The organism is Trinickia terrae, from assembly GCF_005144415.1.
Taxonomy (GTDB): domain Bacteria; phylum Pseudomonadota; class Gammaproteobacteria; order Burkholderiales; family Burkholderiaceae; genus Trinickia_A; species Trinickia_A terrae.
In genome coordinates, this window is record NZ_SWJE01000017.1 from 113687 (window position 1) to 170205 (window position 56519).

The 56519-nt window shown below is 64.5% G+C and carries 53 protein-coding genes, 2 tRNA genes and 1 pseudogene (1 of these 56 cut by a window edge); 20 read left to right on the forward strand and 36 right to left on the reverse strand.

The window, feature by feature from the left end; all coding sequences use genetic code 11:
• Positions 1-237 precede the first annotated feature (237 nt).
• Both FAZ69_RS27410 and FAZ69_RS27415 read left to right on the forward strand, forming a co-directional pair.
• The gene (locus FAZ69_RS27410; RefSeq protein WP_136898235.1) at positions 238-501 is read left to right on the forward strand and encodes a hypothetical protein; all 264 of its coding nucleotides are present in this window, start codon (positions 238-240) and stop codon (positions 499-501) included.
• 307 nt (positions 502-808) lie between these two features.
• Positions 809-1066: a DNA-binding protein gene (locus FAZ69_RS27415; protein WP_136898236.1), complete on the forward strand. Its 258-nt coding sequence runs from the start codon at positions 809-811 to the stop codon at positions 1064-1066.
• A gap of 127 nt (positions 1067-1193) precedes the next feature.
• On the opposite strand, the gene bamC is transcribed toward FAZ69_RS27415, so the two are convergent.
• Positions 1194-2423, reverse strand: a complete 1230-nt coding sequence (gene bamC, locus FAZ69_RS27420) for an NlpB/DapX family lipoprotein (protein ID WP_136898237.1) — start codon at positions 2421-2423, stop codon at positions 1194-1196.
• Positions 2424-2900: 477 nt separating this feature from the next.
• On the opposite strand from bamC, the gene FAZ69_RS27425 reads away from it, so the two are divergent.
• Positions 2901-3374 carry a DUF2844 domain-containing protein gene (locus tag FAZ69_RS27425; protein WP_136898238.1) on the forward strand — a complete coding sequence of 158 codons (474 nt, stop codon included), beginning with the start codon at positions 2901-2903 and terminating at the stop codon, positions 3372-3374.
• Between the two features lie 10 nt (positions 3375-3384).
• Positions 3385-4638, forward strand: a complete 1254-nt coding sequence (locus FAZ69_RS27430; protein ID WP_136898239.1) for a DUF3443 domain-containing protein — start codon at positions 3385-3387, stop codon at positions 4636-4638.
• 46 nt (positions 4639-4684) lie between these two features.
• Here the strand turns inward: FAZ69_RS27430 and FAZ69_RS27435 are convergent, their stop codons facing one another.
• Positions 4685-5293 (reverse strand): TetR/AcrR family transcriptional regulator, encoded by a 609-nt coding sequence (locus FAZ69_RS27435; protein WP_240702484.1) that lies wholly within the window; start codon positions 5291-5293, stop codon positions 4685-4687.
• Positions 5294-5351: 58 nt separating this feature from the next.
• Between FAZ69_RS27435 and FAZ69_RS27440 the strand changes: the two genes are divergently transcribed.
• Positions 5352-5924 (forward strand): hydrolase, encoded by a 573-nt coding sequence (locus FAZ69_RS27440; protein ID WP_136898241.1) that lies wholly within the window; start codon positions 5352-5354, stop codon positions 5922-5924.
• Between the two features lie 43 nt (positions 5925-5967).
• On the opposite strand, the gene FAZ69_RS27445 is transcribed toward FAZ69_RS27440, so the two are convergent.
• The 7 genes from FAZ69_RS27445 to FAZ69_RS27475 form a co-directional block, all read right to left on the reverse strand.
• Positions 5968-6192 (reverse strand): hypothetical protein, encoded by a 225-nt coding sequence (locus tag FAZ69_RS27445; RefSeq protein WP_240702485.1) that lies wholly within the window; start codon positions 6190-6192, stop codon positions 5968-5970.
• Between the two features lie 122 nt (positions 6193-6314).
• Positions 6315-6707 carry a hypothetical protein gene (locus tag FAZ69_RS27450; RefSeq protein ID WP_136898243.1) on the reverse strand — a complete coding sequence of 131 codons (393 nt, stop codon included), beginning with the start codon at positions 6705-6707 and terminating at the stop codon, positions 6315-6317.
• Positions 6708-6795: 88 nt separating this feature from the next.
• Entirely contained in the window at positions 6796-8247 is a 1452-nt protein-coding gene (hydA, locus tag FAZ69_RS27455; protein ID WP_136898244.1) for a dihydropyrimidinase, read from the reverse strand.
• A 56-nt stretch (positions 8248-8303) separates the two neighbouring features.
• Positions 8304-9815: an NCS1 family nucleobase:cation symporter-1 gene (locus tag FAZ69_RS27460; protein WP_136898245.1), complete on the reverse strand. Its 1512-nt coding sequence runs from the start codon at positions 9813-9815 to the stop codon at positions 8304-8306.
• Between the two features lie 29 nt (positions 9816-9844).
• Entirely contained in the window at positions 9845-11122 is a 1278-nt protein-coding gene (preA, locus tag FAZ69_RS27465) for an NAD-dependent dihydropyrimidine dehydrogenase subunit PreA (protein WP_136898246.1), read from the reverse strand.
• Positions 11123-11194: 72 nt separating this feature from the next.
• Complete coding sequence (locus FAZ69_RS27470; RefSeq protein WP_136898247.1) at positions 11195-12559, reverse strand: NAD(P)-dependent oxidoreductase; 1365 nt, start codon at positions 12557-12559, stop codon at positions 11195-11197.
• Between the two features lie 157 nt (positions 12560-12716).
• Positions 12717-13985, reverse strand: coding sequence for a Zn-dependent hydrolase (locus tag FAZ69_RS27475; protein WP_136898248.1), 1269 nt, complete (start codon positions 13983-13985; stop codon positions 12717-12719).
• 382 nt (positions 13986-14367) lie between these two features.
• Here FAZ69_RS27475 and FAZ69_RS27480 point away from each other — a divergent pair, with 382 nt between their 5' ends.
• Positions 14368-15057 (forward strand): TetR/AcrR family transcriptional regulator, encoded by a 690-nt coding sequence (locus tag FAZ69_RS27480; RefSeq protein ID WP_136898249.1) that lies wholly within the window; start codon positions 14368-14370, stop codon positions 15055-15057.
• 15 nt (positions 15058-15072) lie between these two features.
• On the opposite strand, the gene FAZ69_RS27485 is transcribed toward FAZ69_RS27480, so the two are convergent.
• Entirely contained in the window at positions 15073-15963 is an 891-nt protein-coding gene (locus FAZ69_RS27485; protein WP_136898250.1) for a LysR family transcriptional regulator, read from the reverse strand.
• A gap of 144 nt (positions 15964-16107) precedes the next feature.
• Between FAZ69_RS27485 and FAZ69_RS27490 the strand changes: the two genes are divergently transcribed.
• Positions 16108-16833 (forward strand): pirin family protein, encoded by a 726-nt coding sequence (locus FAZ69_RS27490; RefSeq protein WP_136898251.1) that lies wholly within the window; start codon positions 16108-16110, stop codon positions 16831-16833.
• 51 nt (positions 16834-16884) lie between these two features.
• Here the strand turns inward: FAZ69_RS27490 and FAZ69_RS27495 are convergent, their stop codons facing one another.
• The gene (locus tag FAZ69_RS27495) at positions 16885-18162 is read right to left on the reverse strand and encodes an FUSC family protein (protein ID WP_240702486.1); all 1278 of its coding nucleotides are present in this window, start codon (positions 18160-18162) and stop codon (positions 16885-16887) included.
• 1 nt (position 18163) lies between these two features.
• Positions 18164-19336 carry a patatin-like phospholipase family protein gene (locus FAZ69_RS27500; RefSeq protein ID WP_136898253.1) on the reverse strand — a complete coding sequence of 391 codons (1173 nt, stop codon included), beginning with the start codon at positions 19334-19336 and terminating at the stop codon, positions 18164-18166.
• Between the two features lie 195 nt (positions 19337-19531).
• On the opposite strand from FAZ69_RS27500, the gene FAZ69_RS27505 reads away from it, so the two are divergent.
• The 4 genes from FAZ69_RS27505 to fusA all read left to right on the forward strand — a co-directional run bounded on the left by FAZ69_RS27505 (position 19532) and on the right by fusA (position 23997).
• Positions 19532-19957, forward strand: a complete 426-nt coding sequence (locus tag FAZ69_RS27505) for a phasin family protein (RefSeq protein WP_136898254.1) — start codon at positions 19532-19534, stop codon at positions 19955-19957.
• A 546-nt stretch (positions 19958-20503) separates the two neighbouring features.
• A complete protein-coding gene (locus tag FAZ69_RS27510; RefSeq protein WP_240702487.1) occupies positions 20504-21154 on the forward strand; it encodes a class I SAM-dependent methyltransferase in 651 nt (216 codons plus the stop codon).
• A 166-nt stretch (positions 21155-21320) separates the two neighbouring features.
• Positions 21321-21806, forward strand: a complete 486-nt coding sequence (locus tag FAZ69_RS27515; RefSeq protein ID WP_136898256.1) for a universal stress protein — start codon at positions 21321-21323, stop codon at positions 21804-21806.
• Positions 21807-21942: 136 nt separating this feature from the next.
• Positions 21943-23997: an elongation factor G gene (fusA, locus tag FAZ69_RS27520; protein WP_136898257.1), complete on the forward strand. Its 2055-nt coding sequence runs from the start codon at positions 21943-21945 to the stop codon at positions 23995-23997.
• 139 nt (positions 23998-24136) lie between these two features.
• On the opposite strand, the gene FAZ69_RS27525 is transcribed toward fusA, so the two are convergent.
• From FAZ69_RS27525 to FAZ69_RS34275, 4 genes are all read right to left on the reverse strand, one after another.
• Positions 24137-25246 (reverse strand): porin, encoded by a 1110-nt coding sequence (locus tag FAZ69_RS27525; protein ID WP_169708776.1) that lies wholly within the window; start codon positions 25244-25246, stop codon positions 24137-24139.
• Positions 25247-25308: 62 nt separating this feature from the next.
• On the reverse strand, positions 25309-25854 hold the full coding sequence (locus FAZ69_RS27530) for a hypothetical protein (RefSeq protein WP_169708777.1): 546 nt from the start codon (positions 25852-25854) through the stop codon (positions 25309-25311).
• A gap of 54 nt (positions 25855-25908) precedes the next feature.
• Positions 25909-27252, reverse strand: coding sequence for an MFS transporter (locus tag FAZ69_RS27535; protein ID WP_136898259.1), 1344 nt, complete (start codon positions 27250-27252; stop codon positions 25909-25911).
• Positions 27253-27716: 464 nt separating this feature from the next.
• Positions 27717-27848, reverse strand: a complete 132-nt coding sequence (locus tag FAZ69_RS34275; RefSeq protein WP_255451583.1) for a hypothetical protein — start codon at positions 27846-27848, stop codon at positions 27717-27719.
• 220 nt (positions 27849-28068) lie between these two features.
• On the opposite strand from FAZ69_RS34275, the gene FAZ69_RS27540 reads away from it, so the two are divergent.
• On the forward strand, positions 28069-28632 hold the full coding sequence (locus tag FAZ69_RS27540; protein ID WP_136898260.1) for a phasin family protein: 564 nt from the start codon (positions 28069-28071) through the stop codon (positions 28630-28632).
• Between the two features lie 396 nt (positions 28633-29028).
• Here the strand turns inward: FAZ69_RS27540 and FAZ69_RS27545 are convergent, their stop codons facing one another.
• Positions 29029-30054 (reverse strand): LacI family DNA-binding transcriptional regulator, encoded by a 1026-nt coding sequence (locus FAZ69_RS27545; protein ID WP_136898261.1) that lies wholly within the window; start codon positions 30052-30054, stop codon positions 29029-29031.
• Between the two features lie 293 nt (positions 30055-30347).
• On the opposite strand from FAZ69_RS27545, the gene FAZ69_RS27550 reads away from it, so the two are divergent.
• From FAZ69_RS27550 to FAZ69_RS27570, 5 genes are all read left to right on the forward strand, one after another.
• Positions 30348-31505 carry an ABC transporter ATP-binding protein gene (locus FAZ69_RS27550; RefSeq protein WP_136898262.1) on the forward strand — a complete coding sequence of 386 codons (1158 nt, stop codon included), beginning with the start codon at positions 30348-30350 and terminating at the stop codon, positions 31503-31505.
• Between the two features lie 74 nt (positions 31506-31579).
• Positions 31580-32821, forward strand: a complete 1242-nt coding sequence (locus FAZ69_RS27555; RefSeq protein WP_136898263.1) for an ABC transporter substrate-binding protein — start codon at positions 31580-31582, stop codon at positions 32819-32821.
• Between the two features lie 69 nt (positions 32822-32890).
• On the forward strand, positions 32891-33808 hold the full coding sequence (locus tag FAZ69_RS27560; protein WP_136898264.1) for a carbohydrate ABC transporter permease: 918 nt from the start codon (positions 32891-32893) through the stop codon (positions 33806-33808).
• Between the two features lie 12 nt (positions 33809-33820).
• Positions 33821-34672, forward strand: coding sequence for a carbohydrate ABC transporter permease (locus tag FAZ69_RS27565; RefSeq protein ID WP_136898265.1), 852 nt, complete (start codon positions 33821-33823; stop codon positions 34670-34672).
• 46 nt (positions 34673-34718) lie between these two features.
• Positions 34719-36677, forward strand: a complete 1959-nt coding sequence (locus FAZ69_RS27570; protein WP_136898266.1) for a beta-galactosidase — start codon at positions 34719-34721, stop codon at positions 36675-36677.
• 18 nt (positions 36678-36695) lie between these two features.
• Here the strand turns inward: FAZ69_RS27570 and FAZ69_RS27575 are convergent, their stop codons facing one another.
• A complete protein-coding gene (locus FAZ69_RS27575) occupies positions 36696-37856 on the reverse strand; it encodes a glycoside hydrolase family 53 protein (RefSeq protein ID WP_136898267.1) in 1161 nt (386 codons plus the stop codon).
• Between the two features lie 346 nt (positions 37857-38202).
• Between FAZ69_RS27575 and FAZ69_RS27580 the strand changes: the two genes are divergently transcribed.
• Positions 38203-38430 (forward strand): hypothetical protein, encoded by a 228-nt coding sequence (locus FAZ69_RS27580; protein ID WP_136898268.1) that lies wholly within the window; start codon positions 38203-38205, stop codon positions 38428-38430.
• Positions 38431-38451: 21 nt separating this feature from the next.
• Here the strand turns inward: FAZ69_RS27580 and FAZ69_RS27585 are convergent.
• From FAZ69_RS27585 to FAZ69_RS27670, 16 genes are all read right to left on the reverse strand, one after another.
• Positions 38452-38528, reverse strand: a tRNA-Pro gene (locus FAZ69_RS27585).
• A 58-nt stretch (positions 38529-38586) separates the two neighbouring features.
• Positions 38587-39009, reverse strand: a complete 423-nt coding sequence (locus FAZ69_RS27590) for a MerR family transcriptional regulator (protein WP_136898269.1) — start codon at positions 39007-39009, stop codon at positions 38587-38589.
• A 48-nt stretch (positions 39010-39057) separates the two neighbouring features.
• The gene (locus FAZ69_RS27595) at positions 39058-39468 is read right to left on the reverse strand and encodes an integration host factor subunit alpha (protein ID WP_136898270.1); all 411 of its coding nucleotides are present in this window, start codon (positions 39466-39468) and stop codon (positions 39058-39060) included.
• A 69-nt stretch (positions 39469-39537) separates the two neighbouring features.
• Positions 39538-41970: a phenylalanine--tRNA ligase subunit beta gene (gene pheT, locus FAZ69_RS27600; protein WP_136898271.1), complete on the reverse strand. Its 2433-nt coding sequence runs from the start codon at positions 41968-41970 to the stop codon at positions 39538-39540.
• Between the two features lie 117 nt (positions 41971-42087).
• Complete coding sequence (gene pheS / locus FAZ69_RS27605) at positions 42088-43101, reverse strand: phenylalanine--tRNA ligase subunit alpha (RefSeq protein WP_169708778.1); 1014 nt, start codon at positions 43099-43101, stop codon at positions 42088-42090.
• Positions 43102-43289: 188 nt separating this feature from the next.
• Positions 43290-43649, reverse strand: coding sequence for a 50S ribosomal protein L20 (gene rplT, locus FAZ69_RS27610; RefSeq protein WP_004192938.1), 360 nt, complete (start codon positions 43647-43649; stop codon positions 43290-43292).
• Positions 43650-43678: 29 nt separating this feature from the next.
• The gene (gene rpmI, locus FAZ69_RS27615; RefSeq protein WP_004191477.1) at positions 43679-43876 is read right to left on the reverse strand and encodes a 50S ribosomal protein L35; all 198 of its coding nucleotides are present in this window, start codon (positions 43874-43876) and stop codon (positions 43679-43681) included.
• 221 nt (positions 43877-44097) lie between these two features.
• Positions 44098-44622, reverse strand: coding sequence for a translation initiation factor IF-3 (gene infC / locus FAZ69_RS27620; protein ID WP_136898272.1), 525 nt, complete (start codon positions 44620-44622; stop codon positions 44098-44100).
• A 49-nt stretch (positions 44623-44671) separates the two neighbouring features.
• Positions 44672-46579, reverse strand: coding sequence for a threonine--tRNA ligase (gene thrS / locus FAZ69_RS27625; protein ID WP_136898273.1), 1908 nt, complete (start codon positions 46577-46579; stop codon positions 44672-44674).
• Positions 46580-46891: 312 nt separating this feature from the next.
• Positions 46892-46968, reverse strand: a tRNA-Val gene (locus FAZ69_RS27635).
• An 86-nt stretch (positions 46969-47054) separates the two neighbouring features.
• A complete protein-coding gene (locus FAZ69_RS27640; protein ID WP_136898274.1) occupies positions 47055-49289 on the reverse strand; it encodes a RelA/SpoT family protein in 2235 nt (744 codons plus the stop codon).
• Positions 49290-49330: 41 nt separating this feature from the next.
• A complete protein-coding gene (locus FAZ69_RS27645) occupies positions 49331-49684 on the reverse strand; it encodes a RidA family protein (RefSeq protein WP_136898275.1) in 354 nt (117 codons plus the stop codon).
• 77 nt (positions 49685-49761) lie between these two features.
• A complete protein-coding gene (locus tag FAZ69_RS27650) occupies positions 49762-50670 on the reverse strand; it encodes an alpha/beta fold hydrolase (protein ID WP_136898276.1) in 909 nt (302 codons plus the stop codon).
• Between the two features lie 257 nt (positions 50671-50927).
• Positions 50928-52298: a group II intron reverse transcriptase/maturase gene (gene ltrA / locus FAZ69_RS27655; protein WP_136898277.1), complete on the reverse strand. Its 1371-nt coding sequence runs from the start codon at positions 52296-52298 to the stop codon at positions 50928-50930.
• A 457-nt stretch (positions 52299-52755) separates the two neighbouring features.
• A complete protein-coding gene (locus tag FAZ69_RS27665; protein ID WP_136898279.1) occupies positions 52756-53397 on the reverse strand; it encodes a CoA transferase subunit B in 642 nt (213 codons plus the stop codon).
• A 2-nt stretch (positions 53398-53399) separates the two neighbouring features.
• Positions 53400-54104 (reverse strand): CoA transferase subunit A, encoded by a 705-nt coding sequence (locus tag FAZ69_RS27670; protein ID WP_136898280.1) that lies wholly within the window; start codon positions 54102-54104, stop codon positions 53400-53402.
• Positions 54105-54356: 252 nt separating this feature from the next.
• On the opposite strand from FAZ69_RS27670, the gene FAZ69_RS27675 reads away from it, so the two are divergent.
• Positions 54357-54902, forward strand: coding sequence for a PAS and helix-turn-helix domain-containing protein (locus FAZ69_RS27675; RefSeq protein ID WP_136898281.1), 546 nt, complete (start codon positions 54357-54359; stop codon positions 54900-54902).
• A gap of 66 nt (positions 54903-54968) precedes the next feature.
• Here the strand turns inward: FAZ69_RS27675 and FAZ69_RS27680 are convergent, their stop codons facing one another.
• On the reverse strand, positions 54969-55400 hold the full coding sequence (locus FAZ69_RS27680; RefSeq protein ID WP_136898282.1) for an acyl-CoA thioesterase: 432 nt from the start codon (positions 55398-55400) through the stop codon (positions 54969-54971).
• Between the two features lie 48 nt (positions 55401-55448).
• A complete protein-coding gene (locus tag FAZ69_RS27685) occupies positions 55449-56225 on the reverse strand; it encodes an SDR family oxidoreductase (RefSeq protein WP_136898283.1) in 777 nt (258 codons plus the stop codon).
• Between the two features lie 84 nt (positions 56226-56309).
• Between FAZ69_RS27685 and FAZ69_RS27690 the strand changes: the two are divergent.
• Positions 56310-56519: pseudogene (locus FAZ69_RS27690) on the forward strand (NAD(P)/FAD-dependent oxidoreductase) (its annotated part continues 556 nt past the right edge of the window); the annotation flags it as partial.

Consider the following 56519-nt stretch of genomic DNA (forward strand, 5'->3'; position numbering starts at 1 on the left):
CACCCACCCCTCTCGACAAAGCCGAAGATGCCTCACACCGGGCCCACAATATGCTGCTCGTCTCATCGAGGCACACACGTCAGGGTTTTGCCACACTTGTAACCAAATGTAATGATCCGTCACTTTTCTCACACACCATCTGTTGAAAGTCAGATAGATCGCTAGAATGCAGTGTCCAGCCGGACAGGCATTCCATTTGGGCCCCTTACCAACTAACCACCCTGCACGGAGGTATTCATGAAGAAAGTATCCCTGGCTATTTTGGTTTCATTGTCGGCGTTGGCAGGCGCAGCTTATGCGCAAACCGATAAAGGCATCACGGAAAGCACGGACCCGGCAAAGGCCGCCGACATCGAGCAGCGCGCTCAGGCACTGCAGTCTCAGCAGGAAGCCATGCCCCACGAGACCGAGATGACGCACAAGCCGATGATGAAGCATCATCACAAGAAAGCTATGTCGAAGAAGGATGAAGCCGCTCCGGCAAAGGGCGCCAGCGAGTAATCCGCACGGCGCGCGCCGCAAAGCCCATTCTCGCGAAAAGCCGAAGCCGGTCACGCCGGCTTCGGCTTTTTTGTCGGTACGCGCCGGGCTGCCTCAAGCGTACTGACCTCCTCATTGAAGGGCAGCGAACGTGTCGGCCGGAGTAAGTGCTTCAGCACTTACTTCGGCCCCAAGCAGGGCGCCTACTCCGGTCCCATGCAAAGCAAGAGAGCGTGGAGGCAGTCTATTTGCGGCGGCAATGCGCCGGTATGCTACAGTCGCGCACCGAACTTTCCCAACCCGTGCGCACCCCGGTGCGGAGGACAGAATGAGCAACATCCAGCTGGATATCGAATGGACCGAAGCCGCATCCCGCAAGATCGAGAAATTGATGCCGCGCGGCTCGCAAGACGCGTTTCTCGCGTTGCCGCCGGTCGAGTGCCTGCCGATGGAAGGCGATGTGCTGTTCCTCGGTCCGGACGGCAAGCAGCAGCCGTTCATCGTCGCGGAACGGCAGTATCACCATGACGGCGACGCCGACTGGACCATCATTCTGATTCTCGACGTGCCGCACGCCGCGCATTGAGGCGCACGGTTCGTTTTGCGTTCACGCGGAAACTGTCGTCGCGTGAACCGGATGCTCGATAAAAAGCCCGCCTCGTTTCCAAGGCGGGCTTTTGTCATAGGCCGGATTCAGGCGCTTTACCGCTCGCTCAACGCAGCTGGTCGATCACGAGCCCCATGATTTCCTTGGCCGGTCGCGACGTGTCGATCTCGCCCTTGTCGTCCACGACCGCGACACGCGTCTGATTCGGCGTCACCGCGCGAACGTTGACGCGGTACTGCTTCGCCTCCTTCTCCTTCCGGCCATGGAAGACCTGGTTCCAAAAGCCCTGCTCGTCCGAGCTCAGGTCCTTCGGATCGACGTAGCGAATGTAGTACAGGCCGCGAGTGCGATCGACATCGTCGACCGTGAAGTTGCTGCGGTCGAGCGCAAGGCCCACGCGCAGCCACGCACGATCATACGGCTCGCTGAGCGTGAGCTCGGTCGACGTATATTGGCCGTTGGCCGCGGTCGAATCCGCCGGCGCCGGGGTCTTGGCCGCCTGGGCGACGTTTTGCGCGGCGATGGCTGCCGTGCCCGCCGCCGGCGCGCTCGGCTTCGCCGCAGCAGGGGCAGCCGGCGCGACCTGCGCGCCGCTCGGCGGCTGATCCGCTGCCGCGCCCAGGTCGCCGCGCGAATCCGCCCGGCCGAGCGCCGCCATCAACCGCTTCAGGTATTCGGTCTCGAGCGCCGGGTCGTTCGGCTTGGCCTGCCATTCGGTCGAGTCGCTGTTCGCGCCCGAGAGCGCCTCGCGCAAGCCTTTCTGGCTGATGAACACATAGGTGCCGCCGTTCGGCGCCGCTTCGAGACGCGTGCGGTACTTGTTGCGCTCGGCCGCCACGTATGAATTGCCCATCGCCTTCGTCAGCGTATTGCGGATCAGGCCTTCGTTGATCGACGGACGCGTTTCGTTCCAGTCGGTCTCCATCACGTGCTTGTCGCGCTGGTCGACGACGAGCAGGAAACCTTGCTCCTGCCAGAAGCGGCGCACCTGCGGCCAGACGTCGTCGGGCGACTTGCTGTCGATCACGAGCCAGCTTTCGGTGCCGTCGCGCTGGATATGCATGCCGGCGACGGGCGGGATCACGGTATCGGCCTTCGGCGCCGCCTGCTGGGTCTGCTGGAGGCTGGAAAGCGAGGTCGTGCCGCCCTGCGGAGGCAGCGAACGCTGATCGGACGTTTCCTCGAGCATGTTGGGCGGAACGGCAAGCGACACTTGCTTCGACTTCGAATCGCTCTTGTAGTCGACCTTGGTGGGCGACGGCGAACTGCAACCGGCGAGGAAACCGCCGGCCAACAGCAATGCTGCGAACCGCGAGGTAAAACGAAGATCAGTCATGTTCAGGGAATCCTTCCGCTAGGCCACGGCCATGTTTCCGTGGATCAACCGCGCATTTTACCGGTCCCGGGCGGGCCTGTGCAAAAAGCGGCCTGACCCGGCATACCGGGCAATCGAATGCCGGCTTGCCGGCGCGCGTTTCGTCCGGAACTTGGCGTCGGTTGCCTGCATTGCTACCGGGCCCCGCCATTCGCCGGAGCTGCCGCATCGATCTCTCAAACCATCGGATCAACCCGATTTGAGCATCCTATTTTCGAGACCAATTTAACGTTTCGCAAACTTCTGGGCAGCCTTGGCGGATACCGGAACAAGACGCCTCTTCCTTGCTGGGCAAGGCCTTGAGCCGGTCGTCGAGCGTTTTTTCGAGGCCGCGTCGTGCGGCGCCGCGGCCTTAAGGCCGCCTTGCGTACCGCGGGTGCTATCGTGAAAACACCATCTTAAAAATCAGACATATCAAAACGTTGGGGGGATAGCCATATGAGAAGCGTCACGCCTACGCTCGCCGCCCGGCTCGCCGCGCTTGTCGTGTCCGCAGCGACATGCGCCGCCAACGCCCAGTTGGGCGGCGCACGAGCGCCGTCTGCCGGACTCTCCACCAATGGCGCCCTCACCGCCCACGCGCTCGCCCAGCCGACCGGCGTCGACAGCGTCTTGAACGTCACGACGAGCGTCGACGACGGCGGGACGACGATCCGCGAATACACCACCCAAGCCGGCCAGATCGTCGCCTACACCTGGAGCGGGCCGACGATGCCCGATCTCCACACACTGCTCGGCGCGCGTTTCGAGGCCTTTCAAACCGGCGCCGCGAGCTCGCCGAGCCGGCATGCGGGCCATGTCGCCCGAGGCGACTTCATCGTGGAGTCGGGCGGGCAGATGCGCGGCTACATTGGCCGCGCGTGGCTACCGAACGCGCTGCCGGCCGGCGTCTCGATCGACGATCTTCGCTAGGAGACGCGCCATGCTCACCCAGATCGTGCGGGGAATCGCGCTTGGCGTCCTCGTCTGCGGCGCGCTGGCCGGATGCGGCGGCGGCGGTTCTGGTTCTTCGACTGCCGGGGCTGCATCGTCGAACCAGAACACCGGCAGCGGCTCCACACCGAACGCTGCGGACACGACGGTCACACCATCGACCACGCCCAACGTCCAGGCCGTCTTCGTCGCATCGACGCCGACCGGCACGCCCAACATGCTGATGACGAGCGTCACCGTGTGCGCGCCGAACACGTCGCAATGCCAGACGATCGACAACGTCCAGGTCGACACCGGCTCCTACGGCTTGCGGATTCTCGCCTCGGCGCTGACGTCGAACCTGGTCCTGCCCGCCGTGGCGTCCGGCAGCGGCGCCCCGGCCGCCGAATGCGCGGTGTTCGGCAGCGGCTACACCTGGGGCGCCGTGCGCAGCGCGGATGTCCGGCTTGCGGGCGAGCTCGCCGCGGCCATTCCGATCCAGGTGATCGGAGATGCATCGACGCCGACCGTCGCCTCCGACTGCGCCCAAACCGGCGTGCCCATGCAGGACAGCACCAGCCTGCGCGCCAGCGGCATCCTCGGCATCGGCCTCTTCGGCACGGATTGCGGCGCGTCGTGCGCGAACACCGCGCTGCCGCGCTGGTACTACGCATGTCCGGCGGGCGGCGCGTGCACCGCGAGCGCGCAGCCCATCGCGAACCAGGTCGTCAATCCCGTCAGCCGGTTCGCCTTCGACAACAACGGCGTGATCATCGACCTGCCCGCCGTCGCCGGCCTCGGCGCGCCGTCGGTCAGCGGCTCGATGATCTTCGGCATCGGCAGCCAGGGCAACAACGCGCTCGGCAACGCGACGGTGCTTCAGCCGAGCTCGTCGGGCGCCATCTACGTGACGAGCGTCGCGGGCGGCACCACGTACCCGCAAAGCTTTTTCGACACCGGCTCGAACGGGCTCTTCTTCGCCAGCGCGTCGCTCACGCAATGCAGCGCGTGGTATTGCCCGGCAACCGAGCAGGCCTTCTCGGCCACGTTCAGCGGCCAAAGCGGCAGCACCGCCTCGGCGACGTTCTCGGTCGCGAACCGCAGCACGCTGGTCGCCACCGGCAACGCGGCATTCGACAACCTGGCGGGCCCCATCGGCGGTGTCTTCGACTGGGGGCTTCCGTTCTTCTACGGGCGGCGCATCTTCACCGCGATCCAGGGGCAGCCGACGCCCGCCGGGCTCGGCCCGTTCTACGCGTTCTGACGCGGCCTTCCGCACCGCGCGGGCCCGTGCGGTGCGTGCGCTTGCATCAGGCGAGACGCGTGCTCAAATAAGCCGTCACGACCTTTTTGAACTCGGCGACGAGCTCGCGCCGCTCGCGCGGCTTCGCGTCGGCGTAGAGCGGATTCAGACCCTTGACCACTTGCAGCGTCACGTTGGCGATCCGTTTGGCCTCTTCGGCAGACAGCGCGGGATGATGCTGCCGGAATACCTTGGCGAAGCGCTCGCGCAAGCGGTCGCGCGCCGCGGGATCGCGCGCATAGGCGACCGGCGCGCTCAAGAGCGGGATGTAAGCCGGGTGCGCCTGCATGAACTCGATCAGCAAATCGAAGATCCGCTCGACGAGCTCGGCGACGGAAAGCCCCTCCGCCGCCGTCTCGAGCGTGCTCCAGCTCGCATCCATTTCGTTGGCGTACTGGACGCGCAGCGCATGGGCCAGCGCCTGCTTGTTCGGGAAATACTGATAGACGGCGCCAATCGACACCCCGGCGCGCTCGGCGACCTCTGTCATGGTGGCGGCGTCGTAGCCGCGCTCGGCGAACACCGCCGCGGCCACGTCGAGCAGCGACGCTACCCGGCGTTCCCCATGCGCGCGCTGCGGCACGCGCCTCTTGGTTTGCGAGCTATCTGAGACCATCCTCATATTTTAGGCGTATCATTCGACCTGAGGCTACCCTCAGATTAAGGAGCATCGCGTGAACCCCATTCCCTTCGATCCCAAGACCACTGCCCTCGTATTGATCGACCTCCAGCACGGCAATGTCGGGCGCCCGCTCGCGCCCTATTCCGGCAGCGCCGTGGTCGAGCGCTGCGCGAAGCTCGCCGAGAAGCTGCGCGAACAAGGCGGCACGATCGTCTACGTGCGCGTGAACGTGCATGAGCTGCTGCATCTGCCCGCCGACGCGCCGCTGCGCGCGCCGGGCTCGCCGCCGCCTCCCGCCGAGGCGTCCGAACTGGTTCCCGAAGCGGGCATGCAACCGTCGGATGTGGTGGTCACCAAGCGGCAATGGGGCGCGTTCTACGGCACGGATCTCGAGCAGCAACTGCGCCGGCGCGGTATCCGGACCTTGATGCTGGGCGGGATCGCAACGAACATAGGAGTGGAATCGACGGCTCGCGCCGCGTTCGATCAGGGCTACGAGCTGGTTTTCGTCGAAGACGCGATGACGAGCATCAGCGAGGACGCGCACCGCTTTGCCACGCAGCACATCTTTCCGCGCATGGGCTACGTGCGCTCGACGAGCGACGTGCTGGCGGCGTTGGGATAACGCTCTTCAGGCGAGCACCGCGCGCTTTGCGGCGCGGCGCCGCTCAATGCCGGCTTTCGCCGTGCGACAGGATGCGCGCGAGCGCGACCGATTTTGCGGCCTCCTCCGCTTCCTGGGCCGTGTCGAACGCACCGTTCGTCACATGGACGGCGTGCCAGCCGGCCTCATCCGCGGCGTCGCGGAAAATCCGGAACCGGGCGGCAAAGCCGCGCGGTGCGGCAGGAATCACTTCGATGTCGACGGAAGCGCCTTCGATTTGATGTCTCACGAAACCGTCCATGTCCGCCTCCGCTTTGTCACTGGCCTTGACTAAAAATCCTAGCACCATGTGGCCAGGATGGCAGGACCACCGACCAGGAGGAGCCGGCGGATGCGAGCGTGGCGGCAGACTTATTCGCTGCCGGAGTCGGGCGGCGGCAGCATTTCGGCCGGCGCGAGCCAGCGGAACGACGCCAGCTCTTCGCCCTTGAAGGTGCACTCGACCGCGGCGGCCTTCTCGATCTTCTTCGGCTTCTTCGATGTCGATGCTGAAGCGGCTGCCGAAGCCGCAACCGCCGCCGATGCCGCCACAGGGGGGCTCTCGATCGTCCCCTCGACGACGACGCGCTCGCCCCGGATCGCGATACCCGCATGCGAGATGGAGAGCTTGTCGGCCGGTGACTTCTCGGCGAGCCTGCTGCGCATTTGCTGCTCGCACGCGCTGGGGTTCTTATAGAGCGCACAGCCCGTCATCAGGACGGGCGCAACGCCAAGGCACGCGAGCAGCACATTCCGGGTCTTCATCGATATTCCGTGTTTTAGGGCGGCGGTCATTGTAGCTTAGCGGCCGCCCTCCCTAGCACGAGGAAACCGTGGGACATCGCGCCGAATCTCACCGCGCGACCGGCTCGACCTCCTTCAGCCGGTTGGCGACCCGCACCGCTTCGAAGTAAGCCGGATTCGGCGGCCGTTTCAGATAGCGACCCGCGCCCCGCTGCGCGCGCAGGTCGCCGTCGGCCCAGGCCAGATGGCCGCGCGTAATCGTGTGCGTCGCGACGCCCTTCACTGTCATCCCCTCGAACACGTTGAAATCCACGTTCTGGTGGTGGGTCGCGACCGAGATCGTCTTCGTGGCCTGCGGGTCCCAGACGACGAGATCGGCATCCGCGCCCACGGCGACCGCGCCCTTCCTCGGGTACAGGTTGAAGATCTGTGCGGCGTTCGTCGACGTGACACGCACGAACTCGTTCGGCGTCAGGCGTCCAGTGTTCACGCCGTGATGCCAGAGCACCGACATGCGGTCCTCGACGCCGCCGCAGCCGTTCGGGATCTTCGTGAAGTCCTCGCGCCCCATCGCCTTCTGCGAGGCGCAGAAGACGCAGTGATCGGTAGCCGTCGTGTGCAGGTGCCCGGCTTGCAACCCGTGCCAGAGCGCGTCGCGGTGCTGCTGCGTACGGAACGGGGGGCTCATCACGTGAGCCGCGGCGCGCCCCCAGTCGGTATCGCGGTACACCGATTCGTCGATCACGAGGTGGCCGGCAAGCACTTCGCCGAACACGCGCTGCCCTTCGCTGCGCGCGCGGATGATGGCGTCGAGCGCGTCCTTCGCCGATACATGCACGATATACACGGGCACGCCCAGCACCTGCGCGATGCGGATCGCGCGATTGGCCGCCTCGCCCTCCACCTCCGGCGGACGCGACAGCGGGTGCGCCTCGGGTCCGGTGAAGCCGCGCGCGAGCAGCTCGCGCTGCAGGCGGAACACGAGCTCGCCGTTCTCGGCGTGCACGGTCGGCAGCGCACCGAGCTCGAGCGCGCGCATGAAGCTGTTCACGAGCACTTCGTCGTCGGCCATGATCGCGTTCTTGTAGGCCATGAAATGCTTGAAGCTCGATACGCCATGCTCGTGCACGAGCGTGCCCATGTCGCGATGAACCGACTCGTCCCACCAGGTGACCGCGACGTGGAAGCCGTAGTCGGCGGCGGCCTTCTCTGCCCAGCCGCGCCATTCCTCGAACGCGCTCATGAGCGGCTGCTTCGGGCTCGGGATCACGAAATCGATGATGCTCGTCGTGCCGCCCGACAACCCTGCCGCGGTGCCGGTGTAGAAGTCGTCGCTCGCGGTCGTGCCCATGAAGGGCAGCTCCATGTGCGTGTGCGGATCGATGCCGCCCGGCATCACGTACTGGCCGCCCGCGTCGATCACGGTCGCCCCGGCTGGCGCTTCGAGGTCCGCGCCGATCTGCGCGATGGCGCCGCCCGACGCGCTGTCGTTGCACAGCACGTCGGCGCGATAGGTCTCGTTGGCGTCGATCACCGTACCGCCGCGTATCAGGATTGCCATGCTGTGTCTCCTTCGTTCGTTGGATGTTCAATCGATGCAGACGCAAACGCGCCGCGCTACGCCCGCGCGACGCGCGGACTAGCGCTCTTGCCTAGCTTCATCCACACGCCGTAGACGAGCGCCGCGATGACTAGCCCCACGAACCACGCATACGTATAGAGGCTCTTGAACGCATCGGGCACGTTCGGGAACGCGGCAGGGAACGCGGTATTCAGGAAACCCGGCAGATTCGGCAGCACGCCGGCCGCGAGCGCGACAACCGCCGCGATGTTCCAGCCGCCCGTATACGCGTACTCGCCGTTCTCGTCGAACAGCTCCGCATGATCGAGCCGCGTGCCGCGCACGAGGAAGTAGTCGACCATCATGATCCCCGCCACCGGGCCCAGCAACGCCGAGTAGCCGACGAGCCACGTGAAGATGTAGCCCTGCGTCGTCGCGAGGATCTTCCACGGCATCATCACGATCGCGATCGTCGCGGTGATGAGGCCGCCCGTCTTGTACGAAATGCCCTTCGGCCACAGGCTCGAAAAATCGTAGGCGGGGCCGACCAAGTTCGCGGCGAGGTTGCAGCACATCGTGTCGAGCGTGAGGATCACGAGCGCGATGCCGACGCCGATGCCCGTCATTCGGCTCGTCAGGTCGATCGGGTCCCAGATCGCCTTGCCGTAGATCACCACGGTCGCCGAGGTCACCACCACCGAGATCACCGAGAGCAGCGCCATCGGCAGCGGCAGGCCAATCGCCTGCCCGGTCATCTGGTCGCGCTGAGTCTTCGCGAAGCGCGTGAAGTCGGGGATGTTGAGCGCGAGCGTCGCCCAGAAGCCGACCATTGCGGTCAGGCTCGGCCAGAACGTCGCCCAGAAGAGGCCCGCCTTCTTGCCGCCCGCGACGAACTGAGACGGCGTCGAGAGCATCGAGCCCACGCCGCCCGCCTTCGAGGTCGCCCACCAGACGAGCACAACGCACATCACGACCTTGATCGGCGCGGACCAGCTTTCGAGCCAGCGGATCGAATCGGTGCCGTTGACGATGAAGTAGATCTGGATGCCCCAGAAGAACAGGAAGCACGCGGCCTGTCCCGCCGAGATGCCGATCACGGCGAGCGGCGCGCCTTGCAGCGCGTTGCCGGTGAGGATGTTCAGGAGCGTGTAGATCGCGCTGCCGCCGAGCCAGGTCTGGATCCCGTACCAGCCGCACGCGACGATCGCGCGCAACAGCGCAGGCAGCTTCGCGCCCTGCGTGCCGAACGATGAGCGCACCAGCACCGCGTAGGGAATGCCGTGCTTTGCGCCCGCGTGGCCGATCAGGAGCATCGGCACGAGCACGATCGTGTTGCCGAGCAGCACCGTCAGCACCGCCTGCCATGGCGACATGCCCTGCTCGGTCAGCCCCGCGGCGAGCATGTACGACGCGATGTTCATCACCATGCCGACCCACAGCGCCGCGAAGTGATACCACTTCCAGGTGCGCTGCGCGTGGCCCGTCGGCGCGAGGTCGTCGTTGTAGAGCGTGCTGCCTGACACGCCCGATTGCGTCAGTGTTTCGCTGGTTCCGGCAGGTTGGTTCATTGACGGTTCTCCAATTGTCGATGTCGTCGTTAGTCGTTAGCGTTGATAGGCTGGCGCGCCGGGTTGTTCGGATGCGCCGTCCAGTTCGCGTATTCCCCGCTGTCGACGCGCTCCATCGTGATGCACTCCTCGACCGGGCACACGTGCATGCATAAATTGCACCCGACGCAGTTCTCGTCGATCACCTCGAAGCGCCGCACGCCGTCTTTTTCTCGCGTAATCGCCTGATGCGACGTGTCCTCGCAGGCGATGTGGCAGAGCCCGCACTGGATGCAGCGGTCCTGGTCGATGCGCGCCTTGATGTCGTACTTGAGGTTCAGGTACTTCCAGTCGGTGACGTTCGGCACCGCGCGGCCGCGAAAGTCGTCGAGCGTCGCGTAGCCCTTCTCGTCCATCCAGTTCGCGAGACCGTCCGCGAGGTCCGAGACGATCCTGAAGCCGTAGTGCATCGCCGCCGTGCAGACCTGCACGCTGCCGGCGCCGAGCACCATGAACTCGGCCGCGTCGCGCCAGGTCGTGATGCCGCCGATGCCGGAGATCGGCAGCCCGGGCGTTTGCTCATCGCGCGCGATCTCGGCGACCATGTTCAGCGCGATCGGCTTGACCGCCGGCCCGCAGTAGCCGCCGTGCGTGCCCTTGCCGTCGACGGTGGGTATCGGCGCCATCTGGTCGAGATCGACCGCGACGATCGAGTTGATCGTGTTGATCAGCGAGACGCCGTCCGCGCCGCCCTTGTAGGCGGCGCGCGAGCCTAAGCGGATGTCGGTGATGTTCGGCGTGAGCTTCACGAGGCACGGCAGGCGCGTGCCCTCCTTCACCCAGCGCGTGACCATCTCGATGTACTCGGGCACCTGGCCTACCGCCGAGCCCATGCCCCGCTCGCTCATCCCGTGCGGGCAGCCGAAGTTCAGCTCGACCGCATCGGCGCCCGTGTCTTCGACTTGCGGGAGGATCCATTTCCAGTCGCGCTCGTTGCAAGGCACCATCAGCGAGACGATCAATGCGCGGTCGGGCCAGTCGCGCTTCACTTGCGCGATCTCGCGCAGGTTGACGTCGAGCGGACGGTCGGTGATCAGCTCGATGTTGTTCAGGCCCGCGATGCGCTGGCCGTTCCATTGCACCGCGCCGTAGCGCGAGCTGACGTTGACGACGTGGGGATCGAGCCCGAGCGTCTTCCAGACCACACCGCCCCAACCCGCCTCGAACGCGCGGTTGACGTTGTAGGCCTTGTCGGTCGGCGGCGCGGAGGCGAGCCAGAAGGGGTTCGGCGACGTGATGCCGGCTATCGTGCAGCGAAGATCGGCCATGTTCGGCTCCGTGGGGATGTGTCGTTTTCCTGGCGTGCGCGCCAGCTGCGGGTGCGCAATGCGGCGTCGCGCTCAGGCCGCGCACGCAGCCGTTCGCGCGAACATGCGATCGATCGAGGCCGCCGCGAGCTTGCCGTCCTGCACCGACTGCACGGTCAAATCGAGCCCGGTCGCGGCGCAATCGCCGCCGGCCCAGACGTCGGCGAGCGAGGTGCGGCATTCGCCGTCGACCGCGATACGTGCGCCGTCGAGCCCCAGGATCTCTCGATCGATACCGGCAGCAACGAGCGTCTGTCCGATCGCCTTGAGCACCATGTCGGCTTCGATCACGAAGCATTCGCCCGTGCCGGCGATGCGCCCATCCGCGTCTTCACGCGTCCATTCGAATTCGACGCCCGTGACGCGCTTGCCGTCGCCGAGCACGCGCACCGGCCGCGCGTTGAGGACTAGCGAGACGCCCTGTGTCTGCGCGAACTCGCGCTCGGCCCAGGTCGCGCTCATCGCCTGAACGCCGCGCCGGTATGCCATCGTCACGCTCTGCGCGCCGAGCTTTTTGCTCTGCACGGCGGCATCGACGGCGGTATTGCCACCGCCGATCACGACCACCCGGCGGCCTACGGGCAAGGTCGAGAGATCGGTCGACTGGCGCAGCCGCGCGATGAAGTCGACCGCATCGAGCACGCCCTCCAGCGTTTCGCCTTCGACGCCGAGCGCTTTCACGCCCGCGAGCCCGATGGCGAGAAACACCGCGTCGTGCTGCTGGCGCAACTCGGCGAGGCTCACGTCGCGGCCCATGACGACGCCCGTGCGCAGTTCGATGCCGCCCACCGACAGCAGCCATTCGACTTCGCGTCGAGCGAAGTCGTCGACGGTCTTGTAGGCCGCGATGCCGAACTCGTTGAGACCGCCGCCCTTCTCATGCGCGTCGAACAGTGTCACGCGATGCCCCGCCAACGCGAGACGATGCGCGCACGCAAGCCCCGCCGGCCCCGCGCCGACCACGGCGACATGCCGCCCGCTATCCGCCGCGCGCTTGAACAGCGCCTCGCCGCGCGCCATCGCCCAATCGGTCGCATGCCGCTGCAATGCGCCGATCGTCACCGGCTTGCCGTCCTGATGGTTGCGCACGCAAGCGCCTTCGCACAGGATCTCGGTCGGGCACACGCGCGCGCACATTCCGCCGAGCGGATTCGCCGAGAGGATGTCGAGCGCCGCGCCCTTCAGGTTGCCGTTGCCGATCTTGCGGATAAAGCTCGGGATATCGATTTGCGTCGGGCAGGCCTGCACGCAAGGCGCGTCGTAGCAGTAGTGGCAGCGGCTCGCGGCGATCGCGGCAGCGCCGGGGTCGAGCAGCGGCGCGATGTCGGCGAACTGGCAGGCCAGTTGCCCGGCGTCGAGACGGCCAGCGGCGATATCGCCGGTTTCCTTCATGGTCATGCGCGCTCCTACACGAAAAAGGACCAACGGCGTCCGCCGGCTTCGCAGGCGCGAAACCGGAAACAAGGTCTGATTCAACGTTCTGAATACGCCTGGAACTAGCGGTTAAATCGTTCAACACCATGTCGGCCGCTTGGATCAAGCGGCCGACGAACGCTCATGAAACCGGCTCGCACGCACGTTCCAGCATCGCGTGCAGCAACACGTTCGCGCCGGCCTCGATCCACTCGGGCGTCGCGTCCTCGATCTCGTTGTGGCTGATGCCGTCGACGCACGGCACGAACACCATCGACGTCGGCGCGACCTGCGCCAGATAGCAGGCGTCGTGGCCCGCGCCCGAGACGATGTCGCGGCTCGCATAGCCGAAGCGCTCAGCGGCGCGCCGCACCGACTTCACGCACGCCGCGTCGAACGCAATGGGCGCGTAATAGAAGATCTGGTCGAGCTGTGTTTGCAGGCCGATCTCATCCGCGATGCGCGCGATGCCCTTGCGCAAGTCGATGTCCATCTGCGCCAGCACCGCATCGTCGGGATGACGGAAATCGACCGTGAAGAACACGCGCCCGGGAATCACGTTGCGCGAGTTCGGATGCACCTGCATCATGCCGACCGTCGCGCACGCGAACGGCGCGTGATCGAGCCCGATGCGGTTCACGAGATCGACGACGCGCGCCGCTCCCAGCAGCGCGTCGCGGCGGCGCGGCATCGGCGTCGGGCCCGCGTGGGCCTCCTGGCCCGTCAGCACGACTTCGTACCAGCGCTGGCCTTGCGCGTCGGTGACCACGCCGATCGTCTTCTTCTCCGCTTCGAGAATCGGCCCTTGCTCGATATGCAGCTCGAACGCGGCGTGGATCGGACGGCCGCCGCACGGCACGTCGCCCGCGTAGCCGATGCGCTTCAACTCTTCGCCGATTGTCTTGCCGTCGACGTCCTTGCGCGAGAGGCCGTATTCGAGCGTGAAGACACCCGCGAACACGCCCGAAGCCACCATCGCCGGCGCAAAGCGCGAGCCCTCTTCGTTGGTCCAGATCACGACTTCGACGGGATGCTCGGTCTCGATGCCGTGATCGTTGAGGCTGCGGATCACTTCGAGCCCGCCCAGCACGCCGTAGATGCCGTCGAAACGTCCGCCCGTCGGCTGCGAATCGGCGTGCGAGCCGGTCATCACGGGCGCGGCTTCGCGGTGACGGCCGGCGCGCCGCATGAACACGTTGCCCATCTGATCGACCGAGACCGTGCAGCCGGCTTCCTTCGCCCAGCTCACGATCAGGTCACGGCCTTCGCGGTCGAGATCGGTCAGCGCGAGGCGGCAAACGCCGCCTTTAGGTGTCGCGCCGATCTTTGCCATCCTCATGAGGCTGTCCCACAGACGCTGGCCGTTCACCTTGATCTGCGCCTCCACACCTTGCTCCGTCACTGCGCTCATCTGCCTCTCTCCTTTTATCCTTACGGAAGGTCCTTCCCGAAGCATGGCGGATTGGCTCCGCCTGTCCGTCATGTGGCGCACGCTGCGTGCGCCGGGCATGTGCACGCCGAACGCCCGCACGTCGGGTTTTGGGGCGTTTCGCCCAGCGCCGGTGCACGCGCCGGGCGCCGTGGCCAGCGCCCGTTTCCGGCTTCTCCAATCCTGTCCGATTGGACAGGTTGTAGACCATACTTCTCGATATTTCAATGCGTTCCAACCCAGCGAAAAGCATGCCATTGCGCTGCAGCAGAGCCGGGCGCCGCGTGCGGCATGCCTCTCGCGGGCAGCGATATTGCGACTACAATGAGCCGCGACGCGGCAGGCAAGCCAAACGAGGCCGATAATGAAGATCGATGAAACGCGTGCAGTCGACCGCGAACCCGAAGCGGCGGCAAAGCCGATGCGGCGCCGCAAGGCGGACATTCGTCACACCAATGAAGCGCACTTGCTCGCCTGTGCGGAGGCGGTCTTCGCCGAACGCGGGCTCGAGGGTGCGAGCACCGCCATGATCGCGGAGCGCGCCGGCCTGCCGAAGGCCAACCTCCACTACTACTTCCCGACCAAGCTCGATCTCTATCGCCGCGTGCTCGACGACGTCTTCGAGGAATGGCATCGCGCCGCCGACACGTTCGAATGCAGCGACGACCCGGTGGAGGCGATCGGCGGCTACGTGCGCGCGAAGATGGCGCTCTCGCGGCGTCGTCCGCTCGGCTCGAAGGTGTGGGCGAGCGAGATCATCCAGGGCGCGACGCACATGCAGGACATCTTGTCCGAGCGCGTGAAGCCGTGGATGGAATCGCGCGTCGCGGTGGTCAACGAATGGGTCGCGCGGGGGCTCTTGGCGCCGATCGATGCACGCACGCTGCTCTACATGATCTGGGCCGTCACGCAGCACTACGCGGATTTCGATGCGCAGATCCAGGCGCTGGCGGGCAAGCGCGCGCTGTCGAAGAAGGCGTTCGATGCGGCGACCGAGGAAGTCGTCGCGCTGATCATCCGGGCTTGCGGAGCGAAGTCGCCCGGCGACGCCTGATTCAGCCCCTCCGCTTCACGCCCCCAGCCTCTTCGCCAACTGCTCGCGCAAGAACTGCGTGAACGCGCGGATCGTCACCGAACTCTGGCGATGCTGGGGATACACGGCATAGACCGTGATCGACGACAGCGCATAGTCCTGCAGCACTTCGACGAGCCTGCCGCTCGCGAGCGCCTCGGCGACGATGAATTCCGGCAGCAGCGCAATGCCGAGCCCCGCGGCGGCGGCGTCGCGGATCATCTCGCCGTTGTTGGCGTGCAGCGGCCCGCGCACGTCGAACAGCTGGCGCTCGCCGCCGACGACGAACTCCCATCCCGTGCGGCCTTCCTGTCCATACAGCAGGCACGCGTGGCGCTCCAGCTCGGCGGGCGTCGCGGGCGCGCGCCGCCTGCGCTTATAGCCGGGGCTGCAGCACGCGATCATCCTGGCGTCAGCGAGCTTTTGCGCGACGAGTGTCGAATCGGCGAGCGTGCCGATCCGCACCGCCATGTCGAACCCCTCGCCGACCACGTCGGCGATCCGGTCCGACAGCTCCACGTCGAAGCGCACGTCCGGATGCGCGCGCAGGAACTCGGCGACGAGCGGCGAGAGGTGGATCACGCCGAACGACATCGGCACGCTCACGCGCAAGAGGCCGCGCGGCTCGGCGCGCTGCGCCGACATCGCCTGCTCGGCGTCGGACACCTCCGCGAGAATGCGCCGCGCGCGAGCGTAGAACTCATAGCCGAGATCGGTCACCGCGAGCTTGCGCGTATTGCGCACCAACAGGCGTGCACCGAGGCTCTCCTCGAGCGCCGCCACGCGCCTGCTGACGAACTGCTTCGACAGCTGCAGGCGGTTCGCCGCCGCCGTGAAGCTGTGTGCATCGACGGTCGCGACGAAGATCCGCATGTCTTCCAGTTGCATGGTTGGGCCCGCTCGATTGTCAACTTGAATGAGACATTGATTCTCTTGATGGCGTGATTATATGTCCGTTGATTGACCTACACTTTCGTCAACGCATCAGGGCAGCGTTCTGACCGATGCCCTTCCCCAACGACGGAGGTTTCCATGATCGAAGTCCGACACGCCGACCAACGCGGCCACGCCGAGCATGGCTGGCTCAGCTCGCGCCACACGTTCTCGTTCGCCAACTACTACGATCCGAAGCAAATCGGCTTTTCCGACCTGCTCGTCATCAACGACGATCGCGTCGCGCCCGGCCGCGGCTTCGGCAAGCACCCGCATCGCGACATGGAGATCTTCTCCTACGTCCTGGAAGGCGCGCTCGAGCACAAGGATTCGATGGGCACGGGTTCCGTCATCGTGCCCGGCGACGTGCAGCTGATGAGCGCGGGCACCGGCGTCGCGCACAGCGAGTACAACCATTCGGCGAACGAGCCCGTGCATTTCCTGCAGATCTGGATCGTGCCGTCGGAGAAAGGCGCGACGCCTCGCTATCAGCAGCAGAACTACTCCGCTGCGGACAAGCGCGGGACGCTCAAGCTCGTGCTGTCGCCGGAAGGCGAGGATGGCTCGCTTGCGCTGCGGCAAGACGCTCGCGTGTATGCCGGGCTCTTCGACGGGAACGAAAGCGCGCGGCTGCCGTTGCAAGCCGGACGGTACGCGTATGTGCATGTCGCGCGCGGCTCGGTCGTCGTGAACGGCGTGCGCCTGAACGAAGGCGACGGCGCGCGCGTGCGCAACGAGGACTTGCTGACGTTCAGCGAAGGGCGCGATGCCGAAGTGCTCGCCTTCGATCTGCGCGGCAACGAGCTCTCGGACATGTTCGCCTGAGCGAAGCCCGTCCCTCCCCAGATCTCACTGTTTTTTGAAGTTTTGACGGCGCTACGTCCGAGGCGTGGCGCCGTCAACGCGTCCCGCGGTCGCAAGCATTACGCCGCTGATCACGACGATGCCGGTCAGGATGCCGGCGAGCCGCAGCAGCGCGGGCTTCGGGTCGGCCGACCAGTGATGGTCCTGCACGAACACCATGATGAACGCGATCGTGAACTGACGCCCCACGTAGCTCGCCCCCTCCTTGCCGGTCTGCAGATGACACCCCGCCCAAACGCCGAGCACGAGCGCGATCATGCAAGGGATGGTCTCGCCGCGCAGAAGCGGCAGCAACGCGACGGCGATGACGCCCGCCAGCAGGCAGCCTACGAAGCGCTGGATCATTTTCTCGAGCACGGGCCGGGTCGTATCGTCGGCGATCGACGCGGCCGGCAGCGCCACCACGGCGATCGTCGTCACCATCGCCTGCGCGAAGCCCGGCAGGTCTAGCACGTAGGCAAGCGCCGCAAGTATCGCGACCGATACGCCCGCCTGCATCGCCAGGCGCTTGCGCGCGGCCTGGAACGACGGCGGATCGAGCGTGACGACGGGAGCGGAGCCCAACGCAGAAGGCGCGGCGGGTGAAGGCGAAGGCGCCGCGGTTTCCTCGGCCGCCGGCGCCGGCCGGAACTTGCCGCGCACTGCCTGCGCCACGCGAGCCAGCCAAGCGCGGTGCACCGCCCAGGACACGCCCCATCCCTGCTCCCGCCACTTGATCCCGCGATGCACGCCGCCGAGATGAAACATCGCCGACACCGCCACGCACGCCAGCGTCCCGACGATCACCTCGATCACGCGCAAGGCCGCGAACGCCGCGCTCGCCTTCATCGTGACGAGGATGTGCGCCTGGAACGCGACCATCAGCGCCGTGATCGCGCCGAGTATCCACGCGTAGCTCGCCTGCGAACCGATCGCCCGATAGACGCACGCGCCGCCGAACACACCGAGCACCGGCACGAAGAGCCACGGCAGGCCGCCGGTCCAGGTCCCCGCGAGCGCGCCAACGAGCGCGCCGAGCACGGTACCGAGGACGCGATGAAAGCCGCGCAGCACGGAGCCGGCGAGCGAGCTTTGCATCACCGTGTAGCCGGTGATCGCCGCCCACCACGTATTCGAGAGATGCAGCGCATGCGCGGCGAGCACCGCGAGCGCGACCGAGCACGTGACCTTGGCCGCGAACGCCACGCGCTCCCGCGACGCCCGCCATGCAGCCAGTTCGCGCGCAAGCGCCAGCGCGGCGTCGCGCGACACCTCGACGGCATGCGCGACGAAAGGCTCGGCCCAGCCCAACTCAGCCCCGCTCCATCCGATACACGGCGATCCCCTCCATCGGATCGGGCTCCTCGCGCCAGGGCGCGCGCTGGAGCATGCGCACCGTGTCGTCATAGCCGACCGCCCAGCGGCGCTCGATGCCGTTCGCCGAAAAGTCGATGTCCTTGTGCAGATCGTCGCCTCCGAAACACGGCGCGTCGAGCTCGATCACGCGCATCGTCGTGCCGCAGCCCCACGCGAGCAGTTCCTGGACCGCCGGAGAATCGCGCTCCGCGTCGGAAATATGGCTCGCCAGCTCGCGAATCACGTGACGCAGCCGGTGGATCTGCCGCTGCCGCTCGAGGTGGCTCTCGGCGCGGCTCGAGTACTGGATGTCGCGCTGCCGCCCCATCGCCTGCCAGATCGACACCGGCTCGGGCCCGTTGGAGGGCCACAGCTGCACCGCGAAGATCACCGAGCTGCGGCGCGGATGATCGTCGAGCACCGCTTCGAGCGGCGTGTTCGAGTAGATGCCGCCGTCCCAGTACGTCTCGCCGTCGACGCGCACCGACGGAAAGCCCGGCGGAAACGCCGCCGACGCCATCACGTGATCGACCGAAAACGCCGCGTCGCGATTCGTGAAGTAGCGCATCCGGCCGCCCGCCACGCTGACCGCGCCGACCGTCAGCCGGATCGCCTTCTCCTTGGCGTTCAGGTAGTCGAAGTCGACGAGCGAGGCGAGCGTCTCGCGCAGCGGCTCGGTCGAATAGAACGCGGCCTTGTCGAGCCCGACCGGCGTATGCAGCCCAAGCCAGGCTTCCGGGCGCGGCGTGAAAAACGGCGCAATGCCTCGCGTCATGATCGCGACATTGCGCAGCCAGTCGTCCCAGTACGGGAGCCAGCCGCCCGTCGCGCTGCCGGGATAGGCGACGCGATGCCAGAATTGCTTGAGCCGCGCGAGCCGTTGCTCGCGTGGATTGCCGGCTACGATTGCGCCGTTGATTGCTCCGATCGACGTGCCGATCACCCAGTCCGGCTCGATGCCTGCGTCGTGCAGCGCTTCATAGACGCCCGCCTGATACGCGCCCAGCGCCCCGCCGCCTTGCAGCACGAACACGATCTGCCCAGGGATGTCGGCGCACGCCGACGAGTCCGGCTCGTCCTTTCGTTCCTGCCGTGGTTCCTTCGTGCCGCTGGGTGCGTCTTGCGTCATGAGCGCCTCCGTCGATGCGTGAAGAAGTCATGCGGATGTCCCGCGCCGGGCTGTCTGCATGCGGCCCCGGCGAACCACCGGCTCGCGAGACGTCGCACGCATAGCATAGATCAGACGCGGTACCATTTACGCGATGTCCGCACCCGCATCTATCCGCATCTATCTCAACCCAGCAGCCCTTTCGGAGACGTGATCATGGAATCGACCAATCCCAACAACCTGTTCAACGAGTACGCAAAGATGATCGAGCAGTTCAAGCTGCCCGGCATCGACGTCTCCTCCGTCATGGAGTCGCAGCGCAAGGACATCGAGGCCCTGGCGGCCGCCAACGCGACGGCGCTCTCCGGAATCCAGGCGCTCGGCCGCAAGCAGGCCGAAATCCTGCAATCGACGATGTCCCAGGTCCAGTCGCTCGTCACGCAACTGGCGCAATCGGGCGCCACGCCGCAGGCAGGCGCGGGCGAGCTGGTTCAGCAGGCGCTGCATAAGGCCCTGGCCGACATGCAGGAGCTCGCCGATACGGCCTACAGGACGCAGTCCGACAGCTTTGCCGTGGTGAGCAAGCGCGTGTCGGAGCATGTCGAGGAATTGAAGGCGCTCTTGCAGGCCAAGAAGCCCTGACCCGCCATGCGGCGCCCCTCCCCACCGCGGCAACCGCCGAAGCCGAGCAAACGCCGGCGCAGGATGGTATGACGATTTGCCCCGCCGGATACGTCGGACACCGCCCGGTGTCCGACGCCGGCGCCGGCCCCTGCCACACTCGAGCGCAAGCGTGGCCTCTCGCACACTGTCGCGAGCCCGATGCGGCATAAGATTCCCGGGAAAAATCGAAAAAAAGCCCCGGGGAGCACGACCATGTTGACCGCTTTTTTCGTTGCCAGTCCGTTCGCGATTGCGCTGCTGTTCGTCTTCGCCAAGTTCGCAGACGCACGCACGGGAGCCGCGAAGCGCGACCTGTAGCAGCCTCGCGCTCGCGCGGCGTCATCGTGCACCGCACAAGCGGATCGATGGCTTGGAAGCACTGACTTTTGGCAACTGGCAACTAGGGGGATTCGTTGCTTGCCGCCCTCCGCAGGAGGCAAGATCAGCCGCACGACAGAGCTAGCAAGGTGGGCGAACTTGGGGCCTCGAAAAATGCGCGACATTTCCTACGAAGAACAAACCGTCATGTCATCCAACCCCCTCGCGCGATATGCGCATCGGACACGGATGGCCGTCGCGCTGGAGCTCGTGAACCACCATTGCCCCCAGCACGGGACCGTGGTCGACTTCGGCTCGGGGCCTGGCCTGCTGCTCCACCAGCTCGGCGAGCTGCGCCGCGACATCAGGCTCATCGGCTACGATCCCTACATGTCGCCCGTGCATCCGGAAGTGCGGTACGCCGATTCGATGCATATGATCGACGCCGCATCGGTCGATGTCCTGACGGCTTTCGAGGTCTGCGAACACCTGTACGCGCACGAGGTCGACCAACTGCTCGCCGACGCCGCACGCATCCTCAAGCCCGGCGCGCTCTTCATCATTTCGGTGCCGATCATGTACGGCTTCGCCACCCTTCCGAAGGTGCTGAACTGGATGATGCGCCGCCACACGCTGCACACCGAATACAGCCTCGGCGAAATCGCGATGTCGGTGGCCGGCGTGCGCGTGACGCGTCCCGACAATCCGCGCATCACCCACAAAGGGTTCGACTTCCGCGAGCTGCGCGACACCGTCACGGCCCGCTTCTCCGTGGAGCGCGTGCGCCACAGCCCGATTGCCTGGCTGCCATGGTGGATCAGTTCGCAATACTTCCTGATCCTCAAGAAAGCGCAGTAGATCCGCCGGCGTGATCGTGCCCGGCGCGAAGCGTATGATGGTCGATACTGCCTCACGTCATGGCAGTGGGCCTGGAGCAGGTGCTGAAGCACCAGCTCCAGGCAACCACAGCATGGGACCAGAGTAAGCGCTAAAGCGCTAACTCTGGTCGACACAGGAGCCCGTCATGAACAACATACTTCTGGGCTACGACGGATCGGAATCCGCCCGTCACGCAGCGAACTTCGCGGTGGATCTCGCCAGACGCTATGGCGCAAAGCTGTTTGTCCTGGTCGTTGCACGGGCGCCGGATTGGGGGGCGCTGGAATACGAGCGCAAGGACATGATCGAGCTGATGGTCAAGCATAGCGAGGAGATCCTCGTGGAAGTCAAGTCGCAGCTCGCCGGCCTCGATCTGCCGATGCAGTTCGAGCTGCTGGTCGGACAGCCGGCCAAGGAGCTCGTCCTCTACGCGGAACGGCATGCCATCGATCATCTCGTCGTCGGCCATCGCGGGCACACGATGTTCGACCGCTGGCTGATCGGCTCCGTGGCGCGGCAGGTGATCGCCTACGCGCCGTGCGCCGTGACCATCGTGCGCGACCGCTCCGCGGACAAAGGAATGCGCGTCAAGGCCGACAAGAGCGAGCAAAGCGAGACGCCGCTCGGTTGAACGATGGCGCGTGCGCCGGCAACCGCACGGATGGCGCTAGATCGATTGGTCTACCCTGGGCCGGACGCCCCCCATTTGGCAGACGGCCTGTTTTCGCCAATAATGGCCCAACATCCGTTACTGGACGAGGGCAACCATGGGTTACAGCCCCGCTGCCATCCGCACCGTCGCTCTGCTCGGGCACGCCGGTTGCGGCAAGACCTCGCTTGCCGAGGCGCTGCTCCATCAGGGCGGCGCGCTCCATGCCCCAGGCAGCGTCGAGCGCGGCACCACGGTCTGCGATTTCGACCCGCTCGAGCGCAAGTATCACCACTCGCTGAGCTCCGCCGTCACCCACCTCCACTACCGCGACACCCGCATCCATCTCCTCGACACCCCGGGCTACCCCGACTTCTCGGGACTGTCGATGAGCGCGCTATCGGCCGTCGAGACTGCCGCCATCGTCATCAACGCGCAGACCGGCATCGAAATGACGACGCGCCGCATGATGGCGTGGGCGGAGAAACGCAAGCTGTGCCGCATGATCGTGGTGAACGGCATCGACGGCGAGAAGGTCAACCTCCCCGCTCTGCTCGAACAGATCCAGGAGGCGTTCGGCAAGACCTGCCTGCCGATCAACCTGCCCGCGCAGCGTGGCAGCCAGGTCGTCGATTGCTTCTTCACCCCGGCCGGCGAGGCCGACTTTCTGTCGGTGGAAACCGCGCACAACCAGCTCGTCGACCAGGTCGTCGAGATCGATCCGGAACTGATGGAGCTCTACCTCGAGCAAGGCGAGGCGATCAGCCCGGAACAGTTGCACGAGCCGTTCGAGCGGGCGCTGCGCGAAGGCCATCTGATCCCGGTCTGCTTCACGTCGGCGGCCAGCGGCGCCGGCATCGCCGAATTGCTCGAAGTGTTCGTGCGGCTTCTGCCCAATCCGCTGGAGGGCAATCCGCCGCTCTTTTACCGCGATGCCGGCGGCGAGCGCGAAGTCGAAGCCGTCCACGCCGAGCCGGATGCCGGCAAGCACGTGCTCGCCCATGTCTTCAAGATCATCGTCGACCCGTACATCGGCAAGATGGCCGTGTTTCGCATCCACCAGGGCACGATCCGCCGCGACGGCCAGCTCTACATCGGGCTGGGGAGACAGCCGTTTCGCGTCGCGCACCTGATGATGCTCCAAGGCAAGGATCACGTGGATGTCGCCGAGGCCGGCCCCGGCGACATCTGCGCCACCGCCAAGGTCGACGAGATCGGCTTCGATTCCGTGCTGCACGATGCGCCCGAAGACGGCGACATCCACCTCACCCCGCTCGACTTTCCCACGCCGATCTACGGACTCGCGATCGAACCGGCGCGCCGCGGCAATGAGCAGCGTCTCTGGGAAATTCTTCAGAAGCTCGGCGCGGAAGATCCGTGCCTTCGCATCGAGCATCCGGTCGGCACCAATGAAACCGTCGTGCGCGGCTTGGGCGAGCTGCACCTGCGCCACATGCTCGAGCGGCTGGCCGATCAGTACAAACTCGAAGTGGTCACGAGGCCGCCGAAGATCGCCTATCGCGAGACCATCGGCGGCAAGGCCGAGGGGCATCACCGTCACAAGAAGCAGACCGGCGGCGCCGGGCAGTTCGGTGAAGTCATGCTGCGTGTGGAGCCTCTGCCGCGCGGCGCCGGGTTCCAGTTCGTCGACGCCGTCAAGGGCGGCGCCATCCCCGGTCAGTTCATTCCCGCCGTCGAGAAGGGCATTCTTCAGGTGATCGAGAGCGGACCGCTCGCGGGCTTTCCGATGCAGGACGTGCGCGTCACCGTGTTCGACGGCAAGAGCCACTCCGTCGACTCCAAGGAAGTCGCGTTCGTCACCGCCGGCCGCAAGGCCTTCATCGACGCAGTGCTCAAAGCGCAGCCGATCGTGCTCGAGCCGATCGTCGATATCGAAGTGATGACGCCGGAAGCGGCTATGGGCGACATCATCGGCGACCTGTCGTCAAAGCGCGGACAGGTGCATGGCACGCGCAATGTCGCAGGCAACGCCGTGGTCGTCGCGGGGCAGGTGCCGCTGTCGGAACTCAACGACTATCAATCGCGGCTGAACGCGATCGCCGGCGGACACGGCAACTACAGCATCCAGCTCAGTCACTACGATCCGGTGCCGCCTGCGCAGCAGGAAAAAATGGCGTCGCAGCATAAAAAACAGGGAGATGCCGCGACGTAGCGAACGTCAGGCGGACGGCGCAAGCGGCGCCGCCTGCGCCCCTCCCTTCTGCAACATCGTTTCATCCAAGGAACCGCTAATCAATAAACTCATCGCCGGCGTTTCCGAGGATCGTGGCGGCCCGACCGGCGGCAGGCCGTCAGAACAGGTGGCGAATGCCGATCTGCACGCCGTTTTCGCTTTGCCCGGCGCCCGGCGTCAGGAACGAGCCTGTCGTGATGCTCGCCCCCGCCATCTTGAACTGAGCCGTCCCGTCATTGACAAGTCGCGAGACCACGCCATACAGGCGCGTGCTCTTCGAAAGATCGTAGTTGACGATCGCGCTCCATTCGCGCGCGTTGTTGCCGAGCGACGAGCTGTCCTCGATCCACGCATAGCCGGCGCCCACGCTCAAGAACGGGCTGAACCGGAAATCCGCGGACAGCGAATAGGTGCTATGCCAATTGCCGGGCACGGTTCCGACCGGCCCCACCGACGGATCGTATTTGCCGGCGGGATTGCTCAACGCATTGCCGGTCGTGGACGAAATCACGTCGTTCGCGCGGAAATAACCGAAGTAGACCTTTCCACGACCGTAGTCGTAATTTCCCCCCGCCATGATTTCCTGCACGCGAACGGTGTTCGTCGAATTGGCCGCGTTCAGATATGCCGCGGCAAGATAGACGGGGCCCTGCGTGCTCTGCACACCGGCCTGGTAGACCGCGTTGCCCGCCAGCGTCCCGGTCTGCCCGCCGACCGAATAGTGGAGCTCCACCTGGGTGTTCGCCAGCTTCGGTGAGAGATAGCTGATGTCGTTGTCGACGCGAGCGAGCCAATTGGCGAAGTTGTTGAACCCGGAGCCGTACGTCGCGGCGCTGAATGCGTCCATGTTCCCCGACCACGCGAACATCGGCGTATTCTGGCGACCGAACCTGAACTCGCCGTAGGGCGCCGAAATGCCGACCCACGCTTGCCGGTCGAAGAAGCGATACGGGTTCTGCTGCTTGCCCGTTCCCGGATCGAATCCGCTCTCCAGGTCAAACGTCGTGCGGTAACCACCGCCCAGGTCTTCCGTGCCGCGCAGCCCCCAACGGCTGGTCATTTCGCCGTTATTCCCGAGGACGTATAGCGACGTGCTCTTGCCGCTGACCTTCGCCGACTGATAGCCGCCGAATACGTCGAGAACGCCGTACAAGGTCAACGACGATTGCGCGTTGGCCCATTGCGAAGCGGCCATGCCAACGCTTGTCATCATTAGTAGTGCTTTCATTTTAGGTTTCATTTTTTCCCACCTCTCCTGTCGTCTAACTATTTAATTGGAATTCGGCCAGGCTAGAGAACCGGTCGCGGCGCGAGCATCCGCTTCACGATGAGGGCCAGCGGAACGGTAAAGCAGAAGTGGGACATGAAGCCGCCGATAATCACGGCCGGGTTGGAATAGTCGGGGTGATTGCTGGATGCGATCATGATCGCCACGTGCATGACGATCCACGCGAAGATCGCGTAAAACAGCGCAACGAAAGTCGCCTCGTACCCGCGCCGGCGGAAATAAGGCCAAATCGCCGCAAACAGGACGCCCCACGCGATAGCGAAGAAAAAGTGAATCGCGGTGCCCAGGAAATACGCCCAAATTCCGATCGACTCCTGAAAGTCCTTGCCGAATACCAGACCCGTCGCGTTGCGCGGGATGCCGGCCAGGGGCATCAAGTGCTGCGCCCCTACCCAGATGAGCGCCTCGTAGATCCATATGATCACGGCGCCGGTCAGGCCACCCTTTACGCCCGCGCGGAGAATCTCCGTCAAAGCCGGTTTCGCCGCGGCGCCGGGAATCAACCCTTGGCCAAGTTCATTGCTGTGCGTGCCGTAGTTGCCGCCCATGTCTCTGCTCCTCATGTGGTTTTCAAAAGATTGCCGTGACTGCGATGCGCCATCTCACGCTTCGCCCACCGGACTCGCGATGTATCGCAACGCCACGCGATTCATGACGATTGCCATCGCGGCGATCACCGCAGGTACTGCGAGAATCGAAAACACCGTGGCAAAGCTGAAGCCGATCGACAGCAGGATGCCTCCGACGAACGAGCCGAGAATGCCTCCGAACCGGCCGAAACCGAGCATCCAGCTCACCCCCGTGGCCCGTGCGCGGGTCGGGTAATAGGTTGGCGCGAGCGCGTTCAAGCCCGTTTGCGCACCGCTCATGCAAAAGCCCGCGCACGCCACCAGAACCGGCAGTAGCGCCGACGTCAGAGAACCCGTGCCGAGCGCAAAAATGAACACGCCTCCAAGCAGGTACGCCACGCCGATCACCGCGTTACGGTTCATGCGGTCCATCGCGAAGCCGACTGCGACCGCGCCCACCGTCCCGCCGAGCTGAAACAGGCCAGTGATCGCCGCTGCCCGCTCGACGGGAAGTCCCGCGTCTTTGATGAGCGTCGGCAGCCAGCCGGTCAGCAAGTAGATGATCAACAGCCCCATGAAGTAGGTGACCCACAGCATCAGGGTGCCAAACGCGTAACCGTCGGCGAACAGCATGCGCACCGGCGCCTTGTCGACTGCGGCAGGCTCGGGCGCGGTAAAGCTCACCTCGTCGCCGAACTTGTGTCCGCAGACGCGCCCCAGCGTGGCCGCGATGCGCGACGCGGCGGCCTTGCGCACGAGCATGAAGCGCGCCGATTCCGGCAGCAGCCCAAGAAGCAGCGGAACGCTCAAGAGCGGCACGATGCCGCCAAACAGGAATACGGCGCGCCAGCCGACGTGGGGAATGAGCCCAGCCGCCACGAAGCCGCCCGCGCCGGAGCCGAAGTTGAAGCCCGTGAACATGATCGTGAGCAACAGTGAGCGGCTGCGCGAAGGCACATACTCGGAGAGCAGCGTGGTCGAATTCGGCATCGCCGCGCCAAGGCCGAGCCCGGTGAGAAAGCGCAGCGCGATCAGTTGCGCCGGGGTATCCGCGAACGCGCAGCAAAGACTGAAGAAGCCGAAACACCCTACCGAGCCGACCAGGATCGTCTTGCGTCCCACCCGGTCCGCCAAAGGCCCCGCGACAAGGGCGCCCACCGCGAGCCCGATCATCGCGGCGCTCATGATCGGACCGAACGCCGCGCGCGCGACATGCCAGTCCTGCATGATGGCGGGCGCGACAAAGCCCATCACCGCCGTATCCAGCCCGTCCATCGTCACGATCAGAAAACATAGGGCGAGAACGAGCCATTGATAGGCCGACACCTTGCGCGCGTCGATGAACGCCTTGATGTCGACTGATGCTTCAGGATTCATGCTTGTCTCCGTTACGCTGCTCGGATGGCCTGCGGCCGAAAGGCGCCGCTTCCATCCATGATTGTTTTGCGGTACCGGCCGCTTGCGCAGACCGGCGCCGGACACGCCTCGCGCGCCGATTCGATATCGTCCCGGTTTCGCGCTCGGCCACCGGCAACCGATATGGGAGACCAAAATACAAACGCTCCCCGCTCGCCGACAGTGCGGGTTAACGTCATGTTTTTACTTTGAAGACCCCTCCATTCAGGGCAAACCAACGTGCAGAGAGATAGGGAGAGCGCCGCAAAAGCCCGCCCAGCAAGCACGCTTTCGCATCCCGAGTATCGAGCGCCGCCGTGTGCGAACCTGCTGCGCAGCCGACACGCGATAAAAGAAACAGATAGCTGCAGAATCAACTCGCAACTGGCGCAGCGACCCGGTGTTTCGTGCACGCCACAGCGCCACGTCGAGATGAACAAGCGCTCTCACGCCTCGATTGCCGATGCTGCGCAGTACGCATCGCTCAGTTGGGGACTGAGCTTCGACGGCAAAATCGCGTTCTTGCCGTCGGACACCGTCGCACGCAACGCAGCAGGCGCGGCGTGAGGATGGCGCATGGCCGGCCCGATGTCACAATGAATTCATAAGACATTGTTTTACTGAGAAATTATCGATTTTGTGCGGTGCACAAAAAATTCCTTGACAGCCCACGGCGTTGACCTAGAATAAGAACCACTGCTGCAATGCACAACGGCTCGCCGTGTCAGCATCAGCCCATTTCCGACGTCAACTCAACGCGGTCCGCATCCGGCGGCCCCGTCCATCAGGAGCGCAAACATGACTTTGCTCACGCCCGAGCAATTCTCCGCGGCCACGAAAGCCAATCTCGAGACCCTCTTCGGCCTGACGAACAAGGCGTTCGAAGGCGTCGAAAAGCTGGCCGAGCTCAATCTGCAAGTCGTCAAGTCGACGCTCGCGGAAAGCCAGGAAAACGCGCAACGCGCGCTGTCGGCGAAGGACGCACAGGAATTCCTCGCGCTGCAGGCGAACGTCGTTCAGCCGCTGGCCGAAAAAGCCCTGGCGTATGGCCGTCATCTGTATGAAATCGCCTCGGCCACGCAAGCCGAGTTCGCGCGTGTTGCCGAAGCCCAATACGAAGAGCAGAACCGCAAGGTCCAAGCGCTCGTCGAAAACGTCTCGAAGAACGCGCCGGCCGGTTCGGAAACCGCCGTCGCCGTGATGAAGTCGGCCATCACCGCCGCCAACACCACGTACGAAACGGTTCAGAAAGCCACGAAGCAAGCGATCGAAATCGCGGAAAGCAACTTCAGCGCCGCCACCACGGCTGCGACGAAGGCCGCCGAGCAAGCTTCGCGCGCCTCCAAGAAAGCCTCTGCTTAAGCGTCCGGCGTAGCAATTCAGGCACCGCACGCGGTACCGCCAGCTAGATGCATCGCGCGGCTGTCACTCGTCGTTTCGAGTGAGCAGCCGCGCGATCCAACGCTCCGATACGTTCAGCAGCGTATCGTTTGCCCGGCAAAGGCCGGGAATTTTTTTGCCCGCGTTTCCTGCGCCACGAGGTAGGCGGCAAGCAGGCGGTGGCGTCGAGCCGATCCGTTGCGCTACGCCTTCAGTCCGCCGACGAAGGCTTCGAAGCCGAGGCCCGTTCTGGCGTCGAGCTCCGGACGTCCTTATCGGGACGACATCGTCGACCCCGCGACGAATCGCCGGCCCACGCTTCGCAAAACTCGCCGCGCGTCGCGGCCGAGCCTCGCTCGTGCGAACGCAGCCGCTCGATCAACCGCGCCGCCGTGATGGCGCCGGACCGGTCGACTCGCGCACCACCAATTCCGGCGCGCGAACCTGATAGAGCGCCTGGGCAGGCGCCGTCCCCTCCACCATCTCCAGCGTGAGCGCAACGGATCGGGCGGCGATGTGCGCCGTCGGAAACCGCACGGTGGTCAGCGCTGGGCGGAACTGGCGCGCGAGCTGGATATCGGTCAGGCCGACGATCGACAGATCGTGCGGCACCTGCCTGCCCATGTCCGCTGCCGCCTGCATCGCGCCGATCGCCATCAGGTCGTTCGTCGCGAAGAGCGCGGTCAGCGCCGGCTTCGCCAGCAACAGTGCCTTGGCCGCTTCATAACCGCTTTCGATCGAATCGTGCGAGGTCGCGACCGTCAGCGATTTCTCCGCATGGCCGCGCGCCGCGAGCGCCTCGGCGAAGCCGCGCAGGCGCACCGACTGCGGGCCGCCCGAGCCCTCGCCGACCAGCGCGCCGATCTTGCGATGCCTGAGCTCCGACAAATGCGCCGCCGCCAGCGCGCCCGCCGCCGCGAAGTCGACTGTGACGCACGGCAACGTGCGCGACGCCTGCGCGTGCTCCCACAGGCAGAGCACGACCGCGGCGCCGCCCTGCGCGATCTCCGTGAGCTCCTGCTCGGCGAGGTCCGTGTTCATCACGATGACGCCCGCCGCCAGCGTGCCCGCGATCTGGTGGAGGTAGGCACGCGCGATGGCCGGGTCGTCGTCGGTGTTGCACACGAGCAGGAAATAGCCGCGCTTGCGCGCCTCGCGCTCGGCCGCCAGCACGAACTCGGGGTAGAACGGGTTCGTCACGTTCGACAGCATCAGCGCGAGCGTCGACGCGCGCCCCTGCGCCAGCGCGCGCGCCGTGAGATTCGGGCGATAGCCGAGCTCGCGGATGGCGGCCATCACGCGCTCGACCGTCGCCGGCTTGACCTTCTGCGGATTGCGCAGCACGTTCGACACCGTTGCCGCCGTCACCTCCGCGCGCCGGGCGACTTCGGCAAGCGTCACCATGCGAGCCTCGCGGCGCAGCATCGCGGTGCGAAGGACAGCCCGCGCGAAAGACAGCCGATACGTTCGTGATTCATATGCTGGGACAGCGTTCCAGAAGTTGCACATCAAACATCGCTGAGCTAACTTCTGGCCCACAACGATTGTTCGCTTTGCATGGGATCAGAGTAAGCGCTGAAGCGCCAACTCTGATCGACAGGAGACAGCATGGTACCGTCACGACGGCCTATTGCGCCACAGAAATTTAAGCGCTTAAATTTTGACGACGCCCTCCTCGGCGCCAACAGGAGAATCCGATGACCGCCATCTCGCTGCGGCATGTTTCGAAGCAATACGGGCAGCATCCGCCCGTGCTGCGGGACGTGAACCTCGATATCGACGAGCACGAGTTCTGCGTGTTTCTCGGCCCGTCCGGCTGCGGAAAGTCGACGCTGCTGCGCATGATCGCCGGCCTCGAAGAGCTGAGCGCAGGCGAGTTGCACATCGGCGGCAAGCGCATGAACGAGACGCCGCCCGCCGAGCGCGGCGCCGCGATGGTGTTCCAGAGCTATGCGCTCTTTCCGCACATGACGGTGTTCGAGAACATCGGCTTCGGGCTGCGCATCGGCGGCGTGGCGAAGGACGAGATCCGGCGGCGCGTCACTGAAGCGGCGCGCGTCCTGCAACTGGACGCGCTCCTCGAGCGCAAGCCGAAGGAACTGTCGGGCGGGCAGCGGCAACGCGTCGCGATCGGGCGCGCGATCGTCCGCGAGCCGAAAGTGTTCCTGTTCGACGAGCCGCTGTCCAATCTCGATGCGGCGTTACGAGGGCAGACCCGCATCGAGATCGCGCGGCTGCACTCGCGTTTTCGCCAGGCAAGCTCCGTCTATGTCACGCATGATCAGGTCGAAGCGATGACGCTCGCCGACAAGATCGTCCTCCTGCATGCGGGCAGCGACGCGGCGCACGCCGGCAGCATCGCGCAGATCGGCGCCCCGCTCGATCTCTACCATCGGCCGGCCAATCGCTTCGTGGCCGGCTTCATCGGCTCGCCGCGCATGAACTTCCTGCCGGCCATGGTCGTGTCGGTGGAAGAAGACGCGATCGATGTGCGCCTGAGCGAAAGCGGCGAGCGCCTGGTGCTGCGCGGGCGCGCGACGCCGCGCGCTTTGTCGGCCGGCGACACGCTGACGGTCGGCATCCGGCCCGAGCACCTGTTGCTCGCCGCGGACCCGACCGGCACGGCGCCTGCCGCGATCGTGCGCAGCGTCCTGCTCGTCGAGCAGCTCGGCGAGACCTCGTACGTGCATCTCGACCAGCCGGGCGGCACGCCGCTGCTCGCGAAAGTGCCGGGCGACTGCCCGCTGCGAGTGGGCGACCGACAACCGTTTTACCTGCCTGAAGCGTCCTGCCATGCGTTCGATGCGACGGGTGCAGCACTGCAAGTCAGACGCGCGGCGATGGCGCTCGCGTGATGCCGGATCGCAGCCGGCTCGCCATTCGGCGCAGCGGGGTGCAAGAACGAGCCAACTACATACAGGAGACGAAGATGAAATTCGAAGCACGCAAGCTCGCGCTGGCCTGCCTCGCCTGCGCAACGCTGAGCGCCGCCACCGCGGCCGCGGCCGGAACGCTGGCGGTCGACGTGTCGGCGCGCGGCAGCCAGCGGGCCACCTGGCAGAACGTATTCGACCAGTTCAGGAAAGCCAATCCCGACATCGACCTGAAAGTCACCTACGTCGGCGAAGAAGCCTACAAGGTGCAGATCTCCGGCTGGCTAGCGACCGATCCGCCCGACGTGCTGAGCTGGCACAACGGCGAGCGCATGGCCTACTTCGCGAAACGCGGCCTGCTGGAAGACCTGAGCGCCGACTGGCAAAAGAACGGCTGGAACCAGGCCTATGCCTCGGTGAAGCAGTCCTCGACTTACGCGGGCAAGCAGTACAGCCTGCCGCTCGGCTATGACGCATACGGCTTCTTCTATCGCAAGGACCTGTTCCAGAAAGCCGGCATCGCCGGCGAGCCCGCCACGTGGCAGCAGTTCCTCGACGACTGCAAGAAGCTGAAGGCCGCCGGCATCGCGCCGATCGCCGTCGCGGCGCGCGATTCGTGGACGCTCGCCGCGTGGTTCGACTATCTCGACCTGCGCATCAACGGCTACGCATTCCATCAGCAGCTGATGGCAGGCGACGTCGCCTACACGGACCCGCGCGTGCGCAACGTCTACGCCGCGTGGAAGACGCTGATCGACGACAAGTACTTCATCGACAACGCGCTCTCCTACGACGTCGACTCCGTCGGCCCGCTGCTCGTGAACGGCCAGGCCGCGATGATGCTGATGGGCACGTTCTTCTCCGCCACCCTGCCCGCGTCGACGCACGGCAGCATGGGCTATTTCCGCTTCCCGGTCATCGACGCGTCCGTGCCGATGGCCGAGGACGGGCCTGTCAACGTGCTGGTCGTCCCGGCCAAAGCCAAGAACAAGGCCGAGGCGCGACGCCTCATCGCCTTCTTTGGACAGCCCGAAATCAACGGCGAGCTCGCGCAAGGCTGGGGCCAGCTGCCGTCGAACAACAAGGCGCCCGAGCCGCAGGACCCGATCTCGAAGGTGGGCTTCCAGACGCTTTCGGGCACCACGGGCGGCATCGCCCAGTTCTACGACCGCGACATGACCAAGGAGATGGCCGACGAAGGCATGAAGGCCATGCAGCTGTTCTACTCGGACCCGAGCCAGCTCGACGCGGTCCTCCAGCGGCTCGAACAGACTCGCAAGCGCATCTACAAGAAGTAGCCGCTCGCCCTGGGGCGGTCGCGTCGTCGCACGCTGCCCGCCCAACCCCGCTCCGTCCGAGGCTCCCGCATGTCGATCACCGTCACCGAAGGCGCGCTGCCGCGCGCGCCGCATACACCCGCCCGCGAGCGCGCGACGCTGGCCCGCCGCCGCACCCGCGCGGCGCTGCTGTTCCTGCTGCCGGGCCTGGCGCTCTTCGCCGTCTTCGTCCTCTATCCGATCGCGAGCAGCCTCGCGATCAGCTTTCACAACTGGGACGGCATGACGCCGAAGACCTTCGCCGGGCTCGACAACTACCGCGAGCTGTTCGCGTCCGATACGTTCTACGTCGCGCTGAAGAACAACCTGATCTGGCTCGTGCTGTTTCTGCTCGCGCCGCCCGCCGGACTCGCGATGGCGCTCTACCTGAACCAGAACGTGTCCGGCATCCGCCTCGTGAAATCGCTGTTCTTCGCGCCGTTCGTGCTGCCGGGCGTCGTGGTCGGGCTAGTCTTCTCGTGGTTCTACGATCCGGCCTTCGGGCTCCTGAGGCTGATCGCCGGACACGGCATTGCCGTGCTCGGCGATCCGCGCTACGTCACCTACGGCATCGTGTTCGCCGCGCTGTGGCCGCAGATACCGTTCTGCATGATCCTCTACCTCACCGGGCTCACCGGCATCAACAGCGAAATCATCGAGGCCGCGCGCATGGAGGGCGCGCGCGGCTTCACGCTGCTATGGCACGTGATCCTGCCGCAGCTGCGGCCCGCCACGTTCATGGCGGTCGTGCTGACGGTGATCGGCGCGCTGCGCAGCTTCGACCTGATCTCCGTGATGAGCGGCGGCGGCCCGTTCGACAGCTCGACCGTGCTCGCCTATTTCATGTACGACCAGGCGATCAAGTACTACCGCGAAGGCTACTCGGCCGCGATCGCAGTCGTGCTGTTCGCGATCATGCTCGTCTATATCGTCTGGCAGTTGCGCCGCCTCGTGCGCGTCGAATCCTGAGGAACCTTGCCCATGTATCCGATGCCCGTCGCCCGCTGGCGCCCTGCTTCGCGCCTCTTGTATCGCCTGTCGCTGCCGTGTGCGCTCGCCGTGTGGCTGTTGCCGCTTCTCGCCGTGCTCGTCACGTCGGTGCGCTCCTCAGACGAGCTCGCCGAAGGCAACTACTGGGGCTGGCCGAAGCACTTCGCCTTGCTCGACAACTACGGCACGGCGCTCACGCAGACGCCGATGCTCCACTACTTCCTGAACAGCTGCCTGATCACGCTGCCGGCGATGGCGGCTTCAATCTTCCTCGCGTCGATGGCCGGCCACGCGCTCGCGAACTTCCGCTTTCGCGGCAACCTCGTGCTGCTCGGCATCTTCGTCGCCGGCAATTTCGTGCCGATCCAGATCCTGATGATCCCCGTGCGCGAGCTGATGCTGGGCCTGAACCTCTACAACACCGTATGGGCGCTCGTGCTGTTCCATGCGGCGTTCCAGACCGGCTTCTGCACGCTCTTCATGCGCAACTTCATTCGCGAGCTGCCGTACGAGCTGATCGAGGCGGCCCGCATCGAGGGCGCGAGCGAATGGGCGATCTACGCACGCGTCGTGCTGCCGCTCGTGCGCCCCGCGCTCGCGGCGCTCGCCATCCTCGTCTTCACCTTCGTCTGGAACGACTACTTCTGGGCGCTGTGCCTCACGCAGGGCGACGACGCCGCGCCGGTCACCGTCGGCGTCGCCGCGCTCAAGGGCCAGTGGACGACGGCGTGGAACCTGGTGTCGGCCGGATCGGTGCTGGCCGCCCTGCCGTCCGTGGCGATGTTCTTTGCGATGCAGAAGCACTTCGTCGCCGGCCTGACGTTTGGCGCGACGAAGGGATGACGCGTATTGCCCGACCAACATTCCCATCCTTTGAAGGACCCTCTCGATGCACCTCGGCGTTTGCTACTACCCGGAACACTGGCCAAGACAAAAGTGGGAAAGCGATGCACGGCGCATGGCTGAACTCGGCATCACGCGCGTGCGCATCGCCGAGTTCGCATGGAGCCGCATGGAACCTTCGCCCGGCCGCTACGATTGGGCCTGGCTCGACGAGGCGGTCGACACGCTCGCGCGCCACGGCCTGAAGATCATCATCGGCACGCCGACTGCATCGCCGCCCAAATGGCTCGTCGACCAGCACCCTGAAATTCTGCCGGTCGCTCACGACGGCCGCGTCTGGCAATTCGGCTCGCGACGCCACTACGATGTGTCGAGCCCCATCTACCGCGAGCATTGCGCCCGCATCGTCGGCGACATGGTCCGGCGCTATGGCGCGCACCCGGCCGTCATCGCCTGGCAGACCGACAACGAGCTCGGTTGCCACAACACGCTGCCGAGCTATTCGAAGGCGGCATTGCAGCGCTTCAAGCACTGGCTCGAAGCGCGCTACGAAAGCGTCGACGCACTGAACGAAGCATGGGGCAACGTGTTCTGGAGCATGGAGTACCGGCGCTTCGACGACATCGAGCTGCCAATGCAAACGCCCACCGACGCCAATCCCGCCCATGTGCTCGATTTCCGGCGCTTTCAGTCCGACGAAGTCGCGAGCTTTCACGCGCTGCAGGCAGAGCTGATCCGCGAGCACGCGCCCGGACGCGACCTGCTGCACAACTTCATGGGCTTTTTCACGCAGTTCGATCATTACGCGTTCGCGCAGAGCGGGCTCGACGTCGCGGCGTGGGACAGCTACCCCGTGCCGCGCACCGAAGTGCTGCCGCTCGCCGAAGCCGACAAGCACCGCTGGGCGCGCACGGGCCATCCCGACGTGTCCGCGTTCAGTCACGACCTCTATCGCGGCGTCGGCAACGGACGCATGTGGGTCATGGAGCAGCAGGCCGGGCCGGTCAACTGGGCGCCGTGGAATCCGGCGCCGCTGCCGGGTATGGTCCGCCTGTGGACCTGGGAAGCATTTGCGCACGGCGCCGAGCTCGTGTCCTACTTCCGCTGGCGCCAGTACCCTCGCGCGCAGGAGCAGATGCACTCGGGCCTGAATGCGCCGGACGATGCGCTGTCGCCGGGCGGGCGCGAAGTGGCGCGGGTCGGCGAGGAACTGCGCGCGCTGGCGCTGCCATCGGACGCACCCCGGACGCGCGCGCCCGTCGCCCTGCTTTTCGACTACGAAGCCGACTGGATCACGCAGATCCAGCCTCATGGCGCCGACTTCGATTACCAGCAGCACGTGTTCGAGTGGTACGGCGCGCTGCGCCGGCTGGGTCTCGACGTCGACATCCTTTCGGCGCGGGCGGACGTCAGCGGCTATGCGCTCGTCGTGGCGCCGACGCTGCCGGTATTGCCCGCCAGCGTGGTCGAGCAGGCCGCGCGCGGAAACGGCCACTGGCTGTTCGGGCCGCGCACGGGTTCGAAGACCGAGGCGTACTCGATCCCGCCGGAGCTGCCGCCGGGCCAGCTTCAAACGATCTTGCCGGTGCGCATCGGACAAGCCGAATCGCTGCGGCCATCGCTGCGGCCCGCGGTCAGCTTCGACGGCGTCGAGGGATGGGCGACTCGCTGGCGCGATCATGCCGAGCCGGGACCCGGCGCCGAGGTGCTTGCGCGCTTCGAGGACGGTGTACCCGCACTCGTACGGCGCGGCCGCGTCAGCATGGCTGCGGCGTGCTTCGATCGCGCAATGCTGCAGGCCGTCGTCGCGCGCAGCGTGCGCGACGCGGGCCTTGCCGCGCATGCGTTGCCCGAGGGTCTGCGGCTGCGCACGCGTGGAGCGCTGCGCTTTGCGATCAACTACGGCGACGCTGCGCAACCCGTGCCAGCGCCGCCCGGCGCGACGTTCGTGCTGGGCGGGCCGACGATCGGCGCGGCCGACGTCGCCGCATGGATCGAACGTTGATCGGCGCGAGCGGACTAGCTAGCGGTTGCGGAACGCCGACAGCGAAGACAACGCGTTACCGTGAAAATCGAACAACGTGTTGTTGTCCCACTGATCGCCCGCGCCGACTTTCCAGCCGACGCCCGCCACCGGAATCCACTCCGGCTCCCACCAGAACACGCCCTTGCCGCGCCCGCCCGGGATCGCCTTCACGATGCCGGTCAGCGCGTCGAGAAACTGGGCCTGGCCGGCGGGCGTCGGCGGATACGTCACCGAGCCGGTGTTCGTCATCGTGTTCGGCTCCGAATCGCCATCGCTGGTCGTCCACGGATACGCGGTCTCGACGACGATCACGTCCTTGCCGTAACGCGTCGCCAGATCGTTCGCGTTGTTCTGCAAGTCGTCGAGCGAGCCTTGCCATTGCGGGTAATACGACAAGCCGATCACGTCGAACGGCACGCTGCGCTGCGTCGCGTTGTCGAACCACCAGCGGCTCGTCGCATTGTTGCCGCCGCTGTCGATATGCAACATGACCTGCGTGCGCGGATCGACGGATTTCACGGCATCGCGGCCGGCCGTCAGCAGCTGCGCAAGGTTGTCCCATTGATCGTAGCGGCCGAGCGGCCAGAGCATGCCGCCCGTGATCTCGTTGCCGATTTGCACCCATTCGGGCGTCACGCCGTCTTTGCGCAGCGTGTGCAGCACGTCCGAGGTGTATTCCGACAGCAGCGCGCAGGTCTCGCTGATATCCTTGCCCGCCCACGCGTGAGGCGGATACTGCTTGCCGGGATCGGCCCACCAGTCGCTGTAGTGAAAGTCGATCAGCACGCGCAGGCCGAGCGCCGCGGCGCGACGCGCGAGCACACGGACATGCTCGGCGTTGTTGTATCCGGCGGCGGGGCTCTGGTTGGCGGGGAAGTAGTCCGGATTGCCGGGGTCGTTCCACACCTTGATGCGGATCGAATCGACACCGTGCCGGCGCAAGAGATGGAGACAGTCTTGCGCCACGCCGTGGTCGTAATAACGGGCCCCGTGGTCCTCCAGCTCGAGGAGCGTGGATACGTCGGCGCCCATTGCAAACGGGCGCGAGCCCGCGGATGGCGACACCTCGCCGGCCGCTGCGGGACGGCCCACGATCGCGTTGATGCAGGCAAGCGCCGCCGTGGAGCCTGCCCATGAAAGCATCGAACGTCTCTTCATTCGTCTTCCCTCCTGGGTGTTCTCGTCTGATTTGGATTTTTCTCACTGAAAATTTAAGCGCTTAAATTTTCAGTGATTCGAGACTATCAGAGCGGATATGCGGATGCAAAAGACTCGGACGGTGCTCAGTATCTGGCGAATGGGAAGGATTCGACGTGCTGCGTTTTCGCCCCCGCTCACACCAAGAACGGCTTGCCCTGCTCCTATAAAGAGTGGTCGTCGTCGACGCACGAGGGATCAATGAACGAAGCTCGGACCTTAATAGGTTGCTGATAAGCGCGCTTGGCGAAGGGGGGCCCTAGTATCCGGCTTAGGCGGATGGTTGGGGAAGGTCTGGGCGGACCGTATGCTGAAGCAGTACAGCGCGCAGATTGACCTTGAACTGGCCAAGGCCAATTCCGCCCTCCGCGTCGCAGAACAGCACTCGCAGATCGTCTACTCGACGTTGCATGTGAAGCGCGCGGAACTCATATCCGACGTCTATAAGAGGCTGACGCTGATCGTGCGTCTGCTCGGTGCCTTGCAGAGGTCAGCGGCGAGCGGCGCAAAAAGAAAAAGGGTTAGCGGCTATTAACCGGCTAACCCTTGCTACTACTGGTCGGGGCGAGAGGATTTGAACCTCCGACCACCTGCACCCCATGCAGGTACGCTACCAGGCTGCGCTACGCCCCGAAAGCATGAAAGTATAACAGACACTTCCGCCGATTAGAACCATTGCCTCGGTACAAACCTAACGACGCAACAAATCAATCACGCCCAGCAAATCGTTGCGCAACTGCTCGACGTTGACGACTCCAGCCGCAGCCGGCGCGGATGCCGGACTCGCCGCCACAACCGGCGCTTCAATTGCCGCCGACGCTTCGTCAAGCTCATCGATCACCGCCCCATGCGAATCGAGACGATTGCGCGCACCGTTGATCGTGAACCCCTGCTCATACAGCAGCTCACGAATCCGCCGAATCAACAGCACCTCGTGATGCTGATAATAGCGGCGATTCCCCCGCCGCTTCACCGGACGCAACTGCGTGAACTCTTGCTCCCAGTACCTCAGTACATGCGGCTTGACGCCACACAGTTCACTGACTTCACCGATCGTGAAGTAGCGCTTCGCCGGAATCGGAGGCAAGACGACTTTTTCGACCGTCGTAGTCATCGTCAGTTAACCGTCGTGGTGAATTGCGCGGGAAACGCGCCACAACTATCAGCGCGCGAAGTCTGCTTCGGCGCCGTTTTCGACGAGCGCCTTCAACTTTTGACTTGCATGAAACGTCACGACACGGCGAGCCGCAATCGGAATCGCCTCACCGGTCTTCGGATTGCGGCCGGGACGCTGCGGCTTGTCGCGCAACTGGAAGTTGCCGAAGCCGGACAGCTTCACGCTGTCGCCGCTTTCCAGTGCGTCGCGAATCACCTCGAAGAAGGCCTCGACCATGTCCTTCGCCTCGCGCTTGTTGAGTCCGACATTGTCGAACAGCAACTCGGCCAGCTCGGCTTTCGTGAGCGTCGGCGTTTCCGCTGAGGCGCCAGCGGGTGATGTCGGGATATCGCGAATCATGGCGCTACGCTGCGCCGTAAGAAGGGCTTCGAAATCACTCGAGTTCATTTCGTTCATATCAATTGATGGCGCGTCAAACGAATACCAGACAATGCCGGAGCAACCGTAATCAGTTGCGGTCCGCGCTTATCCGCGCAATCGCGCGCCATAGACTCGAGCCAAGCGATCCACCAGGGTTTTGACGGCCAGATCAACCGTTTCGTCCTGCAGGGTCCCGCCAGTATCTTGCAAGGTTACCCGGAACGCAAGGCTTTTCTCATGGGCTCCAAGCCCACCAGAAGTATTTGATTTTGCACGAAATTCATCGAAAAGCGCAACCCTCTGGACGGACTTGCACGCCTCGTCCGAAAGCGCTTTTTGCATCTCGTCGAGCATCGCCTGGGCCTCGATTTTCTGGTCCACCACAACCGCGATATCGCGCCGCACAGGCGGGAACTTCGACACTTCGGCAGGCACCGGCAGGGAGCGCTCGATCAATGCATCGGCATCGATTTCGAACAGGATCGGCGCATTCGGCAAATCGTATTTCTGCATCCAGCGCGGATGTAGTTCGCCGATCCAGCCGACCGTGCGGCCATCGAGCTCGATGCGCGCACTGCGTCCCGGATGCAGCGCCGGGTGCTCGGCCTTCACGAAACGCGCGGCGCGCGGCGCGAACAGCGCTTCGACATCGCCCTTCACGTCGAAGAAATCGACCGGGCGCGACGGCGCGCCCCACTGCTCTTCAACCACGGAACCATACGCGAGCGCACCGATGCGTTTCGGCTGCGCATAGCCTTCGACCGCCAACTCGCCCGCCTTCAGCGAAGGATCGTGCAGGAACACGCGCCCCGCTTCGAACACGCGAATGCGCTCAGCGCGCCGGTTCAGGTTGTGGCGCAGCACGTTGATGAGGCTGCCGGACAGCGTCGTGCGCATCACCGAGAGCTGACTTGCGATCGGGTTCAAGAGGCGCACGGGGTTGTCGTTGCCCGCGAAGTCCTGCTCCCATTCGGCATCGACGAAGCTGAAGTTCACCGTTTCCGCATAGTCGCGCGCGGCGAGCTGATGACGGATCGCGTGGATCGAACGCCGAGTTTCGTTGGTCGCCCGCATCTCGCTCGCCGCAACCGGCGGGCGCGCAGGAATCTTCTCGAAGCCGTAGATGCGTGCGACTTCTTCGATCAAGTCCTCTTCGATCTCGATGTCGAAGCGGTACGGCGGCGGCGTCACAGAGAAGGTGTCGCCATCGCGCTCGAATGCGAGCCCCAGACGCGTGAATATCTGCGCGATCTCGTCAGCGCCGATCTGGACGCCGATGATGCGGTTCGCACGCGCGACGCGCATCTTCACCGGCGCGCGCTGCGGCACGTTGACGGTCTGGTCGTCGACCGGGCCGGCCTTGCCGCCGCAGATGTCGAGGATCAACTGCGTGATGCGCTCGATGTGCTCGACGGTCGTCGAGTAATCGACGCCACGTTCGAAACGATGTGCGGCATCGGTCGAGAAGTTGTACTTGCGAGCGCGGCCGCGGATGCTGTCAGGCCACCAGAACGCCGCTTCCAGATAGATGTTTGTCGTGTCGAGCGAGACTGCGGTGCTGTCGCCGCCCATGATGCCTGCAAGGCTCTCGACGTGGCGATCGTCCGCGATCACACCGACCGTCTCGTCGAGCTCGATCGTGTTGCCGTTCAGAAGCTTCAGCGACTCGCCTCGACGGCCCCAGCGCACTTCGATCGCGCCGTGGATCTTGTCGAGATCGAACACGTGCGACGGACGGCCGAGTTCGAGCATCACATAGTTAGAAATATCGACGAGCGCCGAGATGCTACGCTGGCCCGAGCGCTCAAGGCGTTCGACCATCCATTGCGGCGTTTTCGCACGCGCGTTGACGCCACGAATCACGCGGCCGGAGAATCGGCCGCACAGATCGGGCGCAGCGATCTTCACAGGCAGGACTTCGTCGAGCGCGGCCTCGGCCGGCTTGAACTCGGGCGCCTTCAGCTGCGCGCCGGTGATCGCCGACGTCTCGCGCGCCACGCCAAACACCGACAGGCAATCGGCCTTGTTCGGCGTCAGCTTGATTTCGAAGATAGTGTCGTCGAGATTCAGCGTCTCGCGGATATCCTGGCCGATCGGCGTATCTTCCGGCAGGATCAGGAGGCCGCTATGATCTTCGGACAGCTTCAGTTCCCGCGCCGAGCACAGCATTCCCTGGCTCTCCACGCCGCGCAGCTTCGACAGCTTGATCGCGAACGGCGCGCCGCCCTCTTCGGCCGGCGGCAGCTGAGCGCCGACGAGCGCGACTGGCACCTTGATCCCAGGCGACACATTGGGCGCGCCGCATACGATGTTCAGCGGAGCGCCGGTGCCCGCGTCGACCTGACAGACGTTGAGCTTGTCCGCATCCGGGTGCTTGACCACTTCCAGCACGCGGCCCACGACGATCTTCGACGTCGGCGGCGCCGCCGGCCGCAAGCCTTCGACTTCGAGGCCCGCCATCGTCAGCGCATGCGACAGCTCGTCCGTCGTCATCTGCGGGTCGACAAAGGTTCTCAGCCAGGATTCAGGGAATTGCATGGATGTCTACGTTCGAAATGGGTTATGTCCACGTCCGGCTCGATGCTGCGCAATCCGCCGGAACACAGTGCTCGGCGCGCATCGCGGCTCATGCACACGCTGCGCCCGACTCGCGCGTTATGCAAATTGCCGCAGGAAGCGCAGGTCGTTTTCGAAGAAGAGCCGCAGGTCTTGCACGCCGTAGCGCAGCATCGTCAGCCGCTCGAGGCCGCTGCCGAACGCAAAGCCGATGTAGCGCTCGGGATCGAGGCCCATGTTGCGGATTACGTTCGGATGCACCTGCCCGGAGCCCGAGATTTCTAGCCACTTGCCGGCGTTCTTGCCCTCTTCGAACATCATGTCGATTTCGGCCGAGGGCTCGGTGAACGGGAAGTACGACGGACGGAAGCGCACGAGGATGTCGTCGCGCTCGAAGAATTTCCTGAGGAAGTCGGTATAGACGCCCTTCAGGTCCGCGAAGCTGATGTTCTCTTCGATCCACAGCCCTTCGACCTGGTTGAACATCGGCGAGTGCGTCGCGTCGCTGTCCACGCGGTAGGTGCGTCCCGGCACGATCACCTTGATGGGCGGCTGGTTCATGCGCGCATAGCGCACCTGCATCGGGCTCGTATGCGTGCGCAACAGCAATTGACGGCCGTCCGCATCCTTGCCGTCGATGTAGAACGTGTCCTGCATCGAGCGAGCCGGGTGGTTCTCCGGACTGTTCAATGCGGTGAAGTTGTACCAGTCGGTTTCGATCTCGGGACCATCGGCGACATCGAAGCCGATCGAACCGAAAATCTGCTCAACGCGCTCCCAAGTCCGCATCACCGGATGCAGGCTGCCTGCGCCCGCACCACGCCCGGGCAGCGTGACGTCGATCGCTTCTGCCGCGAGGCGCTGATTCAAGAGCGCATCCGCCAGCGACTGCCGGCGCGCGGTCAGCGCCGCCTCGACCTGCTGCTTCGCGACGTTGATGCGCGCGCCTTCGGTCTTGCGCGTCTCAGGATCGAGCTTGCCAAGGCCCTTCAACAGCTCGGTCAATGCGCCCGACTTGCCGAGAAACCGCGCCTTCTCGTTTTCGAGCGTGGTGACATCGGCGGCCTGTTCGAAGGCTTTTTGCGCGTCGGCGACAATCTGGTCCAAATCCATTGATCCCATCATTTCAACATCATTGAAGAGTGACACGTACGCTCGAGCCACGGACCCGAACGGCGAACACATGCGAATTCGTTTTTACCAACAAAAAAGGGGCTCGGTGAGGAGCCCCGTTTTTGTTGCAGCGGCACCGAGACTACCGGATCTTCGCTGCAACGAACCACGCAGTGCTAATTTCGCAATTAGGCTGCAACGGCGGCTTTCACCTGCTTCACGATCGCAGCAAAAGCAGCCTTGTCGAACACCGCCATATCGGCCAGCACCTTGCGGTCGAGTTCGATCGACGCCTTCTTCAGGCCGTTGATGAACACGCTGTACGTCATGTCGTGCTGACGCACCGCCGCGTTGATACGCGTGATCCACAGTGCGCGGAACACACGCTTCTTGTTGCGGCGATCGCGGTAGGCGTACTGGCCAGCGCGCATGACCGCCTGCTTGGCGATGCGATAGACGTTATTGCGACGGCCGCGGTAGCCCTTCGCAAGGTTGATGATCTTCTTGTGGCGGGCCCGTGCGGTAACCCCACGTTTAACTCGAGGCATGTTTCGCTCCTTTGAGTATCAGTTGAGGGTTAGGCGAACGGAAGCATCGCGCGGACGGAGTTCAGATCGGAATCGTGAACTGCCGTGGCGCCGCGCAGGTGACGCTTGTTCTTGGTGGTTTTCTTGGTAAGAATGTGGCGCTTGAAGGCTTGACCGCGCTTGACGGTACCGCCCGGACGCACCACGAAGCGCTTTGCAGCGCTCTTCTTGGTCTTCATCTTAGGCATGACGAACAACTCCAGTTTATTAGATGGCGATGGGTGTGCGGTTGGCTGAAAGCCCCTGACCCGCCCTTCGAAACCCAGTCCACTTGTGTGCGGCGAACCGATCGTGCCGGTCGCCGCCTTTTCAGGCAAAGAGCCCGCACTTCGGGCTCTCCACCGAAACCTGCCAGTTAAAGCTTGATTCTGTGCAACCGATGGGGCGCGCAACCGTGCGCGCCATCCAATCACTTCTTCTTCTTCGGGGCCAGCACCATGATCATCTGGCGCCCTTCCATCTTCGGCATCTGCTCGACCTGCCCCACCTCGTCGAGATCGGTGCGCAAGCGTTCGAGCATGCGCATGCCGATTTCCTGGTGAGCCATTTCGCGGCCACGGAAACGCAACGTGATTTTCGTCTTGTCGCCGTCTTCGAGGAAGCGGACGAGGTTGCGCAGCTTGACGTTGTAATCGCCGTCATCCGTGCCAGGGCGGAACTTCACTTCCTTGACCTGGATGACCTTCTGCTTGAGCTTCGCCTCGTGCTGCTTTTTCGCTTCCTGGTACTTGAACTTGCCGTAGTCCATCAAACGGCAAACGGGCGGTACCGCCTGCGGGGCGATTTCAACCAGATCCACGTCCTGCTGTTCCGACAAGCGGAAAGCTTCGGCCAATTTCACGATGCCGAGCGGTTCGTTCTCGACTCCGACCAGACGCACCTCAGGTGCAGTGATTTCACCGTTGATGCGATGCGACGACTTATCAGTAGCGATGTTACGTTTCCTCTAAAAATTAAAAAAACGAGCCGCGCTGCCAGATGGCTTACTTGAACGCCTGGATGTCTTCACGCAGGCGCTCAACGAAGGTGCTGATCGGCATGACGCCCAGATCCACACCGCCACGGGCACGCACGGCTACCGTTTGTGCATCACGCTCCTTGTCGCCGATCACAAGCAGATACGGCACTTTTTCCAGCGTGTGCTCCCGTATTTTATAGCTAATTTTCTCGTTGCGCAAATCAGCCTCAACTCTAACCCCTTGTTTTTGCAACGATTGGGTCAGCGTTTGCGCATATTCGGCCTGACTTTCCGCAATATTCATCACGACGACCTGCACGGGCGCGAGCCACGCAGGCATCGCACCAGCGTGGTGCTCGATGAGAATCCCGAGGAAGCGCTCCATCGAGCCGACGATCGCCCGGTGCAACATCACCGGACGGCGGCGGCTGTTGTCCTCGGCTACGTACTCGGCGCCGAGGCGCTCCGGCAGCACCATGTCGAGCTGCAGCGTGCCGCACTGCCACGAGCGGCCCAGCGCGTCCTTGATGTGGTACTCGATTTTCGGACCGTAGAACGCGCCCTCGCCTTCGAGCTCCTCCCACTGGAGACCGCAGGCCGTCAGCGCGTCGCGCAGGCCCTGCTCCGCGCGATCCCAGATTTCGTCGGTGCCCGCGCGCTGCTCCGGACGCAGCGACAGCTTGATGTCGATATTGTCGAAGCCGAAGTCCTTGTAGACGCTCATCGCCAGCGTATTGAACTTGATCGACTCGGCGATGAACTGGTCTTCGGTACAGAAAATATGGGCGTCGTCCTGAACGAAGCCGCGCACGCGCATCAAGCCGTGCAGCGCACCCGATGCCTCGTTGCGGTGGCACGAGCCGAATTCGGCATAACGCAGCGGCAGGTCGCGGTACGAACGCAGGCCGTGCTTGAACACCTGAACGTGACCCGGGCAGTTCATCGGTTTGATTGCGTAGTCGCGCTTCTCCGACTCCGTCGTGAACATGTTTTCACGGTAGTTCTGCCAGTGGCCCGACGCCTCCCACAGCGAGCGGTCCATGATCATCGGCGTCTTGATCTCGAGGTAACCGTCCCCGTTCACGCGCCGGCGCATGTATTGCTCGACTTGCTGCCACAGCGACCAGCCCTTCGGATGCCAGAACACCATGCCCGGCGACTCGTCCTGCATGTGGAACAGGTCGAGTTGCTTGCCGAGCTTGCGGTGGTCGCGCTTTTCGGCCTCTTCGAGCATGTGCAGGTATGCGTCCTGGTCTTCCTTTTTCGTCCAGGCCGTGCCATAGATGCGTTGCAGTTGCTCGTTCTTCGAATCGCCGCGCCAATAAGCGCCCGCAACCTTCATCAGCTTGAAGACCTTGAGCTTGCCCATGGACGGCACGTGCGGGCCGCGGCACAAATCGGTGAAGCCGCCGTGCGAATAAAGCTTGATCTCGTCGCTCACCGGAATCGATTCGATGATCTCGGCCTTGTACTTCTCACCGATGCTCTTGAAATACTCCGCGGCCTCGTTGCGCGAGACCACCCGGCGCGACACCGGCTCATCCTTCTTCGCGAGATCCTGCATGCGCTTTTCGATCTTCTCGAGATCTTCCGGCGTAAAGGGGCGGTGATACGAGAAGTCGTAGTAGAAGCCGTTGTCGATCACCGGCCCGATCGTCACTTGCGCTTCCGGGTAGAGATCCTTCACTGCATATGCAAGCAAGTGCGCCGTCGAATGGCGAATGATGTCGAGGCCGTCTGCATCCTTTTCGGTGACAATCGCGAGCGCCGCGTCGCGATCGATCAGCGTCGACGTATCGACCAGCTCTCCATCGAGCTTGCCGCCGAGCGCGGCCTTCGCGAGACCGGGGCCGATGGAAGACGCCACTTCGGCAACCGTCACCGGATGATCGTACTGTCGAACCGAACCGTCAGGCAGACGTATCGAAACCATTGTGTTCTCCGAAATGCCCGCGCAAGGCGGCGCATGAAACAATGTGTTGGCTACAAAAATTCGCCGCCGATCCGCAAACCACGGACACACAGCGAATAGGCGACCAAAAAGCGGCGAAAAAAAATGCGGCCCCGCTTTCGAGGGGCCGCATTCACTTTTTCAGCAAACAACAGGGCGAAAGAGGTCCTCGACTAGCGTCGCTCCGAAGTGATTTCGGTAAACGTTCGCGGTGTCATAACCGTATTCGCCTTTTGCGCCGAGGCGCTTTCTGCACTTGCTTGAAGCTCCGGCGAACCGGAGCTTCTATTTCGTTGGTAGGCTCGATTGGACTCGAACCAACGACCCCCACCATGTCAAGGTGGTGCTCTAACCAGCTGAGCTACGAGCCTGAAGAAGCTGAAATTATATTGACCCTATCGAGACTTGGCAAGCACTTTTATGCATCGACATTAAAAAAGTATCGCGAACTCGAAGCTCACGATTTGCGCGACGCACGCACCACGCCACTTACCTCACCGAGCAGCATGCACGCGCGCTGCACTTGCGCGGCGTTCGACACCTCGACGGTGAATTGCATGAACGCCGCGTTGCGACGGCTCATCGTCTTCACGCCGATGACGTTCATCTTCTCGCGAGCGAAGACTTCGGAGATGTCGCGCAGAAGCCCTTGACGGTCCGCCGCTTCGATCGCGAGATCGACCGGATAGACCGACGATCCGCGCCCACCAAGCACGTCGGCAGACCAAGCCGTTTCCAATACACGCTCGGGCGCGCGCGCCGCCATCCGGAGGAACGTCGCGCAATCGCTGCGGTGTATCGACATGCCCTTGCCACGCGTGACGAACCCGCTGATCGCATCGGGCGGCGCCGGCCGGCAGCAGCGCGCGAGCTGCGTCAGCAGCGCGTCAACGCCGACGACCAACACGCCCGCCGACGCGCCATGCGCCACACTCGCTCCGCTGCTGCGCTTCTCGAACTGCTCGGGCGCTTCGACTTCAGGCTCGGGCGGCGGCGCATCGGAAAGCGCCTGCTCGATATTGCGCAGGCTGAACTCTTCCTTGCCGACCACGTTGAACAGATCGTCGGGCGCCTTGAAGCCGAGCTTCGCAGCAAGCTGATCGAGATTCACCGAGGTCCGGCCTTCACGCTGCAGCGTCTTCTCGACCATCGCACGTCCGGCGGCGATGTTCTCCTGCAGCTCGATTGCGTTGAACCACGCGCGCACCTTCTGCTTTGCCCGGTGGCTCTGCAAATAGCCGAGTTGCGGATTGAGCCAATCGCGCGACGGACCACCTTCTTTGACTGCGACAACCTCGACCGTCTGGCCGTTCTGCAGCGGCGTGTTGAGCGGCACCATCGCACCGTCGACGCGCGCGCCGCGGCAACGGTGCCCCAGCTCGCTATGCAGGTGATACGCGAAATCGAGCGGCGTCGCGCCCCGCGGCAGCGCGATCACGCGCGCCTGCGGCGTCAGCACGTAGATGTGGTCGTCGTCGAGCGTCGCCTGACGCAATTGCTCCCACGGCTTGCTGGAGGCCTGATCGCCCTCGGCGACGTCGTCCTTCCAGGCAAGGAGCTGACGCAGCCAGGCAATCTTCTCGTCGTATTTCTCGCTCGCGGTGACCTGGCCGCCGTAGCCGCGCGTGCCCGCTTCCTTGTAGCGCCAGTGGGCGGCGACGCCGTATTCGGCGAACTGATGCATTTCGTGCGTGCGGATCTGCACTTCGAACGCGCGGCCGTCATCGCCGATCACGACCGTGTGCAGCGACTTGTAGCCGTTGGGCTTCGGCCGCGAGATGTAATCGTCGAACTCCTTCGGAATCGGCTGCCACAGGTTGTGGACGATGCCGAGCACGGTGTAGCAATCCTTGATGTCCGGCACGATCACGCGGAACGCGCGCACGTCGTAAAGCTCGGCGAAATCGAGCTCCTTGCCGCGCATCTTGCGCCAGATGCTGTAGATGTGCTTTGGCCGCCCGCTCACGTCCGCGCGAATGCTTGCGGCGGCGAGCTCCTGCTGCAGGCGCTCAATTGCGCTCGCGACATAGCCTTCACGCTCGACACGCTTTTCGTCGAGCAGCTTCGCGATGCGCTTGTAGGTATCCGGATCTTCGAAGCGGAATGCGAGGTCTTCGAGCTCCCACTTCAGTTGCCAGATACCGAGCCGGTTCGCGAGCGGCGCGTAGATATCGAGCGTTTCGCGCGCGACGTCGGGGCCGGGTGACAGCTTCGCAGCCGCGTAGTACCGCAGCGACTGCAGGCGCGAGGCGAGGCGGATCAACACCACGCGAATGTCCTGGGCGAACGCGAGCAACATCTTGCGCAGCGCTTCGATCTGCGCGCGGCGCTCCGCCTGCGCATCGCGCCCAGCTTCCGGCAAGGCGCTTTGCGCCGCGCGCAAGCCGACCGTGCCGAGCCGCAACAGCTTGCGCACATCGCCGACAAGCTGCGCGACCTCCTCACCGAAGCGCTCGGCGATCACGTGCTCGGGATCCTCGAGATGCGGCGTCAGCGCAAACAGCGCGGCCGCCAGCACAGCAGGCGGATCGACGTTCAGCGTGCTCATGATCGCCGCGGTTCCCGCGGCGTGATCGGCAAGCAGCTCGCCCGACGAGAGCCGCGCGTCGCCGGCGTGCTCGCGCACGAACGCCAACGCGTCGTCGAACGACGGCGTCGGGTTCGTTCCGGTCGTAACGGTATCGGCAGTCATCGTGCAGCGCCAAGCGAGGAAAAACGCAGACTCAACGTGTCTCAACTCCGCTGCGCAGCCACGACCACGATTTCGACGAGGCACTTCGGATTCGCGAGCTTCGCCTCGACCGTCGCACGCGGCGGCGTCGCGCCGGCTGCGACCCAGGTGTCCCAGACGGTGTTCATGCCGCCGAAGTCGACCATGTCCGCCAGATAGATCTGCACCGACAGCAGCTGCGACTTGTCGCTGTCCGCCTCGCCGAGCAAGCGGTCGATATGGCCGAGCACTTCGCGTGTCTGGCCTTCGATGTCCTGCTCCGTATCGTCGGCGATCTGACCGGCGAGATAGACCGTGCCGTTGTGAATCGCGATTTCCGAAAGACGCGCGCCGACGTGATGACGAATGACTGCCATGAAGTTTCCTGGATGAGTGAGCGTTGATCGATGTTGAGCGCGCGCAAACGCGTCATGCCGCCGCGCGCAATCCCATATTATGACGCGCCGTGCGTTTCGCCGACAAAGAAGCGGCGTGCGATCGCGATCTGGGCTGCGTCGAGAAACGCCGGCGCATGGCCGACGCCGTCGATCTCGACGCCCGATACGGCCTGCCCGCGTTCGACCATTTGCGCGACCGTCTCGCGCGACAGCAAATCCGACTCCGCGCCGCGCACGGCCAGCACCGGCCCCGGTATCGCCGCGAGCGCGCCCCACAGCGCCGCCTCGCCGGCCGCGGCTGCCTCGGGCGTAGTCGCCGCGAACGGTACCGCGATGCGAGGATCGTAGCGAAACTCCCAGGCGCCGTCGCCGCGCTCGCGCAAGAGCGGCGTGTTGATCTCGTTCCATTCCTGCGGCGTCAGCGGCCCGAACGACGCGGCGAGCGCCGCCGCATGGTCGATCCCCTCCTGCTTCGTCGCGAAGCGCGCCGGCTTGCCGAGATACTCCCCGATGCGCTCCAGCGCCACCGGCTCGATATGCGGACCGATGTCGTTGAGCAGCAGCTTCCGGATCGGCGAATTCGGCAGGCCTGCAAGACCCATCCCGATCAGCCCGCCCATCGACGTGCCGAACCAATCGACCGATTCGACGTCAAGCCGCGCGATGAGCGTCACCATGTCGGCGACGTACTGCGGCACGGCATAGTAGTTGGGGTTATTGAGCCAGTCCGACAAGCCTCGCCCGGCCACGTCGGGACACACGACCCGATAGACATCCCCCAGCGCCGCAGCCAACCGGTCGAAATCGCGCCCCGAACGCGTGAGCCCATGCACGCACACGAGCACGCGAGGATTCGCGGCATCGCCCCACTCGGTATAGGCAATGCGATGCAGCCCGCCCGGGCTCGCGCATTGCACGTAACGTTGACGGGGAACAGCCGATGGAGCGGCGGATGCGGTGGTCATCTGGGCTTTCCTTGCTTGATGTGCGGACCGGCGAAACGATGGCCTGCGTCGACGCGCGGGCCTTGGGACGGCACGAAGAAGATGCTGTCGATTGTAAACGCTTTGCGATTACGGAAGACTTGGCCGAACGGCTGACGCGGCACGCACAAGCTCGCGCCAAGCCGGCGCCAAACGGGATAGGGGCGCTCAGGTAGCCTGAGCGATCCCCTCCCACACCCGGCGTGCGGGTCCGCACCGGGCGGTTCGAGCCGTTGAGGTCATGAGAGCCGAGGTACGCCAAGCCGGTCGAAGTAGGCGATGCGTATCGCTCGGTTCAGCAGCAAGCGGCTGTTATGCCACCACCGCCGACTATTCGCGGCTACCTCTCGGGCATCCGCGTGCGAGGCGCCCAGCGCCCTCAACTCCTGGTACATCGTCGTGCCCCAGCGCCAGTGCTTGAGCTGCAACGCGCGCAGCCGGTGCCGGATCCACTCGTCGAGCGTGCGGAACACCCTCGGCGTTTGCGCAAGTTGGAAGTACGCCTTCCAACCCGGTATATACGCCTTGAGCTTGTCCGTTACTTCCGCCAGACTTCGCCCACTCGATCTGCGTGTCAGCTCCCGGATGCGTTGCTTGAAGGTCTCCAGTGCCGCTCGGGCAACCGCGCACTTAACCCGACCGCCCGCTCCGTGCCACAACCGGTAGCCCAGAAACTTGCGTCTGCTCGCATACGCCACCGCCGTCTTGGCCTCGTTGACCTTCAGGTGAAGCCGCTCGTAGAGCTTGCGCAAGCTGTCCAGCACTCGCTCGCCTGCGCGGTGACTGCGCACGTACACGTTGCAGTCTTCGGCGTAGCGCACGAAGCGGTGGCCACGTTTCTCTAACGTCCGATCCACCTCGTCCAGCAGTACATTGGCCAGCAACCGCGAGAGCGGCCCACCCTGCGGCGTGCCCTCGTATCGCTCACTGACCACCCCGCCATCCATGATTCCAGCCACAAGGTAGTGACGAATCAGCCGCAGCACGGCCTTGTCCGCGATCCGCCTCGAGAGCCGCTCCATCAGAATGTCGTGATTGACCCGATCAAAGAACTTCTCCAGATCCACATCGACCACCACACGGTAGCCGTCCTGCACCTGACGCTGAGCTGCTAGCACCGCATCGCGCGCACGCCGTCCCGCTCGAAAGCCGTAATTGTGTTCGGAGAAGCTCGGATCAATCATGGGCTGCAAGACTTGCAGCAGGGCTTGCTGGATCAGCCGATCCGTCACCGTCGGTATCCCCAGTTCACGCCTCCCGCCCCCAGGTTTCGGAATCTGGACTCGCCTCACCGGCGCGGGCCGGTAGCTGCCGTCCAGTAATGCATCCCGAATCCGGGGCCAGTGCGTCTTGAGATGCTCCGCCGTCTCGACAATCGACTTCCCATCCACCCCGGCACTACCGCGATTGGCTTTGACGCGTTTCCACGCCATCACCAGATTCGCTCTCGCGAGCATCTGCGATAGCAGACTGTCTCGCCCCAAGCCTCCAGTTTCGTCTCGCGCCGTCCGTGCTTCATCACGCACCGCTCCCGGCTCGGCTTCACCTTGCCTGCCTTCGTTGCGTCCCGCGTCGGCGGGCTTCTTATGCACTGCACGTCCGAGCGTCACGGCCTTCGACCCTCCTACTCGTTCGACCCTTCGCCCCCAACCGGCAGCTACTACGGCCTCTGCTGACTTCTCGCTCCGGCTCAGCGCCGTCGCCCTTTCAGGCACGAGGCGAGATCTCCCCAGGTAAGAACACACTCCTTCATCGCACAACCGCCGCATTTACGCCGCTTCGCCTTGGTCACGAGAGCTTCGCGGTATCTTGCCCGCTCGCCCTGCCAAGCAGCGCCTTCTATACGGTTCTTGTCCATCGGCTCGCGATTTACGCTCCACGCTTCCTCCCCACACTCGGTCGCCCTCGTGCAGTTGCGCTTCGCTTCATTCGCCATGACCAGCTTATGGCGGGACTTGCACCCGCAGGACTGCGCCCATGCTGGGCGCACAACGAAAACGGGCGAGGCTCTCGCCTCACCCGTTTGTCACATTCACGCGCCGACGGCAACCGCCGGCCGGCCCGATCTCAATGCAGCGCGCTCACATCGAGCGGTGCACCGGTCTTCGCCTTGATCTCCTCGACGGTAACGCCGCTCGCCAGCTCCACGAGCTTCAGCCCGTCGTCGGTCACGTCGATCACGCCGAGATCGGTGATGATCCGGTCGACGACGCCCACGCCCGTAAGCGGCAGCGTGCATTCCTCGAGGATCTTGTGCTGGTCGCCCTTCGCGACATGCTCCATCAGCACCACGACGCGCTTCACGCCGGCCACGAGGTCCATCGCGCCGCCCATTCCCTTGATCATCTTGCCGGGAATCATCCAGTTCGCGAGGTCGCCCTTCTTGCTGATCTGCATCGCACCGAGAATCGCGAGGTTGATGTGGCCGCCGCGAATCATCGCGAACGAGTCGGCCGATGAGAAGATCGACGATCCCGGCAGCGTCGTCACGGTCTGCTTGCCAGCGTTGATCAGGTCAGCGTCGACTTCCTCTTCGGTCGGCGACGGGCCGATGCCGAGCAGGCCGTTCTCCGACTGCAGCCACACTTCGACACCGGGCGGCACGTGGTTCGCGACCAGCGTCGGCAGGCCAATGCCGAGATTCACATAGAAGCCGTCCTGCAGTTCCTGCGCCGCGCGCGCGGCCATTTCGTCACGAGTCCATGCCATGATCACTCTCCTTTCGCGCGGACGATGCGTTGTTCGATGCGTTTTTCCGGATGCGCATTGAGCACGATGCGCTGCACGAAGATGCCGGGCGTGTGGATCGCGTCCGGGTCGAGCTCGCCGGTCTCGACGATCTCCTCGACCTCGACCACCGTGATCTTGCCGGCCATCGCGCACATCGGGTTGAAGTTGCGCGCCGTGCGGCGGTAGATCAGATTGCCGGACTTGTCGGCCTTCCAGGCCTTGACGAGCGCGACGTCCGCCGTGAGCGACGGCTCGAGCACGTATTGGCGGTCGCCGAACTGGCGGGTTTCCTTGCCTTCCGCGATGATCGTGCCGTAGCCCGTGTTCGTGAAGAATGCCGGGATGCCCGCGCCGCCCGCGCGCAGTTTCTCGGCGAGCGTGCCTTGCGGCGTGAACTCGAGCTCGAGCTCGCCCGACAGATATTGACGCTCGAATTCCTTGTTCTCGCCGACATACGACGAGATCATTTTCTTGATCTGCCGCGTCTCGAGCAGAAGACCGAGGCCGAAGCCGTCGACACCCGCGTTGTTGCTGATGCAGGTAATGCCCTTGACGCCCGAATCGCGCAGCGCCCCGATCAGCGCCTCGGGAATGCCGCACAAACCGAAGCCGCCAACGGCGAAGGTCTGCTCGTCCTCGACGATGCCTTCGAGCGCGGCGGATGCGCTTGGATAGACTTTGTTCATCTGTGTGTCCCTTCCTTTTCCTCGAATGGAAACCTGAAAACCGGACCGGTGCGGTGAGCATCGATCACGATCCCGATGCCTCATCATTCTAGTCACGTACGGCGAATACCGGCGTCGAACCCGGCAAACCGTCCCGCGTGTGCCGCCCGTTGTGATATGCGTGAAAGGGTACGATGCGCAGGCATTGCGGCACAATACGCAAAAATACATAAGCAATCGCCCGGCGGAGCCTGGCCCCGCACCGCTTCAACCATGCCCCAGATCGACTACCAGACCGCCTTTCATCTCGCCCCGATCGGGCTCGTGCTGTCGCGCGACCGGGTCATCGAAGACTGCAACGACGCGCTCGCCGCGATCTTCCGTTGCGAGCGGGCGGCGCTGATCGGGCAATCGTTCCAGACGCTCTACCCGTCGCCGGCGGAATTCGAGCGGATCGGCGAGCGCATCGGCCCGATCATGACGGCGCAAGGCAGTTACGCCGACGACCGCATCATGAAACGCGCGACAGGCGAATTGTTCTGGTGTCATGTGACAGGACGCGCGCTCGACCGGCGCGCGCCGCTCGCAGCGGGCGTCTGGACCTTCGAGGATCTGAGCGCGACACGCCGCGTCGCCGTCGAGCTGACGCCGCGCGAGCGCGAGATCGCCGCGCTGCTCGCGACCGGCAAGACGAGCAAGCAGATCGGACGCACGCTCGACATTAGTTCGCGCACGGTCGACGTCTACCGGGCGCGGCTGATGCGCAAGTACGGCACGGGCAACGCGACCGAACTCCTGCAAAGACTGCTGGGGAACTAGCCGGGCCTGCGAGCCTGGCGCGAATGCGCATCGCTTCGAACGAAGGACGCGCAGGCCAACGCAAGCTCAGGACGCTTTGACCAGCACCGCGTTTTCGATGGTGTCGCGCAGCAGGTCCGGAATCGGCACCGACTTGCCGGCCGCATAGTCGATCCACACGCAGCGCGCACTGCCGCGTGCGCAGAGCTGCCCGGGATCGTCGGCGCGCTTGAGTTCGAAACCGGTGTCGAAGCTGCTCCGCCCGGGCTTGCCGATGGTCATCCGGCCGATGACGTCGCCCGGGTAGTGCAATTGCTTGAGAAACTCCATCGACGCATTGACGATCACCGGCCCCTGCCCTTCTTCGCCGCCGCCCATGATGCCCAGATGTTCGAACCAGGAAATCCGCACCTGCTCCATGTAGCGGAAATAGACGGTGTTATTCACGTGGCCGAAGGCGTCCATGTCGCCCCAGCGGATCGGCATCGACATCTCGAAAACAGGGTGGTAATCGCTCATCAAACTTTTTCTGCAAAGGAAAATCGGGGTAATGCGATTGACAGCGTGCTAGGCGAGCCCAAAGCCATCGTCGGCGGAAATCACCGCGCCGTTGACGAACTGCGATTCGTCAGCGGCAAGCAACAGCAACAGGCCGTCGAGGTCTTCCGGCTGGCCGACGCGCCGGCGCGGCAGCATCGACAGCAGCTTCTGGCCTTGCTCGGTCGACCAGTGGTGATGGTTGATCTCGGTATCGATATAGCCGGGACAGATCGCGTTCACGTTGATGCCATGGCGGCCCCATTCGAGCGCCATCGCCTTCGTCATGTGCACGACAGCGGCCTTGCTCATCGAATAAAGGCCGATTTGCGGCAGCACCCTCAGGCCGGCCACCGACGCAATGTTGATGATCCGGTAAGCCGGCTTCTGCGAGCCGCTCGCGCGCATCATCATCCGCTTTGCCACTTCCTGCGCGACGAAGAAGGCGCCGCGCGTGTTGGTGTCGAACACGTATTCGAAGTCGGCGGGCGTGACGTCGACGAGCCGCTGCGTCGTCGACACACCCGAGTTGTTGACGAGGATGTCGATCGTCCCCGCCTCGGTCTCCGCATGCGCGACCGCGGATTTGATGCTTTGGTAGTCGGTCACGTCGAGCGAGACGACGTGCGCCGCGCCGCCGGACGCCTCGATCTCGGCGCGCAGTTCCTTCAGGCGCTCGACCCGGCGGCTCGCGAGGACGACCTTCGCGCCCGCCTGCGACAGCACCTGCGCAAAGCGCTTGCCAAGCCCGCTCGAGGCGCCGGTGATCAAAGCGACCTTGCCTTCCAGATTGATCGAACGGCCCATTGTCGTTCCTTGTTCGGTAGAAATTGGCGGATTACGGGCTCGCCGCAATCACGCGGCGACACCCTATCATGAAATAGAACGATCGTGCTAATCTGCGCAGATGCGGTTGCGGCGTACCGATCGTTCGCTGACAATACGAACCCGAAAAAAGCATTCTACCGGCAGAGGAGCCCCAATGACCCCCGAAAGTCTCATCGAGCAATACGGCCCGCGCGAGTCGATGGAGTACGACGTCGTGATCGTCGGCGGCGGCCCCGCGGGGCTCTCGGCGGCGATCCGCTTGAAGCAGCTGGC

Coding starts and splice junctions, on each gene's coding strand:
- FAZ69_RS27410 (WP_136898235.1), top strand. CDS start 238: ATGAAGAAAGTATCCCTGGCTATTTTGGTTTCATTGTCGGCGTTGGCA.
- FAZ69_RS27415 (WP_136898236.1), top strand. CDS start 809: ATGAGCAACATCCAGCTGGATATCGAATGGACCGAAGCCGCATCCCGC.
- bamC (WP_136898237.1), bottom strand. CDS start 2,423: ATGACTGATCTTCGTTTTACCTCGCGGTTCGCAGCATTGCTGTTGGCC.
- FAZ69_RS27425 (WP_136898238.1), top strand. CDS start 2,901: ATGAGAAGCGTCACGCCTACGCTCGCCGCCCGGCTCGCCGCGCTTGTC.
- FAZ69_RS27430 (WP_136898239.1), top strand. CDS start 3,385: ATGCTCACCCAGATCGTGCGGGGAATCGCGCTTGGCGTCCTCGTCTGC.
- FAZ69_RS27435 (WP_240702484.1), bottom strand. CDS start 5,293: ATGGTCTCAGATAGCTCGCAAACCAAGAGGCGCGTGCCGCAGCGCGCG.
- FAZ69_RS27450 (WP_136898243.1), bottom strand. CDS start 6,707: ATGAAGACCCGGAATGTGCTGCTCGCGTGCCTTGGCGTTGCGCCCGTC.
- hydA (WP_136898244.1), bottom strand. CDS start 8,247: ATGGCAATCCTGATACGCGGCGGTACGGTGATCGACGCCAACGAGACC.
- FAZ69_RS27460 (WP_136898245.1), bottom strand. CDS start 9,815: ATGAACCAACCTGCCGGAACCAGCGAAACACTGACGCAATCGGGCGTG.
- preA (WP_136898246.1), bottom strand. CDS start 11,122: ATGGCCGATCTTCGCTGCACGATAGCCGGCATCACGTCGCCGAACCCC.
- FAZ69_RS27470 (WP_136898247.1), bottom strand. CDS start 12,559: ATGACCATGAAGGAAACCGGCGATATCGCCGCTGGCCGTCTCGACGCC.
- FAZ69_RS27475 (WP_136898248.1), bottom strand. CDS start 13,985: ATGAGCGCAGTGACGGAGCAAGGTGTGGAGGCGCAGATCAAGGTGAAC.
- FAZ69_RS27480 (WP_136898249.1), top strand. CDS start 14,368: ATGAAGATCGATGAAACGCGTGCAGTCGACCGCGAACCCGAAGCGGCG.
- FAZ69_RS27485 (WP_136898250.1), bottom strand. CDS start 15,963: ATGCAACTGGAAGACATGCGGATCTTCGTCGCGACCGTCGATGCACAC.
- FAZ69_RS27490 (WP_136898251.1), top strand. CDS start 16,108: ATGATCGAAGTCCGACACGCCGACCAACGCGGCCACGCCGAGCATGGC.
- FAZ69_RS27500 (WP_136898253.1), bottom strand. CDS start 19,336: ATGACGCAAGACGCACCCAGCGGCACGAAGGAACCACGGCAGGAACGA.
- FAZ69_RS27505 (WP_136898254.1), top strand. CDS start 19,532: ATGGAATCGACCAATCCCAACAACCTGTTCAACGAGTACGCAAAGATG.
- FAZ69_RS27510 (WP_240702487.1), top strand. CDS start 20,504: ATGTCATCCAACCCCCTCGCGCGATATGCGCATCGGACACGGATGGCC.
- FAZ69_RS27515 (WP_136898256.1), top strand. CDS start 21,321: ATGAACAACATACTTCTGGGCTACGACGGATCGGAATCCGCCCGTCAC.
- fusA (WP_136898257.1), top strand. CDS start 21,943: ATGGGTTACAGCCCCGCTGCCATCCGCACCGTCGCTCTGCTCGGGCAC.
- FAZ69_RS27525 (WP_169708776.1), bottom strand. CDS start 25,246: ATGAAAGCACTACTAATGATGACAAGCGTTGGCATGGCCGCTTCGCAA.
- FAZ69_RS27530 (WP_169708777.1), bottom strand. CDS start 25,854: ATGGGCGGCAACTACGGCACGCACAGCAATGAACTTGGCCAAGGGTTG.
- FAZ69_RS27535 (WP_136898259.1), bottom strand. CDS start 27,252: ATGAATCCTGAAGCATCAGTCGACATCAAGGCGTTCATCGACGCGCGC.
- FAZ69_RS34275 (WP_255451583.1), bottom strand. CDS start 27,848: ATGCGCCATCCTCACGCCGCGCCTGCTGCGTTGCGTGCGACGGTGTCC.
- FAZ69_RS27540 (WP_136898260.1), top strand. CDS start 28,069: ATGACTTTGCTCACGCCCGAGCAATTCTCCGCGGCCACGAAAGCCAAT.
- FAZ69_RS27545 (WP_136898261.1), bottom strand. CDS start 30,054: ATGGTGACGCTTGCCGAAGTCGCCCGGCGCGCGGAGGTGACGGCGGCA.
- FAZ69_RS27550 (WP_136898262.1), top strand. CDS start 30,348: ATGACCGCCATCTCGCTGCGGCATGTTTCGAAGCAATACGGGCAGCAT.
- FAZ69_RS27555 (WP_136898263.1), top strand. CDS start 31,580: ATGAAATTCGAAGCACGCAAGCTCGCGCTGGCCTGCCTCGCCTGCGCA.
- FAZ69_RS27560 (WP_136898264.1), top strand. CDS start 32,891: ATGTCGATCACCGTCACCGAAGGCGCGCTGCCGCGCGCGCCGCATACA.
- FAZ69_RS27565 (WP_136898265.1), top strand. CDS start 33,821: ATGTATCCGATGCCCGTCGCCCGCTGGCGCCCTGCTTCGCGCCTCTTG.
- FAZ69_RS27570 (WP_136898266.1), top strand. CDS start 34,719: ATGCACCTCGGCGTTTGCTACTACCCGGAACACTGGCCAAGACAAAAG.
- FAZ69_RS27575 (WP_136898267.1), bottom strand. CDS start 37,856: ATGAAGAGACGTTCGATGCTTTCATGGGCAGGCTCCACGGCGGCGCTT.
- FAZ69_RS27580 (WP_136898268.1), top strand. CDS start 38,203: ATGCTGAAGCAGTACAGCGCGCAGATTGACCTTGAACTGGCCAAGGCC.
- FAZ69_RS27590 (WP_136898269.1), bottom strand. CDS start 39,009: ATGACTACGACGGTCGAAAAAGTCGTCTTGCCTCCGATTCCGGCGAAG.
- FAZ69_RS27595 (WP_136898270.1), bottom strand. CDS start 39,468: ATGAACGAAATGAACTCGAGTGATTTCGAAGCCCTTCTTACGGCGCAG.
- pheT (WP_136898271.1), bottom strand. CDS start 41,970: ATGCAATTCCCTGAATCCTGGCTGAGAACCTTTGTCGACCCGCAGATG.
- pheS (WP_169708778.1), bottom strand. CDS start 43,101: ATGGATTTGGACCAGATTGTCGCCGACGCGCAAAAAGCCTTCGAACAG.
- rplT (WP_004192938.1), bottom strand. CDS start 43,649: ATGCCTCGAGTTAAACGTGGGGTTACCGCACGGGCCCGCCACAAGAAG.
- rpmI (WP_004191477.1), bottom strand. CDS start 43,876: ATGCCTAAGATGAAGACCAAGAAGAGCGCTGCAAAGCGCTTCGTGGTG.
- thrS (WP_136898273.1), bottom strand. CDS start 46,579: ATGGTTTCGATACGTCTGCCTGACGGTTCGGTTCGACAGTACGATCAT.
- FAZ69_RS27640 (WP_136898274.1), bottom strand. CDS start 49,289: ATGACTGCCGATACCGTTACGACCGGAACGAACCCGACGCCGTCGTTC.
- FAZ69_RS27645 (WP_136898275.1), bottom strand. CDS start 49,684: ATGGCAGTCATTCGTCATCACGTCGGCGCGCGTCTTTCGGAAATCGCG.
- FAZ69_RS27650 (WP_136898276.1), bottom strand. CDS start 50,670: ATGACCACCGCATCCGCCGCTCCATCGGCTGTTCCCCGTCAACGTTAC.
- FAZ69_RS27665 (WP_136898279.1), bottom strand. CDS start 53,397: ATGGCATGGACTCGTGACGAAATGGCCGCGCGCGCGGCGCAGGAACTG.
- FAZ69_RS27670 (WP_136898280.1), bottom strand. CDS start 54,104: ATGAACAAAGTCTATCCAAGCGCATCCGCCGCGCTCGAAGGCATCGTC.
- FAZ69_RS27675 (WP_136898281.1), top strand. CDS start 54,357: ATGCCCCAGATCGACTACCAGACCGCCTTTCATCTCGCCCCGATCGGG.
- FAZ69_RS27680 (WP_136898282.1), bottom strand. CDS start 55,400: ATGAGCGATTACCACCCTGTTTTCGAGATGTCGATGCCGATCCGCTGG.
- FAZ69_RS27685 (WP_136898283.1), bottom strand. CDS start 56,225: ATGGGCCGTTCGATCAATCTGGAAGGCAAGGTCGCTTTGATCACCGGC.